Source organism: Streptomyces tremellae, assembly GCF_039540215.1.
Classification (GTDB): Bacteria; Actinomycetota; Actinomycetes; order Streptomycetales; family Streptomycetaceae; genus Streptomyces; species Streptomyces tremellae.
The window spans coordinates 1-56,827 of the sequence record NZ_BAABEP010000042.1; the positions used below are offsets into that span (position 1 = coordinate 1).

Below are 56,827 nucleotides of genomic sequence, written 5' to 3' on the forward strand. Positions count from 1 at the left end.
GCGCAGGAGGTACGAACAGGCCAGGCGCGCCTGGGACCGCCCGCTCACCGCGTACTACCTGATCATCGGCAGCGCCTCACTGATCATCGTGCTCGGGCTCGTGATGGTCTACTCGGCCTCGATGATCAAGGCGCTCGAACTGTCGCTGCCCGCCTCGTACTTCTTCCGCAAGCAGTTCCTCGCCGCGCTGATCGGCGGCGTCCTGCTGCTCATCGCCACCCGCATGCCGGTCAGGCTGCACCGGGCGCTCGCCTACCCGCTGCTGGTCGTGACGGTCTTCCTGATGGCGCTCGTGCAGGTGCCGGGGATAGGGCAGTCGGTCAACGGCAACCAGAACTGGATCGGCTTCGGCGCCTTCCAGCTCCAGCCAAGCGAGTTCGCCAAGCTCGCCCTCGTCCTGTGGGGCGCCGACCTGCTCGCGCGCAAGCAGGAGAAGCGGCTGCTCAACCAGTGGAAGCACCTGCTGGTGCCGCTGGTGCCGTGCGCGTTCTTCCTGCTCGGCCTGATCATGCTCGGCGGGGACCTGGGCACCGCGATCATCCTCACCGCGATCCTCTTCGGCCTGCTCTGGCTCGCCGGGGCGCCCACCCGGCTGTTCGCCGGGGTGCTCGGCGTCGCGCTCGCCATCGGCGCCATGCTCGTCAAGACGAGCCCCAACCGGATGGGCCGCCTCGACTGCATCGGCGCGAGCGCCCTCGGCCCCGACGACCAGTGCTGGCAGGCCGTGCACGGCCTCTACGCGCTCGCGGGCGGCGGCTGGTTCGGCTCGGGCCTCGGCGCCAGCGTGGAGAAATGGGGCCAGCTGCCAGAACCCCACACCGACTTCATTTTCGCCATCACCGGGGAGGAACTGGGCCTGGCAGGGACGCTGTCGGTGCTCGCCCTGTTCGCGGCTCTAGGCTATGCGGGTATCCGCGTGGCCGGAAGCACGGAGGACCCCTTCGTGAGGTATGCCGCGGGAGGCGTGACCACCTGGATCACGGCCCAGGCCGTGGTCAACATCGGTGCCGTGCTCGGCCTGCTGCCGATCGCGGGCGTCCCGCTCCCGCTGTTCTCCTACGGAGGGTCGGCCCTGCTTCCGACGATGTTCGCCGTCGGACTGCTGATCGCCTTCGCGCGGCAGGAGCCGGCGGCGAAGGCGGCTCTGGCCGTGCGGGCGTCCGCACCCGGCAGGAGGCCGGGCGGGCTGAGATGGATGACGATGAGACGGCGCGTCAAGCAGAGGCCGTCCGGAGAGCGGTGAATTTCGGTGCATGTCGTACTCGCAGGCGGAGGGACCGCCGGCCACATCGAGCCCGCGCTCGCCCTCGCGGACGCGCTGCGCAGGGCCGATCCCACCACCGGGATCACGGCGCTCGGCACGGAGCGCGGCCTGGAGACCAGGCTCGTCCCCGAGCGGGGGTACGAACTGGCGCTCATCCCCGCCGTGCCGCTGCCCCGCAAGCCCACGCCCGAGCTGATCACGGTGCCCGGCCGGCTGCGCGGCACCATCAAGGCGGCCGAGCAGGTCATGGAACGGACCAAGGCCGACTGCGTGGTCGGCTTCGGCGGCTATGTGGCGCTCCCCGGCTATCTCGCGGCCAAGCGGCTGGGCGTTCCGATCGTCATCCACGAGGCGAACGCGCGCCCCGGCCTCGCCAACAAGATCGGCTCGCGCTATGCGGCCGCCGTCGCCGTCTCCACCCCCGACAGCAAGCTGCGCGGCGCCCGCTACATCGGGATCCCGCTGCGCCGCAGCATCGCCATGCTCGACCGCGCGAAGGTGCGGCCGGAGGCGCGGGCCGCGTTCGGCCTCGACCCCAACCTCCCGACGCTGCTGGTCTCCGGCGGCTCGCAGGGCGCCCGCAGGCTCAACGAGGTGGTCCAGCAGGTCGCCCCGGTGCTCCAGCGCTCCGGCATCCAGATCCTGCACGCGGTCGGCCCGAAGAACGAAATGCCGCACGTGGACAACATGCCGGGAATGCCGCCCTACATCCCGGTACCGTACGTGGACCGGATGGACCTCGCGTACGCCGCGGCCGACATGATGCTCTGCCGCGCGGGCGCGATGACCGTGGCGGAGCTCTCCGCCGTCGGGCTGCCCGCCGCCTACGTGCCGCTGCCGATCGGCAACGGTGAACAGCGGCTCAACGCGCAGCCGGTGGTGAAGGCGGGCGGCGGACTCCTCGTCGACGACGCGGAGCTGACTCCCCAGTGGGTGCAGAACAGCGTCCTTCCGGTACTGGCCGATCCGCACCGGCTGTACGAAATGTCCCGCGCGGCCTCCGAGTTCGGCCGCAGGGACGCCGACGACCTGCTCGTCGGCATGGTGTACGAGGCGATCGCCGCGCACCGCCAGGTGTGAGGCACGGGCCCACGGGCCCAACCGACCGAGAGGCAGGGGCATATGGCCGGACCGACCACAGCCGAGCGCGACGCGCGGCAGCCGCGGTCGGAGTCCGGCCGCCCCGGTGGCGAGCGGTCCGGCGGCCCGCGCGTCCCCCTGCGCAGGCTGATCGTCGTACTGGCCGGAGCGGTTGTGCTGCTCGGCCTCGTCCTCTGGGTCCTCTACGGCTCCTCGTGGCTGCGGCTCACCCGGGTCCAGGTCACCGGCGCCCGGGTGCTGACCTCGGAGCAGGTGACCGGCGCCGCGCGGGTGCCGCTCGGCTCGCCGCTCGCCTCCCTGGACACCGGTGCGGTCGCGGCGCGCGTCGAACGGGCCCTGCCGCGCGTCGATTCCGTGGCGGTCTCCCGATCGTGGCCGCACACGGCCGAGGTGAAAGTCACGGAACGTGTGCCTGTTCTGGTCATGAAGAAGGGCGCGGACTTCACCGAAGTCGACGCCGAGGGCGTGCGTTTCGACACGGTCAGGAATGCACCCCGGGGCGTTCCACAGCTGGAATTGACCCCGGATCCGAAGGCGGTCTCGCCCCGTTTCCCGGTCACCCGGCTGCTGCGCGAGGCGGCGGCGGTACGGGCCGCGCTGCCCGCGCAAGTGGCCCGTGACACCCGGTCGCTCCAGGTCCGGTCCTACGATTCCGTTTCCCTGCGGCTGTCGGACGGCCGTACGGTGATGTGGGGGAGCGGTGAGGAGGGCGCGGCCAAGGCGCGCGCTCTGACCGCTCTCCTCAAAGCCGCCCCTAAAGCGGACCATTTCGACGTGAGTGCGCCCAGTGCCCCTGCGTCGTCGGTGAGTTGACGCACGTTTTCGCTGGCAGGACCCCTGGTTGGCCAGCGCTACGGGTGATCACATAGGGTGAAAAGAAACACGGGAGGTTCGGCGTGTTCATTGAACGTCCGCCACTTGTCGCCTTAGTGTCCTGTTCGGAGAGTCCAAAGAAGTCCAAGAACAGACACACTACTAACCCTAAACTTCAACGTTAGGGTTCGGGTCGGCGATTCGGACCGTCCCATCGGCATCAGCCGTCGCGCAGCGGATGTGTCCGCGCGGCGGCACGTAACCCGAGGCGAGAGGCCTTCGACGTGGCAGCACCGCAGAACTACCTCGCAGTCATCAAGGTCATCGGTGTCGGCGGCGGTGGTGTCAATGCCATCAACCGAATGATCGAGGTCGGTCTCAAGGGTGTCGAGTTCATCGCGATCAACACCGATGCGCAAGCCCTGCTGATGAGCGACGCCGACGTCAAGCTCGACGTCGGCCGCGAACTCACCCGCGGCCTCGGCGCCGGCGCCAATCCGGCGGTCGGCCGCAAGGCGGCAGAGGACCACCGGGAGGAGATCGAGGAGGTCCTCAAGGGGGCCGACATGGTCTTCGTCACGGCGGGCGAGGGCGGTGGCACCGGCACCGGCGGCGCACCCGTCGTCGCCAACATCGCCCGCTCGCTCGGCGCCCTCACGATCGGCGTGGTCACGCGCCCGTTCACCTTCGAGGGGCGCCGCCGCGCCAACCAGGCGGAGGACGGCATCGCCGAACTCCGCGAAGAGGTCGACACCCTCATCGTCATCCCCAACGACCGGCTGCTGTCCATCTCGGACCGCCAGGTCAGCGTGCTCGACGCGTTCAAGTCCGCGGACCAGGTGCTGCTCTCCGGCGTCCAGGGCATCACCGACCTCATCACCACGCCCGGCCTGATCAACCTCGACTTCGCCGACGTCAAGTCCGTGATGTCCGAGGCGGGCTCGGCGCTCATGGGCATCGGCTCGGCGCGTGGCGACGACCGCGCGGTGGCCGCCGCCGAGATGGCGATCTCCTCACCGCTGCTCGAAGCGTCCATCGACGGCGCACGCGGCGTGCTGCTCTCCATCTCGGGCGGCAGCGACCTCGGCCTCTTCGAGATCAACGAGGCGGCCCAACTGGTCAGCGAGGCCGCGCACCCCGAGGCGAACATCATCTTCGGTGCGGTCATCGACGACGCGCTCGGCGACGAGGTCAGGGTCACCGTGATCGCGGCCGGCTTCGACGGCGGTCAGCCGCCGGCCAGGCGCGAGACGGTCCTCGGCTCGTCGGCGGGCAAGCGTGAGGAGTCCCCGGCGCCGCGTCCGCTGGACGGCGGGCGCCCCGCGTCCGGCGGCCTCGGCACGGTGCCCGCCCCCGAGGAGCCCGCGGCCCCCGCGGAGTCCGCGCCTCCGGTCGCGGAGAAGCCGCTTCCGCCGGTCTCCACCCCGCACGTTCCGCCGACCCGTCCGCCCTTCCAGGACAGCCAGGCCGAGGAACTGGACGTCCCGGACTTCCTCAAGTGATACGGGAAACCCTCGCGACCACGGGCGGCGCCCACTTCGCCTTCACCGACCGGTGGGGCGGGGTGAGCGCCGCTCCGTACGAGGAGCTCAACCTCGGCGGTGCGGTGGGCGACGACCCGGCCGCGGTCCTCGCCAACAGGAAGCGCGCAGCCGGGGCGCTCGGCCTCGACCCGTCCCGGGTCGTGTGGATGAACCAGGTGCACGGGCGCGAGGTCGCCCACGTCACCGGTCCCTGGACCGAGGGGGACGCGGTCCCCGCGGTGGACGCGCTGGTCACCGGCGAACGCGGCCTCGCGCTCGCGGTCCTGACCGCGGACTGCGTGCCCGTACTGCTCGCCGACCCGGCCGCGGGCATCGCCGCCGCCGCGCACGCGGGCCGTCCCGGTCTCGTCGCCGGCGTGGTCAGCGCCGCGGTGCGCGCCATGGTGGAGCGGGGCGCCGACCCCGCCCGCGTCACCGCGTACACCGGGCCCGCCGTCTGCGGCCGGTGCTACGAAGTGCCGGACGCGATGCGCGCCGACGTCGCTGCCGTCGTGCCCGAGGCGTACGCGGAGACGAGCTGGGGCACCCCCGCGGTCGACGTCGCCACCGGCGTCCATGCCCAACTCGCCGGACTCGGCGTGCGCGACCTGCGGCGCTCGCCCGTCTGCACGCGCGAGTCGGCGGACCACTACTCGTACCGCCGGGACCGCACCACCGGTCGGCTCGCCGGCTATGTCTGGCTGGACTGAGCACATGAGCGACCGCAAGGCGGAACTCTCCCGCAATCTCACCGCCGTCAGGGAACGGATCGCCGCCGCGTGCGCGGCCGCGGGACGCGACCCGGGGGAGGTGACCCTGATCGCGGTCACCAAGACCTACCCCGCCGACGACGTCCGCATACTCCACTCGCTCGGCGTGCGCGAGGTCGCGGAGAACCGCGACCAGGAGGCGGCCCCGAAGGCGGCGGCCTGTGCGGACCTGTCGCTGAACTGGCACTTCGTGGGACAATTGCAGACGAACAAGGCGCGTTCCGTGGTGGGTTACGCGGGCGAGATCCAGTCGGTCGACCGGCTCAGGCTGGTGACCGCGCTGTCCGCGGCCGCGGTCCGTGCGGGGCGCGAGGTCGGCTGTCTGCTCCAGGTCGCGCTCGACGCGGAGTCGGGCGAGCGCGGGGAGCGCGGGGGCGTCGCACCGGACGGCGTCGAGGAGTTGGCCGCGGCGGTGGCCGGGGCAGAGGGGTTGCGGCTCGATGGTCTGATGACCGTCGCCCCGCTCGCCGGACCGTTCGCGGGACGGCAACGCGCGGCGTTCGAACGGCTGGTGGAAATCTCATCCCGCCTGCGGGCGGACCATCCTGCTGCGACGATGGTCTCGGCAGGGATGAGCGCGGACCTCGAAGAGGCCGTACAGGCGGGTGCGACACATGTACGCGTCGGTACGGCGGTCCTCGGAGTCCGACCCCGGCTCGGGTAACGTCGCGAAGCAAGTCGGACCAGAGTAGAAAATATGGTCATTTCCGCCGGAAGGCGGGCAGGCCGAGTGGATCGCGGACACTTGGTGACGAGTGATCCACCACAGAGCGGAGGAACCGGAGCATGGCCGGCGCGATGCGCAAGATGGCGGTGTACCTCGGCCTCGTGGAGGACGATGGGTACGACGGCAGGGGCTTCGACCCCGACGACGACTTCGAACCCGAGCCGGAGCCCGAGCGGGAGCACCGGCGTCAACCCGCGCACCAGCCGGAGCGCGAGGAGCCGGTGCGGGTGCCGGGCCCCCCTCCGCAGCGCGAACGCGAGCGTGAGCCGGTGCCGCTAGCGGCCGAAAGCGGACGACCCGCGCGAATCGCCCCCGTGTCGTCCATCACACCTGAACGTCCCAGTCTGGAGAAGAACGCACCGGTGATCATGCCCAAGGTCGTGTCGGAGCGGGAGCCCTACCGCATCACCACATTGCACCCGCGGACCTACAACGAGGCCCGTACTATCGGGGAACACTTCCGCGAAGGCACCCCGGTGATCATGAACTTGACCGAGATGGACGACACCGACGCGAAGCGACTTGTCGACTTTGCGGCAGGACTCGTCTTCGGTCTGCATGGCAGCATTGAACGCGTGACCCAGAAGGTGTTCCTGCTGTCTCCTGCTAACGTCGATGTCACGGCGGAGGACAAGGCCCGCATCGCAGAGGGCGGATTCTTCAACCAGAGCTGAGAACACGACACCGGGTACGACTCCGGCCGCCCGGCCGGACCGAGTGAAGTCAGGGGAGAGGGAAGCGCGGGATGGGCGTAGCGCTGCAGGTGATCTACATCGCTCTGATGTGCTTCCTGATCGTGCTGATCTTCCGGTTGGTCATGGACTACGTCTTCCAGTTCGCACGTTCATGGCAACCCGGGAAGGCGATGGTGGTCGTACTTGAGGCCACCTACACTGTCACCGATCCACCGCTCAAGCTTCTGCGGCGGTTCATCCCGCCGCTGCGTCTCGGGGGCGTGGCACTCGACCTGTCCTTCTTCGTTCTGATGATCATCGTTTACATTCTGATTTCCGTCGTAGGCGGGTTCGCGGGATGAGTGTGGACGATACGGTCTTGCCGACTGCCGACGACTACGTAGAGGTGAAGAAGAGATGCCGTTGACCCCCGAGGACGTGCGGAACAAGCAGTTCACGACCGTCCGCCTCCGAGAAGGCTATGACGAGGACGAGGTCGATGCCTTTCTCGACGAGGTCGAGGCCGAACTGACTCGCCTGCTCCGCGAGAACGAGGACCTGCGGGCCAAGCTGGCCGCCGCCACGCGAGCGGCCGCGCAGAACCAGCAGCAGCAGAACATGCGCAAGTCGCCCGAGCCGCAGGACCGGCAGGGTCCCGGCGGCCCGCAGGGCCAGGGCGGACCGAACGGTCCCGTTCCCGCTGCCATATCCGGACCCCCCGTGCAGCAGCAGCCCCCGCAGATGGGTCCCCCCCAGCTGCCGGCGGGCCCGAGCGGGCACGGTCCGCAGGGCCAGCAGGGTCCGCAGGGGCCTGGCGGCCCGCAGGGGCACGGTCCCCAGGGTCCGCAGGGCCAGCACGGCCCCGGCATGCAGGGTGGTCCCGGCATGCAGGGCGGACCCATGCAGGGTGGCCCCGGCATGCAGGGCGGTCCCGGTCAGATGCAGCAGCAGATGGGCGGCCCCGGCATGCAGGGCGGTCCCGGTCAGATGCAGCAGCACATGGGCGGTCCCGGTCCGATGGGCGGCCCCATGGGCGGTCCGATGGGCGGTCCCGGCCCGATGGGCCACGCCCCGCAGCTCGGCCAGCCCGGTGGTCCCGGCGGCGACAGCGCTGCCCGTGTCCTCTCTCTCGCCCAGCAGACCGCCGACCAGGCGATCGCCGAGGCGCGGTCCGAGGCCAACAAGATCGTCGGTGAGGCGCGCAGCCGCGCCGAGGGCCTGGAGCGCGACGCCCGCGCCAAGGCCGACGCGCTGGAGCGGGACGCTCAGGAGAAGCACCGTGTCGCGATGGGCTCCCTGGAGTCCGCGCGCGCCACGCTGGAGCGCAAGGTCGAGGACCTGCGCGGGTTCGAGCGCGAGTACCGCACGCGTCTGAAGTCGTACCTGGAGAGCCAGCTCCGCCAGCTGGAGACCCAGGCGGACGACTCGCTCGCCCCGCCGCGCACGCCGTCGTCCGCTCCCTCGCTGCCGCCGTCGCCCTCCATGGCGTCCGCGGGCGCGGGATCGCTCGGCCACTCGATGGGCAGCGGCCCCTCCATGAACGGCGGGCCCTCGTCCGGTCCTTCGTACGGCGGCCAGCAGCAGATGTCGCCCGCGATGACCCAGCCGATGGCACCGGTCAGGCCGCAGGCCCCGCAGCCGATGCAGCAGGCGCCCTCGCCGATGCGCGGCTTCCTCATCGACGAGGACGACAACTGAGGCCGGGGCACGCGGCGCGCGTGCACCACTGACGGCCGTCGGCAGGCCGCACGAAGGGCCGGGCCCGAGTCCCCACCAGGACTCGGGCCCGGCCCTTTTGCCTGCCCGCGCGCGCACGACGGCGGGTTGCCGCCCGGGGACCGGGCGGCAACCCGCCTCCTGCGATCATGCCTTGCGCAGATGGAACACCAGGCCGAGGCCCGCGTCCGTGAACGCCTCGCCGTAGCCCGCCGCGGGCTCGCCCTCGGCGAAGTCCGTCGCGAGCACCTCGTCGGCGATCAGGCCGGCGTGCCGCGTCAGCGCCTCGGTGACCTCGTCGGACGTCGAACGCCAGCGCAGCGCGATCCGGTCGGCGACGTCGAGGCCGCTGTTCTTGCGGGCCTCCTGGATCAGCCGGATCGCGTCGCGCGCAAGACCGGCGAGCCGCAACTCCGGGGTGATCTCCAGGTCGAGCGCCACCGTCGCGCCCGCGTCGGACGCCACCGACCAGCCCTCGCGCGGGGTCTCCGTGATGATCACCTCGTCGGGCGAGAGGTCCACCCGCTCGCCGTCGACCTCGACGGACGCCGTGCCCTCGCGCAGCGCGCGCGACAGCTCCGCCGCGTCCGCCGCGGCGACGGCCCTCGCCACGTCCTGCACCCGCTTGCCGAACCGCTTGCCCAGCGCACGGAAGTTGGCCTTCGCCGTGGTGTCCACCAGCGAGCCGCCGACCTCGGAGAGCGTCGCGAGCGCCGACACGTTCAGCTCGTCGGTGATCTGCTCGCGCAGCCCCGCGGGCAGCGACTCGAAGCCGGAGGCCGCGATCAGCGCGCGCGACAGCGGCTGGCGCGTCTTCACGCCCGACTCGGCACGGGTGGCGCGACCGAGTTCGACGAGCCGCCGCACCAGCGCCATCTGCCGCGACAGCTCCGGGTCGATCAGTGCCCGGTCCGCCTCGGGCCAGCTCGCCAGGTGCACCGACTCGGGCGCGCCGGGCGTCACCGGCACGACCATGTCCTGCCACACCCGCTCGGTGATGAACGGCGTCAGCGGCGCCATCAGCCGCGTGACCGTTTCGAGGACCTCGTGCAGCGTGCGCAGCGCCGCCTTGTCGCCCTGCCAGAAGCGGCGTCGCGAGCGGCGCACGTACCAGTTCGACAGGTCGTCCACGAACGCGGAGAGCAGCTTGCCCGCGCGCTGCGTGTCGAAGGCCTCCATCGCCTGCGTGGCCTGTTCGGCCAGCGCGTGCGCCTCGCCGAGCAGCCAGCGGTCGAGCAGCGGCCGCTCCGCGGGCGCCGGGTCGGCCGCGGACGGCGCCCAGCCCGAGGTGCGCGCGTACAGCGCCTGGAACGCGGCGGTGTTCCAGTACGTCAGCAGGGTCTTGCGCACGACCTCCTGGATCGTGGTGTGGCCGACCCGGCGGGCCGCCCACGGCGAGCCGCCCGCGGCCATGAACCAGCGGACCGCGTCCGCGCCGTGCTGGTCCATCAGCGGGATCGGTTCGAGGATGTTGCCCAGGTGCTTGGACATCTTCCTGCCGTCCTCGGCCAGGATGTGGCCGAGGCACACCACGTTCTCGTACGAGGACCGGTCGAAGACGAGCGTGCCGACCGCCATCAGCGTGTAGAACCACCCGCGCGTCTGGTCGATCGCCTCGGAGATGAACTGCGCCGGGTAGCGCCGCTCGAACAGTTCCCTGTTGTGGTACGGGTAGCCGTACTGCGCGAACGGCATCGAGCCCGAGTCGTACCAGGCGTCGATGACCTCCTCCACCCGGGTCGCCGTCTCGCCGCACTCGGGGCACGGGAAGGTGACCTCGTCGATGTACGGGCGGTGCGGGTCGAGCCCCGACTGGTCGGCGCCGGTCAGCTCCGTCAGTTCTGCGCGCGAGCCCACGCAGGTCAGGTGCCCCTCCTCGGCCGCGCAGCGCCAGACGGGCAGCGGCGTACCCCAGTAGCGCTTGCGGGACAGCGCCCAGTCGATGTTGTTGTTGAGCCAGTCCCCGTACCTGCCGTGCTTGACCGAGTCGGGGAACCAGTTGGTCCGCTCGTTCTCCGCGAGCAGGCGGTCCTTCACGGCCGTCGTACGGATGTACCAGGACGGCTGCGCGTAGTAGAGGAGCGCGGTGTGGCAGCGCCAGCAGTGCGGGTAGCTGTGCTCGTACGGCAGGTGCCTGAACAGCAGGCCCCTGGCGCGCAGGTCCTCCGTCAGCGCCTCGTCGGCCTTCTTGAAGAAGACGCCGCCGACCAGCGGCACCTCCTGATCGAAGGTGCCGTTCGGGCGGACCGGGTTGACCACCGGCAGGCCGTACGCGCGGCAGACCTTGAGGTCCTCCTCGCCGAAGGCGGGGGACTGGTGGACGAGGCCGGTGCCGTCCTCCGTCGTCACGTACCCGGCGTTGACGACGTAGTGCGCGTCGCTGCCCTCGGGGAACGCGACCAGGTCGAAGGGGCGCCGGTACGTCCACCGCTCCATCTCCCTGCCGGTGAAGGACTCGCCGGTCGGCTCCCAGCCCTCCCCGAGCGCCTTAGCCAGCAGCGGCTCGGCGACCACCACCTGCTCCTGGCCGTCGCCCGCCACCACGTACCGCACGTCGGGGTGCGCGGCCACCGCGGTGTTCGAGACCAGCGTCCACGGCGTGGTCGTCCACACCAGCATCGACGCCCGGCCGGCGAGCGGGCCCGAAGTCAGCGGGAAGCGCACGTAGACGGACGGGTCGACGACCGTCTCGTACCCCTGCGCGAGCTCGTGGTCCGACAGGCCCGTCTCGTCGCGCGGGCACCAGGGGGCGACCCGGTGGTCCTGCACGAGCAGGCCCTTGTCGAAGATCTGCTTCAGCGACCACCAGACGGAGTCCACGTACTCGGGACTCATCGTCCAGTACGCGTTGTCCATGTCCAGCCAGTAGCCCATACGGTCGGTGAGCTGCTCGAAGGCGTCCGTATGCCGGGTCACGGAGGCGCGGCACCGGTCGTTGAACGCGGCGATGCCGTACGCCTCGATGTCCTTCTTGCCCTCGAAGCCGAGCTCCTTCTCGACCGCGAGCTCGACCGGCAGGCCGTGGCAGTCCCAGCCGGCCTTGCGGGGCACGTGGTAGCCACGCATGGTGCGGTAGCGGGGGAAGACGTCCTTGAAGACGCGGGCCTCGATGTGGTGCGCGCCTGGCATGCCGTTCGCGGTGGGCGGGCCCTCGTTGAACACCCACTCGGGGCGGCCCTCGGTCTGCTCCATGCTCTTGGCGAAGATCTTCGCCTCGCGCCAGAAGTCGAGCACGGCGTGTTCGAGGGCGGGCAGGTCGACCTGCGCGGGTACCGGCCGGTACTGCGGCGGGGTCACTGATGTCATCGGGCGCTTCCTCCGGCGGGGCTGCGGCATCTCCGTCCGGAGGGACGAGAGCAGGGGCTCCCGCGGTACCACCCTCCTTGGCCCCGGGCGCAACCGCGCCCGGCGCCCCCTCATTGGGGTCGCGCTGCCGGGTCTAGTCACCCGCCGCGTACCGCGGGCTTTCTTCCGGCGGCTCCGGGGTGATCCTTCGCACCGCGCTCCGCCCCCGGGCTCGCACCGTCCCCGGGTCGCTCCTGGCCGCTCTCGGGCTACTCGTCCCCATCCACGCCTCTCGCTCGGCCCAGTGTACGGCCCGTTTGGGGCGCTCCGTACCGGTGCGCCACACGGCGGCGGGCATGACCCGGATGGCCACATCCGCACGCCGGGTCCGCGGCGGGGTGCGGAGGTACCGGGGAGCGCGGATTACCCGCCGGACTGCTGGGCACAACGGATGCAGACGCTCCAGGAGAGGCCGGCGGGAGGGAACAAAAGGGGCGGCGTGCCCCGTTGCCGCGGAGCTGGTGTCGATTTATCGTCCCAACACGATTTGCGGGCAAGATCACGAAATGTGAAGGGGCCGCGGCCATGGCGAAGAAACCGACCAGGGCGAGCTCCGCGACCCCGGAGACACCCGCGAAGAAGGCGCAGGCCAGGAGGGCGCCGGCGAAACGAGCGCCCGGAGGATCACGTACCAACCGGACGGCAGCCAAGGAGGCCGCCCCCGGGCCGCCTGAGAGCGGTGAGGCGCCTGATGAGGGCGCTGGAGGGGCGAAGGACGCCAAGGGGGCCCGGAAGAAGGCGCCGGCAAGACGAGCGGCTGAAGGACCACGTACCAACCGGACAGCGGCAAAAAGGGCTGCCCCCGGAGGACCGGCGGCCGGTGGACCCTCCGCCGAGGGCGCCGAAAGAGCGAGCCGGGCCCCGAAGAACACCACGAGAAACGCCCAGACAGGAGCAGAGACGGTGGCAGCGAAGAAGACCCAGGCGGCACCCGGCGAGCTCCCGGTCAGGCCGGGGGAGGACCCGTGGACCGAGGCCGAGGTGGCCCAGGCACGCAGCGGCCTTGAGGACGAGGCCGCGCGGCTGACCGCCGAGATCACCGCGTCCGAGCGCGCGCTCGCCGGGCTGATGCGCGACTCCGCGGACGGCGCGGGGGACGACGAGGCCGACACCGGCACGAAGAACATCACCCGCGAACACGAGCTGGCGCTCGCCGGCAACGCCCGCGAGATGCTCGAACAGACCGAGCGGGCCCTGCACCGCCTCGACGCGGGCACCTACGGCCTGTGCGAGGTGTGCGGCAAGCCGATCGGCAAGGCCCGCATGCAGGCGTTCCCCCGCGCCACCCTGTGCGTCGAGGACAAGCAGAAGCAGGAGCGCAGGGGCTGAGGACCGCCGCCTCCGCGGCACCGTGTCGTACCCTCGTTCTCACACAAGGCACCAGCGGGGCCGCGAGGACCCGGCGGGTTGGCAGCTAGCTTGTCGAGGGACTCACGTGGCAGAGGCGGAGCGCATCATCGGTACGCCGGAGGCAGACGACGACGCCGCCGTCCCCGCCGAGCGGGGCAGGCGGCGGATCGCCGTCCTGTTCGCGGTGGCCGCCGTGGCCTACCTGCTCGACCTCGGCAGCAAGCTGCTCGTCGTGGCGAAGCTGGAGTTCCACGAGCCCGTACGACTTCTCGGCAGCGCCCTCGAACTGCGCGTGATCAGGAACCCCGGCGCGGCGTTCGGCGTCGGCACGGCCTACACGGTGATCTTCACGATCATCGCGGCCGCGGTGATCGCGGTGATCGCCCGCCTCGCCAGGCGCCTGTACAGCCTGCCGTGGGCGCTGGCGCTCGGGCTGCTGCTCGGCGGCGCGCTCGGCAACCTCACCGACCGGATCTTCCGGGCTCCCGGCCTGTTCGAGGGCGCGGTGGTCGACTTCATCGCCCCCGCGCACTTCGCGGTCTTCAACCTGGCCGACTCGGCGATCACCTGCGGTGGCATCCTTGTAGTGCTGCTGTCGTTCCGCGGGCTCGACCCGGACGGGACGCTCCACCGGAACTGACGCGGCCCAGGACACCATCACCACGGGACGGCCATCATTCCGGACATCAGAACACTCCCTGTACCCGACGGCCTTGAGGGCGAGCGCGTCGACGCCGCCCTCGCGCGCGTGTTCGGACTCAGTCGTACGAAGGCGGCGGAGCTGGCCGCCCAGGGCAAGGTGCAGGTCGACGGCGCCGTCGTCGGCAAGTCGGACCGGGTCACCGCGGGGGCCTGGCTCGAGGTCGAGATGCCGGGCGCGTCCGCGCCCGTGCAGATCGTCGCCGAGCCCGTCGAGGGCATGGAGATCGTCCACGACGACGACGACATCGTCGTGATCGTCAAGCCGGTCGGCGTCGCCGCGCACCCGAGCCCCGGCTGGAACGGCCCCACCGTCATCGGCGGGCTCGCCGCCGCCGGCTACCGCATCTCCACGTCGGGCGCGGCCGAGCGGCAGGGCATCGTGCACCGGCTCGACGTCGGCACGTCGGGTCTCATGGTCGTGGCGAAGTCGGAGCGCGCGTACACCCTGCTGAAGCGGCAGTTCAAGGAGCGCACGGTCGACAAGCGCTACCACGCGCTCGTGCAGGGCCTGCCCGACCCGATGAGCGGCACGATCGACGCGCCCATCGGCCGCCACCCCACGGCGGACTACAAGTGGGCGGTGACCGTGGACGGCAAGCCTTCGGTGACGCACTACGACCTCATGGAGGCGTTCCGCGCCGCCTCGCTGCTGACCATCAAGCTGGAGACCGGCCGCACACACCAGATCCGCGTCCACATGTCGGCACACCGCCACCCCTGCGTGGGCGACCTGACGTACGGCGCCGACCCGACGCTCGCCAAGCGCCTCGGCCTGACCAGGCAGTGGCTGCACGCCGTCAGCCTCGGCTTCGAGCACCCCGCGGACGGCGGCTGGGCCGAGTTCGCGAGCGACTACCCCGCGGACCTCCAGGGCGCGCTCGACACCGTCCGCGAGGAGAGCAACGCATGAGCGGCGCCGCCGCGCCGTGCACCGTGCGGCTCGCGCGGGACCCCGCCGACCTGGAGGCGTGCTTCGCCCTGCGCAAGGAGGTCTTCCGCCACGAGCAGGGCATAGCGGAGGACATCGACCTCGACGGCAGGGACGGCGACGCGCTCCAGGTGCTCGCCGTCGCCGAGGACGGCACGCCGCTCGGCACCGGGCGGCTGCTGCACGGGCCCGGCGCGGCCGATGTGACCGGCGGCGACCCGCGGGTGGGCGCGCTCGGCCGGCTCGCCGTCAGGTCGGCGGCGCGCGGCCTCGGCATCGGCGCGGCCCTGGTCCGCGGCATCGAGGACGCGGCGCGCGCCGCCGGGCTCGGCGCCGTCGACCTGCACGCGCAGACCCACGCGCTCGGCTTCTACGAGCGCCTCGGCTACACCGCGTACGGCGAGGAGTTCCTCGACGCGGGCATCCCGCACCGGTCGATGCGCCGGGAGCTGTGAGGGCGGGGGCCGCGGCCGGGCCGCGCCCCGCGGCGGGGAGTGCGGCCGGTCCGCGGCCCCCGCGTGGCACGTTGGGGCGGCCTGGTCACAGGCGGCCATGATCACCTGTCGGAGGCGTATCCGTGGACCAGTTGGCGCTGCTGTTCGTGCTGTTGCTCGGTGCGGTGGTGACGGTTCCCCTGGGCGAGCGGATCGGACTGCCCTCACCGGTCCTGATGACGCTGATCGGGGTCGTGCTCGCGCTGCTCCCCTTCGTACCGAACGTGCAGGTACCGCCGCAGTACATCCTGCCCCTGCTGCTGCCGCCCCTGCTGTACGCGGCGGTGCAGCGCACCTCCTGGCGGCAGTTCGCGGCCAACAAGCGGCCCATCTTCCTGCTCGCGGTGGCGCTGGTGTTCATCACCACCATCGCCGTCGCGGCGGTGGCGAACGCGATCGTGCCCGGCCTGCCCATCGCCGCCGCGGTCGCGCTCGGCGCGCTCGTCGCACCGCCCGACCCGGTCGCCGCGACCGCCGTCGCCGGGTCGCTCGGCCTGCCCAGGCGCCTGGTCTCCATCCTGGAGGGCGAGGGCCTGTTCAACGACGTCACCGCGATCGTGATCTACCACGCGGCGATCGCCGCGGTCGTCAGCGGCAGCTTCTCCTGGCCGGGGGCCGTGGGACAGCTGGTGCTCTCCGCCGTGGTCGCCGTGGCGATCGGGCTCGCGCTCGGCTGGGTGTCCAACAAGCTGATGTCGGTGCTCGGCGACGCCACGCTCCAGATCGGGCTGACGCTGCTGGTGCCGTTCGTCGCGTACGTACTCGCCGAGGAGCTGCACGGCTCCGGCGTGCTCGCGGTCCTCACGACGGCGCTGTTCCTCGCGGAGCACACCGCGGACGCCGACGACGTCATGGGCCGCCTCGCGGGCAACTCCTTCTGGGAGATCGTGGACACGCTGGTCACCGGGGTCGCGTTCGGCCTGATCGGGCTCGAACTGCACAACGCCTTCCACATGGGCCAGGGCCACGAGACCCAGCTGGTGGTGTGGGGCGCGGCGATCGTCGGCGTCGTGGTCGTCGTACGGCTGCTGTACCTGCTGCCCGCCGCGTGGGTCGCGAAGAAGCTGCACCGGCTGCGCGACCTCGACGAGGAGATCCCGATGAGCTGGCGGGAGAGCGTCGTCATGTGGTGGTCGGGGATGCGGGGCGTGGCGTCCGTCGCGCTGGCGCTCGCGGTGCCGCTCACCACGGACGACGGCCATCCGTTCCCCGGCCGCGACGAGATCGTCTTCATCGCCTTCGCGGTGATCATGGCGACCCTGGTGGTCCAGGGCCTCACCCTGCCCTGGCTGGTGCGGCGGCTCGGCGTCACCGCGGACGCGGACGCGGAGCGCAAGCTCGAACACGACCTCGCGGTGCGGGCGGCGCGGGCGGCGCGCCACCGGCTCAAGGAGATCGAGAGCGTCGAGGACCTGCCGGACGAGATCAGCGAGCGGCTGACCCGTACGGCCTTCGACATCGGCGCCCGGATCAGCCCGTTCGTCGTCGACGACGAGCGCAGGGAGTGGTTCGCGCGGCGGATCGCGTACGTGCAGACGCTGCGGCGCGTCCAGCGGGACATGATGTCGGCGGCCCGCCACGAGGTGCTGTCGGCACGCAACGAGCCCGGCTCCGACCCGGAGGTCGTGGACCGGGTGCTGCGCCACCTCGACGTGCGCTCGATGCGCTGAGCTGTGGCGGCGCCTGTGCGGTGAGCCGCGGGGCGCGGCATGAGCGCGGGGCGCCGCCTGCGCGCCCGGCGGTCAGCCGCGGCCGGTGTCCGGCTGGGCGGGCCGCCGCCCCGCGGCGGCGCGCAGCCGTGGCGTGGGCACGCCGTCCGCGTCGGGGAAGCGGGTCTCGTGCGGCGCGGGCGCGGGCGCCGTGGCCACATGCGGCAGGGCGTACGGGTGCTGGTCGACCAGCCAGGCGATCAGCTGCTCGCGCACCGCGCACCGCACAGTCCAGATGTCGTCGGCGTCCTTGGCCGTCACGACGGCCCGCACCTCGATCGACGTCGGCGTGGTGTCCGTGACCGCGAGGCTCCAGCCTCGGCCGTCCCACGCGTCGGTGGCCCTGAGGATCTCCAGCATCTTCTGCCGCATCAGCTGCACGGGCGCCGTGTGGTCGAGCTGGAGGAAGACGGTGCCGGTCATCTGCGCGCCGCCCCGCGACCAGTTCTCGAACGGCTTGCTGGTGAAGTACGACACCGGCATGGTGATGCGGCGCTCGTCCCAGGTACGCACCGCCAGGTAGGTGAGGGTGACCTCCTCGATCACCCCCCACTCGCCGTCCACCACCACGGTGTCGCCGATCCGCACCATGTCGCCGAACGCGATCTGGAAGCCCGCGAACAGATTGCCGAGCGTCGACTGCGCCGCCACACCGGCGACGATGCCGATGATGCCCGCGGACGCCAGCATCGACGTGCCGATCGCCCGCATGTCGGGGAAGGTCAGCAGCATCGCGGCGACCGCCACGACCACCACGACGGCCGTCACGATCCGCATGATCAGCACGACCTGGGTGCGTACGCGGCGCACCCGCATCGGGTCGCGGGTGGACGAGGCGTAGCGCGCGTACGAGGACTCCACGGCCGCGGACACGATCCGGATCAGCAGCCACGCGCCCGCCGCGATCAGCACCAGGGAGAGCAGCTGGCCGATCCGGTTCTCGTGGCGCACGATGAACGCCCAGCGCGTCTGGCGGTAGCTGCCGCGCAGCAGCGCGGCGAGCAGCACCACCTGGAGCGGGACGCGGCACCGGCGCAGCAGACCCCACAGCGGGGTCTCGTGGTGCCGCTCGTCCAGCCGCCGCAGCACGACGTCCGCGCCCCAGCCGAGCAGCAGGGTCAGGACGACCGAGCCGCCGAGCACGGTCAGTGGTCGCAGTGCCTCGTTCATGATCCCCTCGTCGTCCGGTGGTGTACGGGTGCGGGTGGGAGGATGGCCGGATGGAGATCATGCTGTTCCATTCGGCCCTCGGCCTGCGCCCGGCCGTCCACGAGGCGGCCGACCGGCTGCGCGCGGCCGGGCATTCCGTGCGCGTGCCCGACCTCTACGACGGGCAAACCGCCACGACCATGGACGAGGGCCTCGCGATCAAGGAGAAGACCGGCGCGGACGAACTGCTGCGCCGCGCGGTGTCCGCCGCCGCGCCCCACTCCGACGCGGGGCTCGTCTACGCGGGCTTCTCGCTCGGCGGGGCGATCGCCCAGAACCTCGCGCTCGGCGACGAGCGGGCGCGCGGGCTGCTCCTGCTGCACGGCACGTCCGACATCGCGGACAGCGCCGCGGTGGACGACCTGCCGGTCCAGCTCCATGTGGCGGACCCCGACGTCTTCGAGCCGCACGACTGGCTGACGGCCTGGTACCTGCGGATGCGCGCCGCCGGCGCCGACGTGGAGGTCTTCCGCTACCCGGGCGTCGGCCACCTGTACACGGACCGCGAGTTCCCCGACTACGACGAGGCCGCAGCCGAGGAGACCTGGCGGCTGGCCACCGCCTTCCTCGACGACATCGCGGGAGGGCAGGGCTAGCGCCGACGGGCTCGGGGGCGGGGCGGGAGCGCGGAGGCTGTGCGGTCCCGGTCCCGGTCCCGGTCCGGGTCCGGGTCCCGGTCGCGGTCCGGGGGCGCCGGGGCAGACGTTCGCCCCCGGCGCCCGGTCGGTACGGCGCCCTGACCCGGGTGTGCCCGGGTGTGCCGGGGTGCGGGTCAGGCCGGGGGGCTCCAGTCCTCGTGGGGTTCGGGGTCGCGCGGGCCGAAGAGGGCCGTCAGGCCCAGGTGGACGAGCACCGCGGCCACCGGCCAGGCCAGCAGCGCTCCCTTCATGCCCAGTTCGAGGGGCGCGTCGAAGGTGTGGCCCCTGCCCACCTGCTTGGCGTGCGCGACCACGTCGGTCGTCGGGCCGAGCAGCTGCCCGAACTTCCACGCGATCAGCGACGCCGCGACGCCGCCCAGGGCGAGCCCGAACACCAGGGGCACCCCGCCGTGCCTGCGCCACAGGAACACCACGAGCGCGCTCACCACGCCGAACGCCAGTGCGAGCAGGACGAACGTGCCGTCACCGCCGATCGCCTCCTCGCCCTCCACGTCCTTGAGCAGGACGGCGGAGCTGTCCGAGGTCAGCGGCACCTTCGGTGCGAGCCAGGCCCACAGCGCGCCCAGCACGAGCCCGCACGCGGCCGTGGCGACCAGCACCAGGGCGGCCTGCGCCAGCTCCGCTCTCGTCGTACCGGGGCCACCCGGGGCCCGGGTCTGTTCGGGCGGCCAGGGGGCGCCGCCCTGAGCGGCCCCCGGCTGCTGCCAGGGGTCAGGGGACGAGCGGTGGGGCGGCGTCAACGGTGCGTTCACCGTGCCATCGTGCCAAACATGCCTGTGCGCCGCCGCGGCAGGGCGGGCGACAGCCGACCCGGGTCAGCGGACCGCGGCCCTGCGGTACGCCCAGGTCGCCACGGCGAGCGACACCACGCCGACCGCCGCGCACACCGTCAGATCGAGTCCCACAGCGGACCAGTCGGGCCGCGCGTCGAACGTGCCGGCGAGCGCCTCCACCCCGTACGTGGACGGCAGCAGGTCGCGGGCCCAGCGGATCAGCTCGGGCAGCCGGTCGGCGGGCAGCACGCCGAGCAGCAGCGCCGCCGACATGCCGAGCTGCCCCAGCAGCGTCGCGACCTCCGGTCGCGGCGCCAGCAGCCCGAACGCGGCACCCAGGCCCGCGAGCGCCGCCCCCGCCAGCGGGATCACCGCGGCGAGCACCCACAGATGGCTCAGCGGCAGCTGGAACAGCGCGCTGCCGACGACCGCCGTCACCGCCGTGCCCGGCACGGTGAACGAGGCGTACGCGCCCGCCGCTCCCAGCACCACCGCGGCCGGCGGCACGGGCAGCGTCGCGTAGTGGTCGAGGCCGCCGCTCGCCCGCAGCTGGCCGAAGTACTGCGCCAGCAGGTTCAGCGCGACGAACGCCACCACGAGCACGCTCGACCCGGAGACCACGGCACGCGCGCCCGAGCCGCCGTCCACCACGCCCCGCATCAGGATCATGATCCCGACGGACTGGAACGTCGCCACGAACAGCAGCGGGATCCGCGCCACCCGGGCCCGCGACAGCTGCGCCCGGTACACCGCGGACATGGAGGGCAGCAGCCTGGCGCGCGGCGCGAGCGGCGCGGGACGGGCGGCGGCAGCGGCCTCGCGCGCGGCCCCCGGCCCCCGCCGGTCCCGTACGGCCCCCAGGGCGGTGCCCGCTTCCGCGGACTCCGTGGGCAGAACGCTCACACCGTGTCACCCCTCATGCCTTCACCAGCCCGTTCGTCCGGCCGCCGAGCGCCAGGTAGACGTCCTCAAGGCTCGGCGTGGCCAGTGTGAAGTCGTCGAGCGCCGCGAAGGCGGCGCCTCCGGTCACCGCGGCGACCGCGGCGCGCGCCGCGTCCGGGGCGAGCCGCAGCACCCAGCGGCGCCCCGACTCCTGCGCGAAGCCGCGCAGCGCCGCCACCTCGGGAACGTCGAGCGGCGCCCGTTCGCGCCACACGAGCTCCACCCGTACCTCGCCCGCGACCTGCTGCTTGAGGCCGGCGGGCGTGTCGCAGGCGATGACGCGGCCACGTTCGAGCACCGCGACCCGGTCGAGCACGGTCTCCGCCTCGATCACGTTGTGCGTCACGAGCAGCACCGTCGTGCCGCGCTCGGCGCGCCGCCGGTCGACCGCCGCCCACACCGCGCGCCTGGCGACGGGGTCCATGCCGGTGGTCGGCTCGTCGAGCACCAGCAGCGGCCGCTCGCCGACCAGCACGGCGGCGAAGCAGGCGAGCCGCCGCTGGCCGCCCGAGAGCTTCTTCAGCGGCCTGCCCGCGAGCTCCCCGAGCCCCAGCTCGGCGAGCACCGCGTCGCGCTCAGCCCGCGCCGCCTTCAGCGGCAGACCGCGCAGCCTGCCCGTGGTCTCGGCCGCGAGCGACACCGTCAGCTCGTCGAGCGCGGTGGACTCCTGGCCGAGGTAGCCGATCAGCCGGGACGCACGCTCCGGGTGACGCACCAGGTCGTGGCCGAGCACGTCGACGGTGCCCGCGTCGGGCCGCATCAGACCGGTGAGCTGCCGTACGAGGGTGGACTTGCCCGCGCCGTTCGGCCCGAGCAGCCCGAAGACCTCGCCGCGCAGCACCCGCAGACTGATCCCGTCGGTGGCGCGCACCTCCGGCGTGCCCGGAGCCCCACGGCGACCGCGCGCGGCGGGGTACGTCTTCACCAGACCGCGCACCTCGCACACCGTACTCACGAGGTACGAGATTACGTGGTCTGTCCGCGGCACCGACCCCGCCCCCCGGCGGCGGCGCGCCACCGCGCGGGGACCACACCGCACGCGCCGCCGCGGGATCGTTCAGGCGCGGCCTGCGGCGGTCAGCTCTGGTCCGAAGGACGGCCGGCGGCCGTGGTGATGTCGATCTCCCGCCAGAAGCCCGCGCGGATCGCGTACCTGTCGTGCTCGTCGATCTGGTCGTCCTTGTGGGCGAGCAGGCCGAAGCGGGCCGCGTAGCGCAGGAGTTCGCCGTCGATGCGGTGGGGGATGCGCGGGTAGAGCGTCGCCAGCGTGGCGACGTGGCCGTCCTCCGCGGGCAGCCGCTCCATCCAGCGGCGGGCGAAGACCTGGCCCACCTCGAAGGGGTCGCCGCTCACGGTGGTGATGTCCTCCTCGCGGTCGGCCCAGCGCTGCTCCGCGCTGGTGAGCTGCGCGAGGGTGGGCAGCGACGCCGTCTCCGGGGGCTCCCCCGCCGCGCCGGAGCCGGGGCGCACCACCCAGCCCTTGTCGGAGGACCAGCGCAGCGTCGCGCCGACCGGCTGCTGGGGCTGGGGCGGCTGCTGCGGCTGGCTGAGCGGGCCGCGCAGATCCGCCAGGTCCTTCGGGGTGGGCACGCCGGGCTTGCCCGCGGGCTGGCTGTCCTCGGGCGCGCCGGGCTCCGCGTCGGGGGCGGGCGCCGTGCCGTTGCGGGGCGTCTCCTCCCGCTGCCCGCCGCGCTGCCCGGGGCCGTCGGGCGCGGACTCGGGCAGCGGCGCGGCGAGGATCGCGGCGATGTCGGGGCGGGTGACAGGGGCGGGCGGGCAGATGCCGAGGTCCTTCGCCCGCACGGCGCGGGTGATCCAGTCGCGGTCGAGCACCCGGCGCTCGTCGGCCTCGGCGACGAGGTCCTCGGACTGGTTGTAGTCGCCGTCGGCCGCCTGGACGGCCCACAGGTGCACGGCGACGCCGTGCTCCTTCGCGGACATCAGGCCGGGCAGCAGGTCCCCGTCGCCGGTGACCAGGACGATGTCTGAGCAGGCGCGGTTCCTGGCCAGCTCGGTCAGCTCGGCGTGCATCGCGGCGTCCACGCCCTTCTGCGCCCACCGCCCGTCGCTGCGGGTCAGGGCGCCGAGCCTGACCGTCACCCGGGGCATCACGCGGAGCCTGCGGTGCTCCGGCTGGGGGACGCGGTCGGGCGCTCCGTCGAACCAGTAGATGCGGAGCAGCGGCTGCTGCGTCTCCTGTTCCGCGCGGTCGCGAAGGCCCCTGATCAGGGCGGAGTGGTCGACGGTGATGCGGGAGCGTGCGGGTTCTCCGGCGAGGAGACTCGCGGCGGCGCCCAGCAGATAGCCGGCGTCCACCAGGACGACGCAGCGGTCCACGTGTTCCACCTTCTTTCGGGAACCTCGGGATCGGGGCCACGGGTTCTTTCGGGAACCTCGGATCGGGAGGGGCAGAGTTCGGTTCGAGTCTGCCCGACGAGGGGGGCCTTAAGGTTCCGAACTGGATCTTCGGCGTGGCGTACCGCCCGCAACCCCCTGTGACAAGCCATCACTACGCACGGCAATGATCCAAAATGCGGCTTTTTTCCGGTCATGTGAGTCTGACAACGGCCCTGGCACCGAGACCCTCCAGGAGGCACACCATGGCCAAGAACCGCAACCGCGACCGAAGTAGGCCGCAGGCCGCCGAGCACGCCGCGGCCACCCCGAAGACCGCGGTCGCCGAGAAGATGACGGAGGCGGAGCAGGCCAGGTTCACGGCCCCCGACACCGCGTCCCACGGCAAGCGGCAGAAGCGCTTCGGCCACAACTGACGTGCCGCGCCCGCCCGGAGACGGCCGCGCGCGACGCGGGACCTACCGGGAGTGCGCGAGGGGCGCGCCCGCACCGTGCGGGCGCGCCCCTCGGCGCGTACGGGCCCCGTCAGCCGGCCAGGCAGGACGGGCCGAGCAGCACCTTCAGGTCGCCGAAGAGGGCCGGATCGGGCTGTACCCGGTGCCGGTCGAGCCGGAGCACGGTCGTCTTGCGGGCGCCCTGGAGCTTGATCCTGACCTCCGAGTTGCCGCGGTGGTTGCCGAGGATCTCGCCGAGGCGGCTGACCATCGGCGGGGTGACCCGCACCGTGGGGATCGTGATCGTCACCGGCGCGTTGGTGCCCGCGTTGGACAGGTCGGGGACCTGCATCTCCATGGCGACCAGGCGCGGCACGTCCTCGCGCTTGTCGAGGCGGCCCTTGACGAAGACCACGGTGTCCTCCACCAGCTGCGTCGACACCAGCTGGTACGTCGCGGGGAAGAACATGCACTCGATCGAGCCCGCCAGGTCCTCGACGGTCGCGATCGCCCAGGCGTTGCCCTGCTTGGTCATCTTGCGCTGGAGGCCCGAGATGATGCCGCCGACGGTGACGACGGCACCGTCCCCGAAATCACCGCCGGTGAGCTGGCCGATGCCGGCGTCCGCCTTGTCCGACAGGACGTGCTCAAGGCCGAACAGCGGATGGTCGGAGACGTACAGCCCGAGCATCTCCCGCTCCTGCGCGAGCAGGTACGACTTGTCCCACTCGACGTCCGAGAACTCGACGTCGAGCCCGAAGCCCGGCTCGTCGGACTGCTCCTCGCCCATGCCGCCGAACAGGTCGAACTGGCCCTCGGCCTCCTTGCGCTTGACCTGCACCACGTTGTCGATCATCGGCTCGTGGTGCGCGACGAGGCCCTTGCGGGTGTGGCCCATCTCGTCGAACGCGCCCGCCTTGATCAGCGACTCGACCGTGCGCTTGTTGCACACCACGGCCTCGACCTTGTCGAGGAAGTCGGGGAACGAGGCGTACTTCCCCTTCGCCTTGCGGCAGCGGATGATCGAATCCACCACGTTCTGGCCGACGTTGCGCACGGCCGTCAGGCCGAAGAGGATCACGTCGTCACCCTGGGCGGCGAAGTTCGGCTGCGACTCGTTGACGTTCGGCGGGAGCACCTTGATGCCCATGCGGCGGCACTCGTTGAGGTAGACGGCCGACTTGTCCTTGTCGTCCTTCACCGACGTCAGCAGCGCCGCCATGTACTCGGCCGGGTAGTTCGCCTTGAGGTACGCGGTCCAGTACGTGACCAGGCCGTACGCGGACGAGTGCGCCTTGTTGAAGGCGTAGCCGGCGAACGGGACCAGCACGTCCCACAGCGCCTGGATCGCCTCGTCCGAATAGCCGTTCTTGCGCGCGCCCGCCTGGAAGGTGACGAAGTTCTTCGCGAGCTCGTCGGCCTTCTTCTTGCCCATCACGCGGCGCAGGATGTCGGCCTCGCCGAGCGAGTAGCCCGCGACGATCTGCGCGGCCTTCTGCACCTGCTCCTGGTACACGATCAGGCCGTACGTGAGGCCGAGGACCTCCTTGAGCGGCTCCTCCAGCTCGGGGTGGATCGGCGTGATCTCCTGCTGGCCGTTCTTGCGGAGCGCGTAGTTCGTGTGCGAGTTCATGCCCATCGGGCCCGGCCGGTACAGGGCGGAGACGGCGGAGATGTCCTCGAAGTTGTCGGGCTTCATCAGCCGCAGCAGGGACCGCATCGGCCCGCCGTCGAACTGGAAGACGCCCAGCGTGTCGCCCCTGCACAGCAGGTCGTACGTCTTCGGGTCGTCCAGCGGGATGGCGAGGAGGTCGAGTTCCCTGCCCTTGTTGGACTTCACCATCTTGACGGCGTCGTCCATGATCGTGAGGTTGCGCAGGCCGAGGAAGTCCATCTTCAGCAGGCCGAGCGACTCGCAGCTCGGGTAGTCCCACTGCGTGATCGTGACGCCGTCGGTGTGGCGCACCCAGACAGGGACGTGGTCCGTGATCGTCTCACTGGACATGATCACGCCGGCCGCGTGCACGCCCATCTGCCGCACCAGGCCCTCGACGCCCTTCGCGGTGTCGATGACCTTCTTCACGTCCGGCTCGTTCTCGTACATCCCGCGGATCTCGCCCGCCTCGCCGTAGCGCGGGTGCTTCGGGTCGGTGATGCCGTTGAGCTCGATGCCCTTGCCGAGGACGTCCGCGGGCATGGCCTTGGTGAGCCGGTCGCCCATCGCGTACGGGTAGCCCAGCACGCGCGCCGAGTCCTTGATGGCGTTCTTCGCCTTGATCTTGCCGTACGTGCCGATCATGGCGACCTTGTCGGCGCCGTACTTCTCCGTCACGTACCTGATGACCTCGACGCGCCTGCGCTCGTCGAAGTCGATGTCGACGTCGGGCATCGAGATGCGCTCGGGGTTGAGGAACCGCTCGAAGATCAGCCCGTGCTCGATCGGGTCGAGGTCGGTGATGCCCATCGCGTACGACACGATCGAGCCGGCCGCGGAGCCGCGGCCGGGACCCACCGCGATGCCGTTGTTCTTGGCCCACATGATGAAGTCGGCGACCACGAGGAAGTACCCGGGGAACCCCATCTGGATGATGATGTCCATCTCGTACTCGACCTGCTTCTGCCGGTCCTCGGGGACGCCTCCCGGATACCGGCGGGCCATGCCGCGCTTCACCTCCTCCTGGAACCAGGTGACCTCGGTGAAGCCCTCGGGCACGTCGAACTTCGGCATCAGGTCGCGCTTCTCGAACATGCCGGTCGTGTCGATCTGCTCGGCGACCAGGAGGGTGTTGGCGCAGCCCTGCTGCCAGGCGTCCGAGGAGTCGATCGCGTACATCTCGTCGGTCGACTTGAGGTAGTAGCCGGTGCCGTCGAAGCGGAAGCGGTCGGGGTCGGAGAGGTTCTTGCCGGTCTGGATGCACAGCAGCGCGTCGTGCGCGGTCGCCTCGTGCGCGTACGTGTAGTGCGAGTCGTTGGTCACCAGCGGCGGGATGCCGAGCTTCCTGCCGATCTCCAGCAGCCCGTCGCGCACCCGGTGCTCGATGTCGATGCCGTGGTCCATCAGCTCAAGGAAGTACCGGTCCTTGCCGAAGATGTCCTGGTAGTCCGAGGCCGCCTTGAGCGCCTCGTCGAACTGGCCGAGGCGCAGCCTGGTCTGGAGCTCGCCCGAGGGGCAGCCGGTGGAGGCGATGAGGCCCTCCGACCACTTGGCGATGGTCTCCTTGTCCATGCGCGGCCACTTCTGCAGCCAGCCCTCCGCGTACGCGTCGGACGACAGCCGGAAGAGGTTGTGCAGGCCCGTCGCGTTCGCCGCCCAGATCGTCTTGTGCGTGTAACCGCCGGAACCCGAGACGTCGTCGCGCTTCTGGTGCGGCTGGCCCCACTGGATCTTGCGCTTGTTGCGCCGGGACTCGGGCGCCACGTACGCCTCGATGCCGATGATCGGGGTGACCTCGGCCTTCTTCGCCTGGTGGAAGAAGTCGTACGCGCCGTGGAGGTTGCCGTGGTCCGTCATCGCGATGTGCGACATGCCCATGTCCTTGGCGGCGGTGAACATGTCCGACAGCCGCGCGGCACCGTCCAGCAGGGAGTACTGGGTGTGCACGTGCAGATGCGTGAACGGCGGCTTGGTCACGGTGGGGCCTCCAGCAGCGGGCGCGGATCACGGTGGATCTCGGCGGATCCCGGCACAGCGGACGCCGCCGACGCCGTGGAGTCTACGACCCGGCGCCGACAGCCGGGCGTCCGCGGCGCAGCGCCGCGCGGGTGGGGACGGGGAGCGCCTGGCGCCCGTATCGGTTCGGAAACCTTTAGACCCTCCTGACAGGCTCCCATGGCACACTCGGGACCGATGGACATATCCGCGACGCAGCTGCGAGCCGCGCGGGCAGCACTCTTCACGGCGCTCGTCGTGACGCTGTCCGCCGGCTCCCACGTCCTGCTGTCGCGCGCCGCGCTGCCGCTGGCCGTGCTCGCCGCGCTGACCGCCGCGGTCTTCTGCGCCGCCTACGCCCTGGCGGGCCGCGAGCGCGGGTACGGGGGCATCGCCGCCCTGCTCGTCCCGCTCGAACTGGCCGCCGACACCGTCTTCACCACGGGCCAGCAGGTCTGCTACGGGCCGGTCGGCGGTCCCGTCACCGGCTCCCTGCGCTCCGTGGGCTTCGACGTCCTGTGCGGGCACCCCGTGGGCGCCCACCTGCCGGGCGTCGCCGCGGTCGGCGGGCCCCAGTCGCCCGCGGCCGCGCTCCTCGCCTCGTCGGACCGACCCTGGCTGCCCTGGCTGCTGCTCGCCGTCCACGTGGCGACGGGCCTGCTCGCCGCGGCCTGGCTGCGGCGCGGTGAGCGCGCCGTCTCCGGGCTCGTCCTGACCGTCGCGGCCTTCGCCTTCCGGCCGCTGCTGCTGGCCGTCCGCGCGGCCACCGGGGCCGCACACGGCGCCCCGCGGGTCCCGCACCGCAGGGCGGCCCGCCCGCCGCGGCCCCGGGCCGGCCGCCTCCTGACCCACTCCGTCGGACGGAGGGGACCGCCCGCGACCGTGCTCGGCACTGCCTGAGCACGGGCCCGGCCCGTTCCCCCTTGAACCTCCCGTCCGCAACGCCCCACCCCACCCGTCCCGCGACGGGTGCCCTCACACGGAGTGAAACCCCATGAGCGCACGCAACAACGCCGCCAACAAGGCCGCCGCACGGGAGCGCCTGCGCGCCGAGCGCGAGAAGCAGGCGAGGCGCGACAAGATCCGCAAGCAGTCCATCGTGGCGGGCTCCGGCGTCGTCGTCCTCGCGATAGCCGCGGGCGTCGTCCTGCTGGTGCACCACTCGAACAAGCCCTCCGCCTGGGAGGCGGCGGCGAAGACCACCAAGGTCGTCGCGCCTGAGAACACCTCGGGCACCGACGGCACCACCGTCGTCATCGGCAAGTCCACGGCCAAGAAGACTCTGGTCGAGGCCGAGGACCCGCGCTGCCCGATCTGCATGCAGGCGGAGAACGCCTTCGGCACGACCATCCACAAGGACGTCGACGCGGGCAAGTACAAGCTCCAGTACGTGGGCGCCGACTTCATCGACGACCACGACAACGGCCAGGGCTCGAAGAACGGCCTCTCGGCCCTGGGCGCGGCGCTCAACGTCAGCCCCGACGCCTTCCTCCAGTACAAGGCCGCCATGTACTCGTCGAAGTTCCACCCGGACGAGAACGACGACAAGTTCAAGTCGGACGACTACCTCATCAAGATCGCCGACACCGTCCCCGCGCTCAAGGGCAACGCCGCCTTCCAGAAGGACGTCAAGGACGGCACGTTCGACGCCTGGGCGCTGAAGATGGCGGCCAAGTTCAACAAGGACGGCTACACCGCCACGCCGACCTTCAAGGTCGACGGCAAGGACCTCACCGTCCCCGGCAGCCAGAACCCGCCGCTCACGCAGGACCAGTTCGACTCGGTCATCGCGCCCGCGCTGAAGTAGGCAGGCGGCGGTGCGGGCCCCGGTCCCCGGAAGGGCGCGGGCCCGCACCCTGGCGCCGCTCCTACGGCCGCGCCACCGGCGCGACCACCGCCGACGTGAGCTCCGCCAGCACCCCGGGCGCGAGCTCCGCCTCAAGGCCCCTGCGGCCCGCCGACACATAGACCGTCGGATGCGCCCGCGCCGACGCGTCGAGCACCGTCGGCAGGGCGCGCCGCTGCCCCAGCGGCGAGATGCCACCCCTGACATAGCCGGTGGCGCGCTCGGCCGCCGCCGGGTCCGCCATCGCCCCGCGCTTGCCGCCCACCGCCGACGCCAGCGCCTTCAGGTCGAGCTGCCCCGTCACCGGCACCACCGCGACCGTCAGCGCGCCGTCGACCTCGGCCACCAGCGTCTTGAACACCCGCTCCGGCGGTACGCCGAGGGCCTCGGCCGCCTCCTCGCCGTAGCTCGGGGCCGCCGGATCGTGCCCGTACGCGTGCAGGGTGTACGCCGCGCCCGCGGACGCGAGCGCGGTGGTGGCGGGGGTGCCGCCCCCGCCGCCCCTCTTCTGCTTCTTCGCCATCCGCCCGGTCAGTTCAGGTTCGTCGGGTTGGTCGTCAGGTCCGTCGCGGGCAGCGAGGGCAGCTTCCTGATGACGGCGGTCTCGGCGCGCAGCAGCTTGAGCTCCTGGCGGAGCCTGGACGCCGTGTCCGTCGCCTCAAGGAGCTGCTGCTTGGCCGGCACGTCCAGCATCGCGGCCGCCGCGACCAGGTACGACACCACAGGCGGCTCGCCCGGCAGCTCCCCGTCGTCGGGCAGGCTGCGCTCACTGGCGCCCGCTAGGCGCTGCTGGTAGGTGCGGAAGGCCCGCAGGACGCCCTCGGCCAGCGCGTCGGCGCCCTCGCCCGCCTCCTCGGGGATCTCCTCGACCGAGGCCGTCAGATAGGGCCCCGAGGCGTCCACCGACAGCAGCCGCACGCGGGTGGTGCCGGTCGCCACCACCTCGAAGCTGCCGTCGGGCCGCTCTCTGATCGTGGCCGCGTCCGCCACGCAGCCCACGGCGTGGAAGGAGTCGAGCGGCGCGTCGCCGAAGCCCGCGGCCGGGCCGCGCTCCGGCACGGACGTCGGGTCCGGCATGCCGGGGGAGGTCACCGCGACCTCGTGCCCGTCGCGGATCGCGACGACGACGAAGCGCCGCGCCTCGGGGTCGTCGGACTTGAGCAGCTCCCGCATCATCGCGCGATAGCGCTCCTCGAACACGTTCAGCGGCAGGACGAGGCCGGGGAACAGCACCGCGTTGAGCGGGAACAGGGGGAGGGTCGCCGTGGTCACGACCGTCAAGCCTAGTGGGCGAAGCGCCCTCACCGACCAGATCTGTGGCACAAAGGCATTCCGGAGGCCACCTGGAGGCGCACCTCGTCCCTGGTTTCGAGGAACTCCCGCAGCGGATCCTCGCTGAGCCGGGACCAGGGAAACGACGTCGCGTACGGACCGATCATCCGGAACTGGTCGAGCGCCTCGGCCCACCGCCCGCGCCGCACCAGGACGTACGCCAGCAGGTTGCGCGCCTCCGCCGGCCACGGGTCGCCCGCGCGGTAGCGGCCCGACAGGTCGATCGCCAGGTCGGCCGCCCGGTCGATCCGGTCGCCCTGCACCGGCGAGGGCGCGCAGTCGAGCAGTTGCTGGAAGGCGGCGCGCGCCGGCAGCGTCCGCACCAGCGAGGCGGGCAGCGCCCGGCGCGCCGCGCCCTCCGCGAAGTCCAGGCACTCGCGGTGCGAGCCGTACCACTGCGCGGACAGGAACAGCAGCGCCGAGACATGGCAGCCGTAGTGGTGCGCGCTGCGCCGCACCGCCTGCGCCCAGAGTTCCTCGAAGTGGCTGTGCGGGGCGTGCGTGCCGCGCGCGTGGTCCAGCGCGATGCGCCAGGGCACGGGGTCGCGCGGGTCGCCGTCCGCCGCCGCGTCGATCAGCGGTCCCGCGTCCCGCAGCAGCTCGGCGCGCGCGGGCGACTCCCAGGCCCTGCGCACGGCCAGCTCCGCGCCGACCACCAGTGCGTCCGGGTCCCCGGGCGCCGCGCGCAGCCAGTCCGTGAGCCAGCCGCCGCGCCTGCGGGCGAAGACCGCGAGCTTCACCACATAGCGGTCACGGCTCTCCCACTCGCCGCCCTCACGGGTGGTCGCGAGCAGCTTGGCCGCGTCCTCGTACTCGCCGAGCGCCGCGGACAGCAGCGCGGGCGCGAGCGGGCCGTCCGGGGCGTCGAGGAGGACCGCGTCGTCGGGCGGCAGCCCCGCCGCGAGCCGCGGTGTGTGCCTGACCATACGCGCGGTGCTGATCAGAGCGCGAAGCAAAGACATGGTGCGGACCATTCAAAACCGCAGGTCGCGGACGCGCCAGTGGGGATCTGTGAAGCTTTCGTTCACGGCGGGAGGGTTGTGCTCCCGGGCGTCAAGAGGCGGTAAAGAAAGAGTGACCCGTGGTGACCGTGGGTGACGGACCGGGCGGCCGGGAGGGTGGCGGGGCACCGGGGACCCACGCGCACCACCACCGCGCGCACGCCCCATATCACCCAGTGATACAGGCGGCCGACGGCCTGCCGCGGTCTGCGAGAATTGGTCCCGTGATCTCACGAATCGACCTGCGCGGCGACGCCCTCCCCGAGGGTGGCGCCCTGCGTGCCCTGCTGCCCCGTGCCGAGTTCGACGTGGAAGCCGCCCTGGAGAAGGTGCGGCCCATCTGCGAGGACGTACGCCATCGCGGCGCGGAGGCGGTCCTTTCGTGGGGCGAGAAGTTCGGCGACGGCCGCCCCGCGTCCCTGCGCGTGCCCGTCGAGGCCCTGCGCCGCGCGCTCGACGCGCTCGACCCGGCCGTGCGGGCCGCCCTGGAGGAGTCCGTCCGCAGGGCCCGCCTCGTCCACCGCGACCAGCGGCGCACCGACACCACCACCCAGGTCGTGCCGGGCGGCACCGTCACCGAGCGCTGGGTCCCCGTCGAGCGGGTCGGCCTGTACGTGCCCGGGGGCCTCTCGGTGTACCCGTCCTCCGTGGTGATGAACGTCGTACCCGCCCAGGAGGCCGGCGTCGGCGGCATCGCCGTGGCCTCGCCCGCCCAGGCGGCCTTCGGCGGTCTGCCGCACCCCACCATCCTCGCCGCGTGCGCCCTGCTCGGCGTCGACGAGGTGTACGCGGCGGGCGGCGCCCAGGCGGTCGCGATGTTCGCCTACGGCGTCCCGGGCCCCGACGGCTGCCGCCCGGTCGACCTCGTCACGGGCCCCGGCAACATCTACGTCGCCGCCGCCAAGCGCCTCCTGAAGGGCGTCGTCGGCATCGACGCGGAGGCGGGCCCCACCGAGATCGCCGTGCTCGCCGACGCGAGCGCCGACCCGGTGCACATCGCCGCCGACCTGATCAGCCAGGCCGAGCACGACCCGATGGCCGCCGCCGTCCTCGTCACGGACTCGGCCGAACTCGCCGACGCCGTCGAGGCCGAGCTCGTGCCGCAGGTCGCGGCCGCACGGCACGCGGACGCCAGGATCAGGCCCGCGCTCGCCGGCCGGCAGTCCGCGCTCGTCCTCGTCGACTCGCTCGACGACGGGCTGCGCGTGGTCGACGCGTACGCCGCCGAGCACCTGGAGATCCAGACCGCGGACGCCGCCGCCGTCGCCGCCCGGGTCCGCAACGCGGGCGCGGTCTTCGTCGGCCCCTACGCACCGGTCTCGCTCGGCGACTACGCGGCAGGCTCCAACCACGTCCTGCCGACCGGCGGCTGCGCCTGCCACTCCTCGGGCCTGTCCGTCCAGTCGTTCCTGCGCGGCATCCACGTCGTGGACTACACGCGCGACGCGCTCGCCGAGGTCACCCACCACGTGGTGGCGCTCGCCGAGGCGGAGGACCTGCCCGCGCACGGCGCGGCGCTCAAGGCGAGGTTCGGGTGGAAGGTGCCCCAGAAGTGACCCGTACGACCCCGGCCGCCGGACGGACGGCACGCGCCGCCGGCAGCAGCATGGACGACCTGCCCATCCGCGACGAGCTGCGCGGCCAGTCCCCGTACGGCGCGCCGCACCCCGACGTGCCCGTCCAGCTCAACGTCAACGAGAACCCGTACCCGCTGCCCGACGCACTGGTCGAGCGGATCACCGAGCGGGTCCGCGCAGCCGCCCGCGGCCTCAACCGCTACCCCGACCGCGACGCGCTCGAACTGCGCGGCGCGCTCGCCGCGTACCTCACCCGCACCGGCGGCCACCCCCTGACCGCGGCGCACGTCTGGGCGGCCAACGGGTCCAACGAGATCCTCCAGCAGCTCCTCCAGGCCTTCGGCGGCCCCGGCCGCACCGCCATGGGCTTCGAGCCCTCGTACTCGATGCACAGCCTCATCGCGCGCGGCACCACCACCGGCTGGATCTCCGGGCCGCGCCACGAGGACTTCACCATCGACGTCGAGGCGGCCGCGGCCGCGATCGCGGAGCACCGCCCGCACGTCGTGTTCGTCACCACGCCCAACAACCCCACGGGCACCGCGGTGGACGCCGCCACCGTCCTCGCGCTGTACGAGGCGGCGCAGCGCGCCAGGCCCTCGCTGTTCGTCGTGGACGAGGCGTACGCGGAGTTCAGCCACCACCCCTCGCTGCTGCCGCTGCTCGAAGGCCGGCCGAACCTCGTCGTCTCGCGCACCATGTCGAAGGCGTTCGGCGCGGCCGGGCTCAGGCTCGGCTACCTCGCCGCCGACCCCGCCGTGGTGGACGCCGTGCAGCTGGTGCGCCTGCCGTACCACCTCTCCGCCGTCACCCAGGCCACCGCGCTCGCCGCCCTGGAGCACACCGATACCCTGCTCGGGTACGTCGAGCAGCTGAAGACCGAGCGGGACCGGCTGGTCGAGGAACTGAGGGCACTCGGGTTCGAGGTCACGGACTCCGACGCGAACTTCGTGCAGTTCGGCCTCTTCGAGGACGCGCAGGCCGCGTGGCAGCACATCCTCGACCGCGGAGTGATCGTCCGGAACAACGGCGTGCCGGGCAGGCTCCGCGTCACCGCGGGCACCCCCGCCGAGAACGACGCGTTCCTCGACGCGGTGCGCGATCTCAAGAAGGAGCAGAGCGGATGAGTCGCATCGGCCGAGTCGAGCGCAGTACCAAGGAGACCTCCGTCGTCGTCGAGATCGACCTCGACGGCACCGGGCGGGTCGAGGTCGCGACCGGCGTGGGGTTCTTCGACCACATGCTGGACCAGCTCGGCAGGCACGGCCTGTTCGACCTGACGGTCAAGACCGAGGGCGACCTGCACATCGACTCGCACCACACCATCGAGGACACGGCGCTCGCGCTCGGCGCCGCGTTCCGCCAGGCCCTCGGCGACAAGGTCGGCATCTACCGCTTCGGCAACTGCACCGTGCCGCTCGACGAGTCCCTCGCCCAGGTCACGGTGGACCTCTCGGGCCGCCCCTACCTGGTGCACACCGAGCCCGAGTCGATGGCGCCGATGATCGGCTCGTACGACACGACGATGACCCGGCACATCCTGGAGTCCTTCGTCGCCCAGGCCCAGGTCGCCCTGCACGTCCACGTGCCGTACGGGCGCAACGCCCACCACATCGTGGAGTGCCAGTTCAAGGCGCTCGCCCGCGCCCTGCGGTACGCCTCGGAGCGCGACCCGCGCGCGGTCGGCATCCTGCCCTCCACGAAGGGCGCCCTCTGACATGACCGGGCTCAACACCATCCTGATCCTGGCCGGCCTCTTCCTCGCGGGCGGCGTCTACTCCTTCGTCAAGCAGAAGCTGCCCGTCGGCGTCATCGTGCTGCTGGCGCTCTCCTCGGTGTTCTGCCTGGCCGCCGGGATACTGCGCATCCAGGGGCTGTGGACATGACGAGCGCCCTCGCGAGCGGAGGCACGGCATGAGCAAGAAGGTCGTGATCTTCGACTACGGCTTCGGCAACGTGCGCTCCGCCGAGCGCGCCGCCGCACGGGCCGGCGCCGACGTCGAGATCACCCGCGACTACGACCGCGCCATGAACGCCGAGGGGCTGCTGGTGCCCGGCGTCGGCGCCTTCTCCGCGTGCATGGCGGGCCTGACCGCCGCCCGCGGCCACTGGATCGTCGGCCGCAGGCTGGCCGGGGGCCGCCCCGTGCTCGGCATCTGCGTCGGCATGCAGGTCCTCTTCGAGCGCGGCATCGAGCACGGCGTCGAGGCCGAGGGGCTCGGCGAGTGGCCCGGCACCGTCGAACCCCTCAAGGCCGACGTCGTCCCGCACATGGGCTGGAACACCGTGGACGCCCCCGCCGGCAGCGAGCTGTTCGCCGGGCTCGACGCCGACGCGCGGTTCTACTTCGTCCACTCCTACGCCGTGCACGACTGGACGCTCCAGACCACCAACCCCCGCATCAGGGCCCCCAGGGTCACCTGGGCCACCCACGGCGAGCCGTTCGTCGCCGCCGTGGAGAACGGCGCCCTGTGGGCCACCCAGTTCCACCCCGAGAAGTCCGGCGACGCCGGAGCCCAGCTGCTGACCAACTGGATCGGAACCCTGTGATGCAGTCCACTTCCACGCTCGAACTCCTCCCGGCCGTCGACGTGCGCGACGGCCGGGCCGTACGCCTCGTGCACGGCGAATCGGGAACCGAGACCTCCTACGGGTCCCCCCTCCAGGCCGCCCTCGCCTGGCAGTCCGCGGGGGCCGAGTGGCTGCACCTGGTCGACCTGGACGCCGCGTTCGGCACCGGCGACAACCGGGCCCTGCTCGCCGAGGTCACCGCCACCGTGGACATCAAGGTCGAACTGTCCGGCGGCATCCGCGACGACGACACGCTCGCCGCCGCGCTCGCCACCGGCTGCACCCGCGTCAACCTCGGCACGGCGGCGCTGGAGAACCCCGAGTGGGTGGCCCGCGTCATCGCCGCCCACGGCGACCGCGTCGCCGTCGGCCTCGACGTGCGCGGCACCACCCTCCGCGGCCGCGGCTGGACCCGGGACGGCGGCGACCTCTACGAGACGCTCGCCCGGCTCGACTCCGAGGGCTGCGCCCGCTACGTCGTCACCGACATCGCCAAGGACGGCACCCTGGGGGGCCCCAACCTGGACCTCCTGCGCGGCGTCTGCAAGGCCACCGACCGGCCCGTGGTCGCCTCGGGCGGCGTCTCCAGCCTCGACGACCTGCGCGCGCTCGGCTCGCTCGTGCCTGAGGGAGTCGAGGGCGCCATCATCGGGAAGGCGCTCTACGCGAAGGCGTTCACCCTGGAGGAGGCGCTCGCGGTGGTGGCCCCGTGACACGGATCGAGGAGACGCCCGGAGGCGTGCGCCGGCTGGCCACGGACGGCCCCTGGGAGGAGAGCTACGGCTACTCCCGCGCCGTGCGGCTGCCGAACGGCCTGGTGCTGGTCTCCGGCAGCGCGTCCGTCGTGGACGGCAGGATCGCGGACGGCAGCCCGTACGAGCAGACGAAGACGGCCTTCGGCGTCGCGATCAGCGCCCTGCGCGAACTCGGCCTCGACACGGTCGACGTCGTCCGCACCCGCATGTACATCACGCACAGCCGCGACGCCGACGACGTCGGGCGCGCCCACCGCGAGCTGTTCCACGCGGTGCGCCCGGCCTCTTCGATGATCGCGGTCGCCGGGTTCGTCGACCCGACCCTCGTGGTCGAGGTGGAGGTGGAGGCGTACCGGGCGCCGGACGGGGGAGCGGCCGGGTGAGTGTCGCCGTACGCGTGATCCCCTGCCTCGACGTCGACGCGGGCCGGGTCGTCAAGGGCGTCAACTTCCAGAACCTGCGCGACGCGGGCGACCCCGTCGAGATGGCGAAACTCTACGACGCGGAGGGCGCGGACGAACTGACGTTCCTCGACATCACCGCGTCCTCCGGCGACCGCGAGACCACGTACGACGTGGTGCGGCGCACCGCCGAGCAGGTCTTCATCCCGCTCACCGTGGGCGGCGGCGTGCGCACCGCCGACGACGTGGACCGGCTGCTGCGCGCGGGCGCCGACAAGGTCGGCGTGAACACCGCCGCCATCGCGCGGCCCGAGCTGATCCGGGAGATCGCGCAGCGGTTCGGCCGCCAGGTGCTCGTCCTGTCCGTCGACGCGCGCCGCACGCCCGAGGGCGCCTTCGAGGTCACCACGCACGGCGGGCGCCGCGGCACCGGCATCGACGCCGTCGAGTGGGCCGAGCGCGCCGCCGGCCTCGGAGCCGGGGAGATCCTGCTCAACTCCATGGACGCCGACGGCACCAAGGACGGCTACGACACGGAGATGATCGCCGCGGTGCGCGCCCGGGTCACCGTGCCCGTCGTCGCCTCGGGCGGCGCGGGCCGGATCGGCGACTTCGCCCCCGCCGTCGCCGCGGGCGCCGACGCGGTACTCGCCGCCTCGGTCTTCCACTTCGGCGACCTGCGCATCGGCGAGGTCAAGACCGCCCTGCGCGAGGCGGGCCACCCGGTGCGCTGACCGGAGCCGCGGCGGGGACGGGACACCCGCACCCGCCGCGCGGGTCAGACGCCCAGCTTCGCGTCCAGGACCTTCGCCACGGCGTCCTTGTCCCCGTCGAGCGAGACGTCCGCCGACGCCTGGCGGCCCGACAGGAACAGCGTCAGCTCGCCCGGCTCGCCGGTCACCGTCACGACCGGCGTGCCGCGGCGCGCGACCGCGGTACGGCCGTCCGGGCGGCGCAGCACCAGGCCCACCGGGGCCTTGCGCCCCATCAGCCGCGCGCCCTTCTCCAGGCGCGACCACAGCGCGTCCGCGAAGACCGGGTCCACCTCGCGCGGCGTCCAGTCGGGCTGCGCCCTGCGCACGTCCTCCGCGTGGATGTAGAACTCCGTGGTGTTCGCCGCCTCGTCGATCTGCTTCAGGCCGAACGGCGACATCTTCCCCGGGCCCGTGCGGACCATCTGGAGCAGTTCTTCGTACGGCTTCTGCCCGTACTCCGCCTGCACCCGGTCGAGGCGGGCGCGCAGTGCGGGGATGACCGTGCCCCCCGCCGCGTCCGGCCGCCGGTCCCGCACCACCACGTGCGCGGCGAGGTCCCGGGTGAGCCAGCCTTCGCACAGGGTGGGGGCGTCAGGACCTGCGGCTTCCAACAGATCCGCGAGGAGGAGCCGTTCACGTTTGGCATGGGTCGACATGTCCGCAAGCGTACGGCGCCGCCCCCTGTCCGCCCAGTGGGCGTCCCGCCGCGCGGGCGGCGGGACGCGGCAGAATGGGGCCATGACCACGCCGCTCGACCCCGCACTCGCCGCACGCCTCACACGCAACGCCGACGGGCTTTTCCCGGCCATCGCCCAGCAGTACGACACCGGCGAGGTGCTGATGCTCGGCTGGATGGACGACGAGGCGCTGCACCGCACCCTCACCACCGGGCGCTGCACCTACTGGTCCCGCAGCCGGCGCGAGTACTGGGTCAAGGGCGACACCTCCGGCCACGCGCAGCACGTGAAGTCCGTCGCGCTCGACTGCGACGGCGACACCGTGCTCGTCAAGGTCGACCAGGTCGGCGCCGCCTGCCACACCGGCGACCGCACCTGCTTCGACGCCGGCACACTGCCCCTCGCGACCGAGTAGGGTCTGCCGCCATGGATCCCCAGACGTTCCGCAGGCTGGCGGCCGACCGCCGCGTCATCCCCGTGAGCAGGCGGCTGCTCGCGGACGGCGACACCCCGGTCGGCCTGTACCGCAAGCTCGCGGCCGAGCGCCCCGGCACGTTCCTGCTGGAGTCGGCGGAACAGGGCTCCTGGTCCCGCTACTCCTTCGTCGGCGTACGGTCGGCCGCCGCCCTCACCGAGCGCGGCGGCGCCGCGCACTGGCTCGGCACCCCGCCGGTCGGCGTCCCCACAGGCGGCGACCCGCTCGCCGCGCTCCGGGCCACCCTGGAGGCGCTGCACACGCCGCGCGACCTCACCGCGGGCCTCGGCCTTCCGCCCTTCACCGGCGGCATGGTCGGCCACCTCGGCTTCGACGTGGTCCGCAGGCTGGAGAAGCTGACGAGGGGTGCCGAAGGCGACACGGGGGCCGGCGCCCGCGACGACCTGCGCCTGCCCGAACTGACCATGCTGCTCACCTCCGACCTCGCCGTACTCGACCACCAGAACGGCACGGTCCTGCTGATCGCCAACGCGATCAACCACAACCACCTCGACACCGGCGTCGACGAGGCGTACGCGGACGCCGTCGCCCGGCTCGACGCCATGCAGGCCGACCTCGCGAAGCCCGCCGACACGGTGCCCACCGCGCTGCCGCCCTCCGAACTGCCCGAGTACACCGCGCGCTGGGGCGGGGAGCGGTTCAGGGACGCCGTCGAGGACATCAAGGAGCGCATCAGGGCGGGCGAGGCGTTCCAGGTCGTGCCCTCGCAGCGGTTCGAGACGCCCTGCGCGGCGAGCGCCCTCGACGTGTACCGGGTGCTGCGCACCACCAACCCCAGCCCGTACATGTACCTCTTCCGCTTCCCCGGCGACGACGGCGGCGTCGCCTTCGACGTCGTCGGGTCGAGCCCCGAGGCCCTCGTCAAGGTCGAGGACGGGCGCGCCCTGCTGCACCCCATCGCCGGGACCAGGCCGCGCGGCGCCACCCCGCGCGAGGACCAGGACCTCGGCGAGGAGCTGCTCGCCGACCCCAAGGAGCGCGCCGAGCACCTGATGCTCGTCGACCTCGGGCGCAACGACCTCGGCCGGGTCTGCGAACCCGGCAGCGTCGAGGTCGTGGACTTCATGAGTGTCGAGCGGTACTCGCACGTCATGCACATCGTCTCCACGGTCACCGGCCGCGTCGCGCCAGGGCGCACCGCCTTCGACGTGCTCACCGCCTGCTTCCCCGCGGGCACGCTCTCCGGCGCGCCCAAGCCCCGCGCCCTCCAGATCATCGACGAGCTGGAGCCCAGCAGGCGCGGTGTGTACGGCGGCTGCGTCGGCTACCTCGACTTCGCGGGCGACTCCGACACGGCCATCGCGATCCGCACCGCCCTGCTGCGGGACGGCACCGCCTACGTGCAGGCGGGCGCGGGCATCGTCGCCGACTCCGACCCCGAGGCGGAGGACGCCGAGTGCCGCAACAAGGCCGCCGCGGTGCTGCGGGCCGTGCACACCGCGAACCGGCTGGTCCCCGCTGAGCCGAGCACCGCCTGAACCGCGCGGGAGGCCGTAGGGGATAGTGGAGGGCGTGACAGCGCTACCCGCCCCCCGGGGCACCACCGACGAGCGACGCGCGACAGGCGCCACGAGCGGCCGCCGCAGCCTCGCAGCAGCCCTGCTCCTGGGCGCCGCGGGCGCCGCGGTGGCGCTCATCGCGTCGGGGCAGATCTGGGCCAGGGGAGCGGCCACGGTGGGCGGCGGCGCCGTGACGGTCACCGCCGACGGCCGCGACGTGACGGGCGTGCCCGCCGCGCTCGCCGTGGTCGGCCTCGCCGCGCTGGTCGCCGTGTTCGCGGTGCGCCGCACCGGGCGGCTCGCCGTGGCGCTCGTGCTGGCGCTCAGCGGCGCGGGCACCGCGGTCTCCGCGCTCCTCGGCGGCACCGGCTCCGACGCCCTCGACGAGAAGGCCGCGCAGACCACGGGCGACTCCTCGGCGACCGTGCACGCCCTCAGCCACACCGGATGGCCGTACGTGGCGGCGGTCGCAGGGCTGCTGATCCTCGCCGCCGGGCTCCTCGCCGTCGGCTACGGCAGGCGGTGGCCCGCCATGTCGGGCCGGTACGAGCGCGGCACCGGCGCCGCAGGACTCAAGGCGGCCGCCCGCCGCAGGCCCGTCGTGGACCCGGACCGGCCCGAGGACGTGTGGAAGGCGCTCGACCGGGGCGAGGACCCCACCGACCTGAGCTGACGCGCGCGCCCCGTGCCCCGGGGCGCGCACCGACCCCCCTCGCGCGTCACCGGCCGTGCATGCGGGAGAATGCCGGGTGAGCATCGGACGAGCGGGACGGCGGTGCCACGCCGCCCCGCGCGTCCGGCGGACGACACAGCGCCCACCACACAGCGCCACAGCAACGAGGAGCAACTCATGGCGGCTAACAGCAGCCACGGACACACGCCGGCGGCCTGGACCGGCGTCATCATTTCCTTCGTCGGCTTCTGCGCCGGCGGGGTCTTCATGGTGGGCGACAGCCCGGTCGGCTTCTGGGCCAGCATGGGCGTGGTCGTCCTCGGCGGCATCGTCGGCGTGATCATGCGGGCCATGGGCCTCGGCATGCCGAAGGAGTCCGAGGAGATGAGGCGGGCCCGCGAGGAGGCAGGACGCGCGCAGGTCGCCGCGCGCACCGGCGGCTCGCAGACGCAGCAGCACGCCAGGGCCTGAGCGCCCGCACCGCCCGGCCGCCCACCGCGGCCGGGGGCAGGACCCGGCCGCCGCGCCCGGCGGCCGGGCGCGGCAGACGACCACGGGACGGGGTGGCAGCCATGACGGCACCGATGGCGCGGACGCCCGCGCGGGGGGCCGGCCGGTGGGCCCGGCCGCTCGGCGTCCTCGCGGGCGCGGGCGCGGCCTTCACCTACGTGGGGCTCGTGGATCCCAACCACCCCGGCCACTACCCCGTCTGCCCGCTGTACGCGCTGACGGGCGTCTACTGCCCGGGTTGCGGCGGCCTGCGGTGCGCGCACGCCGTCGCCACCGGCGACCTGCCGGCCGCGCTGCACGACAACGCGCTCGCCGTGGCCGCCTTCGCCGCCTGCGCGGTCCTGTGGGTGCGGTGGGTGCTGCGGACCCGCAGGGGCCTGCCCGCCACCGTGCGGATCAGCGGTCACTGGGGTTGGGCCATCGGGGCGCTCGTCGCGGTCTTCACCGTGGCGCGCAACCTGCCCTTCGGCGGCCTGCTCGCCCCCTGAGCGGCAGGACGCGCCTCCCGGCGGCCCCCGCGACCCGCGCACCCCGTGATGAAGGCCTTTGGCCTCTTACGGCTAGCATCGAAGGGGCCGGACCCTGAACGCATGACCCACCCGCCTGAACGAAAGGGGGCCGCTCGCGTGAGCGTGCTCGACGAGATCATCGACGGCGTGCGCGCCGACCTCGCCGAGCGCCAGGCGCGCGTCGGTCTCGACGAGCTCAAGCAGCGCGCGGCCCGCGTGCCCGACGCCAAGGACGGCGTCGCCGCGCTGCGGGGCGAAGGGGTCAGGGTGATCTGCGAGGTGAAGCGCTCCAGCCCCTCCAAGGGCGCGCTCGCCGCGATCGCCGACCCGGCGGCCCTCGCCGGCGCGTACGAGGAGGGCGGCGCCGCCGTCATCTCCGTCCTCACCGAGCAGCGCCGCTTCGGCGGCTCGCTCGCCGACCTGGAATCCGTGCGCGCCCGGGTCGACGTCCCGGTGCTGCGCAAGGACTTCGTCGTCACCTCCTACCAACTGTGGGAGGCCAGGGCGTACGGCGCCGACCTCGTCCTGCTGATCGTCGCCGCGCTCGAACAGCCCGCGCTCGTCTCGCTGGTCGAGCGCGCCGAGTCCATCGGGCTCACCCCGCTCGTCGAGGTCCACGACGAGGACGAGGCGGAGCGCGCCGTCGACGCGGGCGCCCGCGTCATCGGGGTCAACGCACGCAACCTGAAGACCCTCAAGGTCGACCGCTCCACCTTCGAGCGGGTCGCCCCCGAACTCCCGGCGGGCGTCGTCAAGGTCGCCGAGTCCGGGGTGCGCGGGCCGCACGACCTGATCGCCTACGCCAACGCGGGCGCCGACGCCGTGCTCGTCGGCGAGTCCCTCGTCACCGGTCGCGACCCGCGCTCGGCCGTCGCCGACCTGGTCGCCGCGGGCGCCCACCCGGCCCTGCGCCACGGCAGGGACTGAGCGGACGCCATGCCCGCGTACCGCCCCGCGCTCCCCGCGGCCGACACCCCGCAGACGCGGCACGCGCCCCTGGCGCGCGGCTGCCGCCCGCGGGGCTGCCGCGCGCCCGCGCGCCGGGTGCACGGACGGCGGGTGCGGTACGTCATCGGCGACGAGCCCGGACAGGTCAACGGCATGCGATGGCGGAAGCCGGCGCGCGCGGCGCACGGGTGTGCCGCGCCCGCATACGGTGCCTTCCGTCCGTAGCTTCCCAGGAGTTGCTCCGTTGTCCACGAAGCCTTCCGCAGATCCCTCCGCGTTCTTCATCCCCGACCCCGAAGGGCGGACCCCCACCGCCGACGGCTATTTCGGCGCGTTCGGCGGCACGTTCATCCCCGAGGCGCTCGTCGCCGCGGTGGACGAGGTCGCCGTCGCCTATGACAAGGCGAAGTCCGACCCGGCGTTCGCGGCCGAGCTCGACCGGCTGATGGTCGAGTACACCGGCCGCCCCAGCCCGCTGACCGAGGTGCGGCGCTTCGCCGAACACGCGGGCGGCGCGCGGGTGTTCCTCAAACGCGAGGACCTCAACCACACCGGCTCACACAAGATCAACAACGTGCTCGGCCAGGCCCTGCTGACCAAGCGCATGGGCAAGACCCGGATCGTCGCGGAGACCGGTGCGGGTCAGCACGGCGTCGCCACCGCGACCGCGTGCGCCCTGTTCGGCCTCGAATGCGTCATCTACATGGGCGAGATCGACACCGAGCGGCAGGCGCTCAACGTCGCCAGGATGCGCATCCTGGGTGCCGAGGTCGTCGCCGTGAGGTCCGGCAGCCGCACCCTCAAGGACGCCATCAACGAGGCGTTCCGCGACTGGGTCGCCAGCGTCGACACCACGCACTACCTGTTCGGCACCGTTGCGGGACCGCACCCGTTCCCCGCGATGGTCCGCGACTTCCACCGCGTCATCGGTGTCGAGGCGCGGCGGCAGGTCCTCGAACGCGCAGGCCGGCTGCCCGACGCGGCGATCGCCTGCGTGGGCGGCGGCTCCAACGCGATCGGCCTCTTCCACCCGTTCCTCGGCGACGCGGACGTCCGCCTGATCGGCTGCGAGGCGGCCGGCCACGGCGTCGCCACCGGCGAGCACGCGGCCACCCTGACCGCGGGCGAGCCGGGCATCCTGCACGGCTCGCGCTCGTACGTACTCCAGGACGACGAGGGCCAGATCACCGAGCCGTACTCGATCTCCGCGGGGCTGGACTACCCCGGAATCGGGCCCGAGCACGCCTACCTCAAGGACAGCGGGCGCGCCGAATACCTCGCCGTCACCGACGACGAGGCCATGCGGGCGCTGCGGCTGCTGTCGCGCACCGAGGGCATCATCCCGGCCATCGAGAGCGCCCACGCGCTGGCCGGCGCGCTCACCGTCGGCCGGCAGCTCGGCGAGGGCGCCCTGCTCGTGGTCAACCTCTCCGGGCGCGGCGACAAGGACATGGACACGGCAGCCCGCTACTTCGGGCTCTACGCACCGGACACCGCGGTCGAGCCGGACACCGCCTCGGCCGCCGCCGTCGAGGACGACCGCACCGACCGCGCAGGCTCGCACGAGGGGGACGCCAAGTGAGCGGGAACATCCAGCTGTTGGCGGACACCCTCGCGGCGGCACGCGCCGAGGACAGGGCCGCGCTGATCGCGTACTACCCGGCGGGCTTCCCCACCGTGGACGCCGGGATCGAGGCCATCGGGGCGGTGTTCGACGGCGGGGCCGACATCGTCGAGGTGGGCCTGCCCTACAGCGACCCGGTACTCGACGGGCCCGTCATCCAGACCGCCGACGACATCGCGCTGCGCGGCGGCGTCCGCATCGCCGACGTGTTGCGCACCGTGCGCGAGGCCCACGAGGCGAGCGGCAAGCCGGTCCTCGTCATGACGTACTGGAACCCGATCGACCGCTACGGCGTCGAGCGCTTCACCGCCGAGCTCGCCGACGCGGGCGGCGCCGGGTGCATCCTGCCCGACCTGCCCGTCCAGGAGTCCGCGCTGTGGCGGCAGCACGCCGCCAAGCACGGCCTCGCGACCGTCTTCGTCGTCGCCCCGAGCAGCAGGGACGCGCGCCTCGCCGAGATCACGGCGGCGGGCAGCGGCTTCGTGTACGCGGCGTCGCTGATGGGCGTCACCGGCACCCGCGAGTCCGTGGGCGAGCAGGCCAGGGACGTCGTCGCCAGGACCAGGGCCGCGGGCGACCTGCCGGTCTGCGTCGGGCTCGGCGTGTCCGACGCGGCGCAGGCCGCCGAGGTCGCCGCCTTCGCGGACGGCGTCATCGTCGGCAGCGTCTACGTCAAGCGGGTCCTGGACGCGCAGGACAGCGCGGCAGCCGTCGCCGGGGTGCGCGAGCTCTCCCGCGACCTCGCCGCGGGCGTACGGGCCGCCGCGCGCTGAGCCGCGGGCCGCGCGCCGCCCGGTGGGGCGGCGCGCCGCCCGCGTTCGAACGCGCGTGAGGAGCGGTCTCATCCTTACGGGTGGACCTCGGACCGGGGAGGTGCGCAGGCGCCTCCCCGGTTCGTTGCCGACGTGTGAGTGAGAAGACACGTGTGGCAACCAGGAGCGCCCGAGAGCGCATCCAGCAGGAACGCGCGGCGGAGAAGTCGCGCGAGAAGCGCAGGCGCGGCTTCGTCGTCGGCGGGACCGCGCTCGCGGTGCTCGCCCTCGCGGCCGGTATCGGCGTGCTCGCCGCCAACGCGGGCAAGGACGAGCCGTCGGACGGCGCCGCAGGACCCGTCAGCGCGCCGGCCGGGGCGGGCGGCAAGGACGGTCTCGCGATCCGCGTCGGCGCCGCGGACGCGCCGTCCACGCTCACCGTGTGGGAGGACTTCCGCTGCCCGATCTGCGGGCAGTTCGAGAACGTCTTCCGCGACACCTTCCACCAGCTGGAGGACAGCGGCCAGCTGAAGGTCGAGTACCACCTCGCCACCATCATCGACGGCAACATGGGCGGCACCGGCTCCGTCCGCGCGGCCAACGCCGCGGCGTGCGCGCAGGACGCGGGCAAGTTCCCGCAGTTCCACGACGTGCTGTACGAGAACCAGCCCGAGGAGACCTCGGACGCCTTCGGCAAGAACAGCAGGCTGACCGAGCTCGCGGGCAAGGTCGACGGGCTGTCCACGCAGCGCTTCACCGACTGTGTCGACAAGGGCGTCCACGACGGGTGGGTCAGCAAGTCCGCGGCGGCGTTCCGCACCGGCGGCTTCGCCGGCACACCCACCGTCCTGCTCAACGGCACCCCCGTCTTCCCCAAGAAGGGGAACGAGAACATCACCCCGGCGAACCTCAAGAAGTGGGTGGCCGAGGCGAACAAGGGCAAGCAGCCGGGGAAGGCCGGGGCCCCGGGGGCCTGACCGGCGCGGGGCCGCGCGGACGGGGCGGCCGCCAGGCCCCCGCGCGGCCCGCTGCCCCGGTCGTGGGCCCGTGCCTGTCCGTCTGTCCGCCCTTCTGGTCGTCTGGCCTTCTGGAAAATCAACCGCCCGTTACCAGGACGTTGCCGGGTGACCGGCCGTGCGCGGGGCCCGGCACGGTAGCGTCGGATCTGCCATGGAACTTGCCTACATCCCCAGTCCGTCCGTCGGAGTGATCCACCTCGGACCGCTTCCGCTGCGCGGCTACGCCTTCTGCATCATCGTCGGTGTCTTCGTCGCCGTCTGGTACGGCAACAAGCGCTGGGTCGCCCGCGGCGGCAGGTCGGGAACGGTCGCGGACATCGCGGTGTGGGCGGTGCCCTTCGGCCTGGTGGGCGGTCGTCTCTACCACGTGGTGACGGACCCCGAGCTCTACTTCGAGAAGGGCGAGGACTGGGTCAACGCCTTCAAGATCTGGGAGGGCGGGCTCGGCATCTGGGGCGCGATCGCGCTCGGCGCGGTGGGCGCGTGGATCGGCTGCCGCAGGCGGGGCATCCCGCTGGCGGCGTGGGCCGACGCGCTCGCCCCTGCCGTCGCGATCGCGCAGGCGATCGGCCGCTGGGGGAACTGGTTCAACCAGGAGCTCTACGGCAAGGCGACCCACGTCCCGTGGGCCCTGCACATCACCAACCCGTCCGGCGGCGGCACCCCCGGCTACTACCACCCGACGTTCCTGTACGAGTCGCTGTGGTGCCTGGTCGTCGCCGCGCTGGTCGTCTGGGCCGACCGCAGGTGGCAGCTGGGCCACGGCCGGGCCTTCGCGCTCTACGTGGCGCTGTACTGCGTGGGGCGCGGCGGTACGGAGTACCTCCGCGTCGACGAGGCCAACCACATCCTGGGCCTGCGCCTGAACCTGTGGACGGTCATGGTGATGTTCGTCCTCGCCGTGCTCTACATCGTCCTCTCGGCGCGGCTGCGCCCCGGCCGCGAGAGCGTGGTCGAACCGGGCGCGGGCGACGAGGCCGACGAGGCCGCGGCGCCCGCCGCCGGCGAAGGGGCTCCGGGGGCCGCCCCTCAGGCCCCGGAACCCACGGCCCCTGAGGACGGGGAAGACCCCGCAGGCCCCGAGGGCCCCGGGCCGCAGGCGAAGAGGGTCGGCCCGGCCGCGGAGAAGGGCTGAGCTCCGGGGCCGACCGGGCTTGCACCCCGGCGAGCGCGACGGCGGACGCGTAGGCGTCGAAGCGCTCGCGCAGGCGCCCGTACGCCCAGGGCAGTGTGTCCGCGCGCCGCAGCGCGCCCGCCACCCGCCCCCCCCCGCGCGGCAGCGACCGGGGCGGCGCCGCCGGGGCGCCGTATGCCGTGGGGAGCTGGTGCGGCGGTGTTTGTTCACTCTGCGTTCCGCCGCGCGCCGCAGCGTGTCCGCCGCCTCCCGCCCGCACTGCCCCTACGGTCGTCCCGCGCGCCGTGAGGCCGTGCGAAGGACCGGTGCGGCCACCGCGTGAGCCGCCTCGCCCCGAGGGGCCCACTCGCCCGGTCCATACCCCTTTGACCTGCGGTAAGTACGGCCTTCCTTGCTGGCGGCGATCGATTTCCGTGCGTACTTTCGAGCGGGGAGGGGCTCGTCGGCTCCGTACGGAACCGGGCTGCCGCCCACGGGAAGGGGAACGCACACCATGGCCGTCTTCGAGGCGAACGCGACACTGCACGACGCACACCGCGAGAACCACACCCACCGCGACGTGACGGGCGGCTGGCTGCGCCCGGCGGTGTTCGGGGCGATGGACGGCCTGGTCTCCAACCTCGCGCTGATGACCGGCGTCGCGGGCGGCGCGGTCTCCCCGCACACCGTGGTGATCACGGGGCTCGCCGGGCTCGCAGCGGGCGCCTTCTCGATGGCGGCGGGGGAGTACACCTCGGTCGCCTCGCAGCGCGAACTCGTCGAGGCCGAGCTCGCCGTGGAGCGCGCCGAGCTGCGCCGCAACCCGGCGGACGAGCTGGCCGAGCTGGCCGACCTCTATGTGGCGCGCGGTGTGGAGCCGGCCCTCGCCCGGCAGGTCGCCGAGCAGCTGTCCGCCGACCCGGAGCAGGCGCTGGAGATCCACGCGCGCGAGGAACTCGGCATCGACCCCGACGACCTGCCGTCGCCCGCCGTGGCCGCGGTGTCGTCGTTCGGCTCGTTCGCGGTGGGCGCGCTGCTGCCCGTCCTGCCGTTCCTGCTGGGCGCCACCACCCTGTGGCCCGCGGTGCTGCTCGCGCTCGCCGGCCTCTTCGCCTGCGGGGCGCTGGTGGCGCGGGTGACGGCGCGCCCCTGGTGGTTCAGCGGGGTGCGGCAGCTCGCCCTCGGCGGGGCCGCCGCAGCCCTCACGTACGGCCTCGGAGCGGTGCTGGGCGCCGCGCTGTAGCGGCAGGCCACGCCCTGAGGCGAAGGGGGTCGGGTCGGCCGCGGCAGCCGGGGAGCCGGCGGTCGCGGCCCTCGTTGTGACCGATCTCCCTGGGCGTGGGAGGCAGCGGGATGCGACACTGGGCAGGCGTGTCGTACATACCTGTTACACGGCGGTTTCGATCCCGCGATACCGGGGCATGACCCGTTAGCGCCGCGGGCAATGAGGCCCGCGCCCCCGGACAGACGCCGGACTGTCCGGCACACACCGCGTCCTTCGCTGGGCGGCCGTCACCTCGGAGACCCCGCTGGGACGCGTTCAGGTGTCCGCATGTTGGATGGAATCTTCCGCTTTCTGGGCAGAACCCCATCATGTAACCTGCACGAAATTTCTTTGGAGGGCCAACGTCGTCCCTCGGTTCTTGCATATGCCACGACGACGACGGGAGAGCCGATGCGTTCGCACGCCTGGTCGCCCATGGACGGTCGCCCCGCCCCGCAGGGGATGTACGACCCCCGCAACGAACACGACGCGTGCGGCGTCGGCTTCGTCGCGACCCTCACCGGCGATGCCAGCCATGAGCTGGTCGAGCAGGCGTTGACCGTCCTGCGCAACCTCGAGCACCGGGGCGCCACCGGCTCCGAGCCCGACTCCGGCGACGGCGCCGGTATCCTCACGCAGGTCCCCGACGCGTTCTTCCGTGAGGTCGCGGGCTTCCCGCTGCCCGAGCCCGGCGCGTACGCGGTCGGCACGGCCTTCCTGCCCGCCGAGGAGGCGGACGAGGGCGTCGAGGCCATCGAGGCCATCGCCGCGGAGGAGGGCCTGACCGTCCTCGGCTGGCGCGAGCTGCCCGTGGCCCCCCAGACGCTCGGGCTCACCGCCCGCGCCACCCAGCCGATCTTCCGGCAGCTGTTCGTGACGGACCACGCGAGCACCGGCATCGCACTGGACCGCAAGGCGTTCGTGCTGCGCAAGCGCGCCGAGCGCCAGGCGGGCGTGTACTTCCCCTCGCTGTCCTCGCGCACCGTCGTCTACAAGGGCATGCTCACCACCGAGCAGCTTGAGCCCTTCTTCCCCGACCTCTCGGACCGCAGGTTCGGCAGCGCGATCGCCCTCGTGCACTCGCGCTTCTCCACCAACACGTTCCCGAGCTGGCCGCTGGCCCACCCGTACCGTTTCGTCGCGCACAACGGCGAGATCAACACCGTCCAGGGCAACCGCAACTGGATGCGCGCCCGCGAGTCGCAGCTCGCCTCGGGGCTGTTCGGCGAGGGCGCCCTTGAGCGGATCTTCCCGATCAACACGCCCGGCGCCTCCGACTCGGCGACCTTCGACGAGGTCCTCGAACTGCTCCACCTCGGCGGCCGGTCGCTGCCCCACTCGGTGCTGATGATGGTGCCCGAGGCGTGGGAGAACAACGACGCCATGGACCCGGCACGCCGGGCCTTCTACCAGTACCACTCCACGATGATGGAGCCCTGGGACGGCCCCGCCGTGGTGGCGTTCACGGACGGCACCCAGGTCGGCGCCGTCCTCGACCGCAACGGGCTGCGCCCGGGGCGCTACTGGGTCACCGACGAGGGCCTCGTCGTCCTCGCCTCCGAGGTCGGCGTCCTCGACATCGACCCCGCCAGGGTCGTGCGCAAGGGCCGCCTCATGCCGGGCCGCATGTTCCTCGTGGACACCGCGGAGCACCGCATCATCGAGGACGACGAGATCAAGGCGGCGCTCGCCGCCGAGCACCCGTACCAGGAGTGGCTCGCCGCCGGGGAGATCGAGCTCTCCGACCTGCCGGAGCGCGAGCACATCGTGCACACCCACGCCTCCGTCACCCGCCGCCAGCAGACCTTCGGCTACACCGAGGAGGAGCTGCGCGTCCTGCTCGCGCCGATGGCGCGCACCGGCGCGGAGCCGATCGGCTCCATGGGCACCGACTCGCCGATCGCGGCGCTCTCGGCCCGCCCGCGGCTGCTTTTCGACTACTTCACCCAGCTGTTCGCGCAGGTCACCAACCCGCCGCTGGACGCCATCCGCGAGGAGCTCGTCACCTCGCTGTACTCGTCGCTCGGCCCGCAGGGCAACCTGCTCGAACCGACCGCCGCGTCCTGCCGCAGTGTGACGCTGCCGTTCCCCGTCCTCGACAACGACGAACTCGCCAAGCTCGTCCACATCAACGCCGACGGCGACATGCCCGGCATGGCCTCCGCCACCCTCTCCGGGCTCTACCGGGTCGCGGGCGGCGGCGAGGCGCTGGCCGCGCGCATCGAGGAGATCTGCGCCGAGACGGACGCCGCGATCGAGAGCGGCGCGCGCATCATCGTGCTCTCCGACCGGCACTCCGACGCCGAACAGGCGCCCATCCCCTCCCTGCTGCTCACCGCGGCCGTCCACCACCACCTCATCCGCACCAAGCAGCGCACCCAGGTGGGGCTGCTGGTCGAGGCGGGCGACGTGCGCGAGGTCCACCACGTCGCGCTGCTCATCGGCTACGGCGCCGCCGCGGTCAACCCGTACCTCGCGATGGAGTCGGTGGAGGACCTGGTGCGCGCCGGGACCTTCATCGAGGGGCTCGAACCCGAGCAGGCCATCCGCAACCTGATCTACGCGCTCGGCAAGGGCGTCCTGAAGGTCATGTCCAAGATGGGCATCTCCACCGTCGCCTCGTACCGCGGCGCGCAGGTCTTCGAGGCCGTCGGCCTCGACCAGGCGTTCGTCGACAAGTACTTCAACGGCACCGCGACCAAGATCGGCGGGGCGGGGCTCGACATCGTCGCCCAGGAGGTCGCGGCCCGGCACGCCAAGGGCTACCCGGCCTCCGGCATCTCCGCGAGCCACCGCAAGCTGGAGATAGGGGGCGAGTACCAGTGGCGCCGCGAGGGCGAGCCGCACCTGTTCGACCCGGAGACGGTCTTCAGGCTCCAGCACGCCACCCGCTCGGGGCGCTACGACATCTTCAAGAAGTACACGGACCGGGTCAACGAGCAGTCCGAGCGGCTGATGACGCTGCGCGGCCTCTTCAACTTCGCCTCCGGCCGCGAGCCGATCCCGGTCGAGGAGGTCGAGCCGGCCTCCGAGATCGTCAAGCGGTTCTCCACCGGCGCCATGTCGTACGGCTCGATCTCGCGCGAGGCGCACGAGACGCTCGCCATCGCCATGAACCGGCTCGGCGGCAAGTCCAACACCGGTGAGGGCGGCGAGGACACCGACCGCCTGCACGACCCGGCACGGCGCTCCGCGATCAAGCAGGTCGCGTCCGGCAGGTTCGGCGTCACCAGCGAGTACCTCGTCAACGCCGACGACATCCAGATCAAGATGGCCCAGGGCGCCAAGCCGGGCGAGGGCGGCCAGCTGCCGGGGCACAAGGTCTACCCGTGGGTCGCCACCACCCGGCACTCCACGCCCGGCGTCGGCCTCATCTCGCCGCCGCCGCACCACGACATCTACTCGATCGAGGACCTCGCCCAGCTCATCCACGACCTGAAGAACGCCAACCCGCGGGCCCGCATCCACGTGAAGCTGGTCTCCGAGGTCGGCGTCGGCACGGTCGCGGCGGGCGTCTCCAAGGCCCACGCCGACGTCGTGCTGATCTCGGGACACGACGGCGGCACCGGCGCCTCCCCGCTCACCTCCCTCAAGCACGCGGGCGGCCCCTGGGAGCTCGGCCTCGCCGAGACCCAGCAGACCCTGCTGCTCAACGGCCTGCGGGACCGGATCGTCGTACAGACCGACGGCCAGCTCAAGACCGGCCGCGACGTGGTCATCGCCGCGCTCCTCGGCGCCGAGGAGTTCGGCTTCGCCACCGCGCCGCTCGTGGTGTCCGGCTGCGTCATGATGCGCGTCTGCCACCTCGACACCTGTCCCGTCGGCATCGCGACCCAGAACCCGGTGCTGCGGGAACGGTTCTCCGGCAAGGCCGAGTACGTCGTGCGGTTCTTCGAGTTCATCGCGCAGGAGGTGCGTGAGCTCCTCGCCGAACTCGGCTTCCGCACCCTGGAGGAGGCCGTCGGCCACGCCGAACTCCTCGACACGGAGCGGGCCGTGAACCACTGGAAGGCCCAGGGCCTCGACCTGGCACCGCTGTTCCACGTGCCGGTGCTCGGCAGGGGCGCCGTGCGCCACCGCACCGTCGAGCAGGACCACGGCCTCGGCAAGGCCCTCGACAACGAGCTGATCCGCCTCGCCGCGGACGCGCTGAACGCCGAGAGCCCGGAGGCCGCCCAGCCGGTGCGCGCGCAGATCGGCATCCGCAACATCAACCGCACCGTCGGTACCATGCTCGGCCACGAGGTCACCAAGCGCTTCGGCGGCGCCGGCCTGCCCGACGACACCATCGACATCACCTTCACCGGCTCCGCGGGCCAGTCCTTCGGCGCGTTCCTGCCGTCCGGTGTGACCCTGCGCCTCGAAGGCGACGCCAACGACTACGTCGGCAAGGGCCTTTCGGGCGGCCGGGTCGTCGTACGGCCGGACCGCGGCGCCGACCACCTCGCCGAGTACTCGACCATCGCGGGCAACACCATCGCGTACGGCGCGACGGGCGGCGAGCTGTTCCTGCGCGGCCGCAGCGGCGAGCGCACCTGCGTGCGCAACTCCGGCGCGACCGTGGTCACCGAGGGCGTCGGCGACCATGGCTGCGAGTACATGACCGGCGGGCGCGCGGTCGTCCTCGGGCCGACCGGACGCAACTTCGCGGCCGGCATGTCCGGCGGCATCGCGTACGTCATCGACCTGGACCCCGACAACGTCAACGCGGGCAACCTGTCCGCGGTCGGGCCGCTCGACGACACCGACAGGCAGTGGCTGCACGAGGTGGTGCGCCGCCACCAGGAGGAGACGGGCTCCACCGTCGCCGCGAAGCTGCTCGCCGCGTGGGACACCGCCGTCGACCGCTTCAGCAAGATCATCCCCACCACGTACAAGGCAGTGCTCGCCGCCAAGGACGCCGCCGAGCTGGCCGGACTCTCCGAGACCGAGACCACCGAGAAGATGATGGAGGCGGCGACCCATGGCTGACCCGAAGGGCTTTCTCACCACCGGCCGCGAGGTCGCCAGGACCCGGCCCGTCGAGGAGCGCGTCAAGGACTGGAACGAGGTCTACGTCCCCGGCTCGCTGCTGCCCATCATCAGCAAGCAGGCGGGCCGCTGTATGGACTGCGGCATCCCGTTCTGCCACAACGGCTGTCCGCTCGGGAACCTGATCCCCGAGTGGAACGACTACGCCTACCGGGAGGACTGGAACGCCGCCATAGAGCGGCTCCACGCCACCAACAACTTCCCGGAGTTCACCGGCAGGCTGTGCCCCGCGCCGTGCGAGTCCGCGTGTGTGCTCGGCATCAACCAGCCGCCGGTGACCATCAAGAACGTCGAGGTCTCCATCATCGACAAGGCGTGGGAGTCGGGCGACGTCACCCCGCAGCCGCCCGAGCGGCTCTCCGGCAAGTCCGTCGCCGTGATCGGCTCGGGCCCCTCGGGGCTCGCCGCGGCCCAGCAGCTCACCCGCGCAGGGCACACCGTGGTGGTGTACGAGCGCGCCGACCGCATCGGCGGCCTGCTGCGCTACGGCATCCCCGAGTTCAAGATGGAGAAGTCCCACATCAACCGCCGCGTCGAGCAGATGCGCGCGGAGGGCACCAAGTTCCGCACGGGTGTGGAGGTCGGCAGGGACGTCGACGCGGCGAAGCTGCGCCGGCGCTACGACGCCGTCGTCGTCGCGGCCGGCGCCACCGTCTCCCGCGACCTGCCCGTGCCGGGCCGCGAGCTGAACGGCATCCACTTCGCGATGGAGTACCTGCCGCTGTCCAACAAGGTGCAGGAGGGCGACCTCACGGTCTCCCCGATCACCGCGAAGGACAAGCACGTCGTGGTCATCGGCGGCGGCGACACCGGTGCCGACTGCGTCGGCACCGCGCACCGCCAGGGCGCCCTGTCCGTCACGCAGCTGGAGATCATGCCCCGGCCGGGCGAAGAGCGCAACGAGAACCAGCCCTGGCCCACCTTCCCGATGCTCTACAAGGTGACCTCGGCGCACGAGGAGGGCGGCGAGCGGCTCTACTCGGTCTCCACCACCCACTTCGAGGGCGACGAGGACGGCAACGTCCAGTCGCTGCACCTGGTGGAGGTGGAGTTCAAGGACGGCAAGCTCAACTCCCTGGAGGGCACGGAGCGGGTCATCCCCGCGCAGCTCGTCACCCTCGCGATGGGCTTCACCGGCACGGACCAGTCCAACGGCCTGGTCGAGCAGTTCGGCGTGGAGCTCGACGCGCGCGGCAACATCGCGCGCGACGCCGACTTCGCGACCAACGTCCCCGGCGTGTACGTCGCGGGCGACGCGGGCCGCGGCCAGTCGCTGATCGTCTGGGCCATCGCGGAGGGCCGCTCGGCCGCCCGCGCGGTCGACGGCTACCTGACGGGCGCGAGCGAGCTGCACGCCCCGATCCGGCCCACGGACCGCGCGCTGACGGTCTGAAGGGCCCCCGCGGGCGGCACCCGGGCCCCGCGCCCGGTGCCGCGCCGCGGGTCCAGGACCGTCCCCGCCGCGGGCGGTCCTGCCCCACACGTCCCGTACAACGGCGTACGGGCGGCCGGGCCGGGGGAGGCGCTTCCCCGGCCCTCCGCACGGCACGGTGCCCGCCCACGCGTCCCCGACCGGACAGGGCGGGTGCCGTGGCATGTGCGTGCTCGCGCGCGGTGCCCGGCGGCGCGGCCGCGTAGGCTCTGTGCCCACGGGCAGGGGCCGGGCCCCCGGGGGCCCGGCCGGCGGGGAGGGGGAGCACGGATGGCACAGGCGGACGCGCGGACAGGCCCCGCGATCAGCTTGGAGAAGATGGGGCGCACCGCGCCCGGCCTGGTGAACCTGTACAAGAGCGCCGCGGTCTCCCTGGAGAAGAGCGGCCTGGGCGGGCAGCGCGCGGCCGTCTACCTCGTGCTCGACCGCTCGGGCTCCATGCGGCCCTACTACCGCGACGGCAGTGTGCAGGCGCTCGCCGAACGCGTCCTCGGCCTCTCCGCCCACCTCGACGACGACGGGACGGTCCCCGTCGTGGTGTTCTCCACCGACGTGGACGCGCAGGCGGAGATCTCGCTCGACCGCCACGAGGGCCGCATCGCCGAGATCGTCGCCCCGCTCGGGCACATGGGCCGCACCAACTACCACGTCGCGATGGACGCGGTCATCGACCACCACCTCGACAGCGGCTCCACGGATCCCGCCCTCGTGGTGTTCCAGACCGACGGCGGGCCGAGCAACCGCCTCGCCGCCGAGCGCTATGTCTGCAAGTCGGCGTCCCTGCCGGTGTTCTGGCAGTTCATCGGCTTCGGAGACCCGCGCGGCCACCACTTCGACTTCCTGCGCAGGCTGGACGAACTCGCCGTCCCCGAGCGGCGCGTGGTCGACAACGCGGGCTTCTTCCCCGCAGGACGTGCCCCGCGCCGGATGAGCGACGCCACCCTCTACGACCGGCTGCTCGGCGGGTTCCCGCGCTGGCTCGCGTCGGCCGCCGACCGGGGCATCCTGCCGCGCTGAGGGGTGCCGCCGCACCGCGGAGGGGGCGCGCGTCGGAGGAGAGCCGGTGAACTTCCCGCAAACGGACAGCCGTTGGCATTGACGTGGGCACGTCTACGCGCGTCATCATGGAGCCATGCGTACACCCCCACGTCTCGCCGCGCTCGGCGGCATCGCAGCCCTTGTCTCCTCCCTCTTCCTCGGCGGCGCCGCCGCGTCCGCGTCCGCGGCTCCGGCCCCGGTCGCCGCGCGCGTCGTCTCCGTCGCGGCCGTCGGCGACGTCTGCTACGGGGACCTGCCCTCCCAGGCCCACGACACCCAGGACCTCATCGACCAGGGCGGTCCCTTCCCCTACAAGCAGGACGGGGAGGTCTTCCGCAACGACGAGCACCTGCTGCCCAGCCAGTCCAACGGGTACTACCACGAGTACACGGTCGTCACCCCCGGCTCCTCCGACCGCGGCGCCCGCCGCATCATCACCGGGCAGAAGAACGACGAGGAGTACTACACCTCGGACCACTACGCGTCGTTCGACGCGATCGACTTCTCCTGCTGACCGAGGGCCGATCCGCCCGACCCGGGCCCGGTCCGCCCGATCCGCGCTCCACCACCGAGTCCGGCCCCACCCGGAGAGGTAGCCTCCGCCCCATGACCACCACCTATGTGATCGAAGGGGCGGAGGTCACCGGCCTCGACGCCTTCTGGCGGGCCGTCGGCGCCGCCGTCAACGGCCCCGGCGGATACTTCGGCGCGAACCTCGACGCGCTCGCCGACTGCCTGCGCGGCGGCTACGGCACCCCCGACGACGGCGACTTCGTCTTCGTCTGGCGCGACCACGCCCGCTCCCGCGCCGCCCTCGGCCACGCCGAGACCGCCCGCACCCTCGAACGCCGGCTGGCCCGCGCCCA

General features: G+C 72.6%; 54 protein-coding genes (1 of these 54 cut by a window edge). 43 read left to right on the forward strand and 11 right to left on the reverse strand.

Going from position 1 to position 56,827, the window contains the following annotated elements; genetic code table 11:
* From ftsW to ABEA77_RS24070, 9 genes are all read left to right on the forward strand, one after another.
* Window positions 1-1,243, forward strand: a 1,243-nt coding sequence (ftsW, locus tag ABEA77_RS24030; RefSeq protein ID WP_345651326.1) for a putative lipid II flippase FtsW, incomplete at its 5' end; no start/stop codon positions are given.
* Between the two features lie 6 nt (window positions 1,244-1,249).
* Window positions 1,250-2,344 (forward strand): undecaprenyldiphospho-muramoylpentapeptide beta-N-acetylglucosaminyltransferase, encoded by a 1,095-nt coding sequence (gene murG, locus ABEA77_RS24035; RefSeq protein ID WP_345651329.1) that lies wholly within the window; start codon window positions 1,250-1,252, stop codon window positions 2,342-2,344.
* 42 nt (window positions 2,345-2,386) lie between these two features.
* Complete coding sequence (locus ABEA77_RS24040) at window positions 2,387-3,178, forward strand: cell division protein FtsQ/DivIB (RefSeq protein ID WP_345651331.1); 792 nt, start codon at window positions 2,387-2,389, stop codon at window positions 3,176-3,178.
* Window positions 3,179-3,462: 284 nt separating this feature from the next.
* Window positions 3,463-4,680 carry a cell division protein FtsZ gene (ftsZ, locus tag ABEA77_RS24045; protein ID WP_345651334.1) on the forward strand — a complete coding sequence of 406 codons (1,218 nt, stop codon included), beginning with the start codon at window positions 3,463-3,465 and terminating at the stop codon, window positions 4,678-4,680.
* On the forward strand, window positions 4,680-5,411 hold the full coding sequence (gene pgeF / locus ABEA77_RS24050) for a peptidoglycan editing factor PgeF (RefSeq protein WP_345651474.1): 732 nt from the start codon (window positions 4,680-4,682) through the stop codon (window positions 5,409-5,411). Before ftsZ ends, pgeF begins: the two co-directional genes overlap by 1 nt.
* Window positions 5,412-5,415: 4 nt before the next feature.
* A complete protein-coding gene (locus ABEA77_RS24055) occupies window positions 5,416-6,135 on the forward strand; it encodes a YggS family pyridoxal phosphate-dependent enzyme (protein WP_345651337.1) in 720 nt (239 codons plus the stop codon).
* Window positions 6,136-6,257: 122 nt separating this feature from the next.
* On the forward strand, window positions 6,258-6,872 hold the full coding sequence (locus ABEA77_RS24060) for a cell division protein SepF (RefSeq protein ID WP_345651340.1): 615 nt from the start codon (window positions 6,258-6,260) through the stop codon (window positions 6,870-6,872).
* A 71-nt stretch (window positions 6,873-6,943) separates the two neighbouring features.
* Window positions 6,944-7,234 (forward strand): YggT family protein, encoded by a 291-nt coding sequence (locus tag ABEA77_RS24065; RefSeq protein WP_329458312.1) that lies wholly within the window; start codon window positions 6,944-6,946, stop codon window positions 7,232-7,234.
* 55 nt (window positions 7,235-7,289) lie between these two features.
* Window positions 7,290-8,570, forward strand: coding sequence for a DivIVA domain-containing protein (locus ABEA77_RS24070; RefSeq protein WP_345651349.1), 1,281 nt, complete (start codon window positions 7,290-7,292; stop codon window positions 8,568-8,570).
* Between the two features lie 165 nt (window positions 8,571-8,735).
* Here the strand turns inward: ABEA77_RS24070 and ileS are convergent, their stop codons facing one another.
* The gene (ileS, locus tag ABEA77_RS24075; RefSeq protein ID WP_345651477.1) at window positions 8,736-11,885 is read right to left on the reverse strand and encodes an isoleucine--tRNA ligase; all 3,150 of its coding nucleotides are present in this window, start codon (window positions 11,883-11,885) and stop codon (window positions 8,736-8,738) included.
* A 951-nt stretch (window positions 11,886-12,836) separates the two neighbouring features.
* Between ileS and ABEA77_RS24080 the strand changes: the two genes are divergently transcribed.
* The 5 genes from ABEA77_RS24080 (at window position 12,837) to ABEA77_RS24100 (ending at window position 17,077) form a co-directional block, all read left to right on the forward strand.
* Entirely contained in the window at window positions 12,837-13,262 is a 426-nt protein-coding gene (locus ABEA77_RS24080; RefSeq protein WP_345651352.1) for a TraR/DksA family transcriptional regulator, read from the forward strand.
* A gap of 106 nt (window positions 13,263-13,368) precedes the next feature.
* Window positions 13,369-13,923 (forward strand): signal peptidase II, encoded by a 555-nt coding sequence (gene lspA, locus ABEA77_RS24085; protein ID WP_345651355.1) that lies wholly within the window; start codon window positions 13,369-13,371, stop codon window positions 13,921-13,923.
* Between the two features lie 33 nt (window positions 13,924-13,956).
* Window positions 13,957-14,895, forward strand: a complete 939-nt coding sequence (locus ABEA77_RS24090) for an RluA family pseudouridine synthase (protein WP_345651479.1) — start codon at window positions 13,957-13,959, stop codon at window positions 14,893-14,895.
* On the forward strand, window positions 14,892-15,368 hold the full coding sequence (locus ABEA77_RS24095; RefSeq protein WP_345651358.1) for a GNAT family N-acetyltransferase: 477 nt from the start codon (window positions 14,892-14,894) through the stop codon (window positions 15,366-15,368). Before ABEA77_RS24090 ends, ABEA77_RS24095 begins: the two co-directional genes overlap by 4 nt.
* A gap of 122 nt (window positions 15,369-15,490) precedes the next feature.
* On the forward strand, window positions 15,491-17,077 hold the full coding sequence (locus ABEA77_RS24100) for a Na+/H+ antiporter (RefSeq protein WP_345651361.1): 1,587 nt from the start codon (window positions 15,491-15,493) through the stop codon (window positions 17,075-17,077).
* Between the two features lie 72 nt (window positions 17,078-17,149).
* On the opposite strand, the gene ABEA77_RS24105 is transcribed toward ABEA77_RS24100, so the two are convergent.
* Window positions 17,150-18,286, reverse strand: a complete 1,137-nt coding sequence (locus ABEA77_RS24105; RefSeq protein ID WP_345651364.1) for a mechanosensitive ion channel family protein — start codon at window positions 18,284-18,286, stop codon at window positions 17,150-17,152.
* A 50-nt stretch (window positions 18,287-18,336) separates the two neighbouring features.
* Here ABEA77_RS24105 and ABEA77_RS24110 point away from each other — a divergent pair, with 50 nt between their 5' ends.
* Complete coding sequence (locus tag ABEA77_RS24110; RefSeq protein ID WP_345651366.1) at window positions 18,337-18,921, forward strand: dienelactone hydrolase family protein; 585 nt, start codon at window positions 18,337-18,339, stop codon at window positions 18,919-18,921.
* A gap of 176 nt (window positions 18,922-19,097) precedes the next feature.
* Here ABEA77_RS24110 and ABEA77_RS24115 read toward each other — a convergent pair whose 3' ends face one another.
* The 4 genes from ABEA77_RS24115 to ABEA77_RS24130 form a co-directional block, all read right to left on the reverse strand.
* Complete coding sequence (locus tag ABEA77_RS24115; protein WP_345651369.1) at window positions 19,098-19,736, reverse strand: DUF2567 domain-containing protein; 639 nt, start codon at window positions 19,734-19,736, stop codon at window positions 19,098-19,100.
* Between the two features lie 63 nt (window positions 19,737-19,799).
* Window positions 19,800-20,618 carry an ABC transporter permease gene (locus ABEA77_RS24120; RefSeq protein ID WP_425588379.1) on the reverse strand — a complete coding sequence of 273 codons (819 nt, stop codon included), beginning with the start codon at window positions 20,616-20,618 and terminating at the stop codon, window positions 19,800-19,802.
* Window positions 20,619-20,673: 55 nt separating this feature from the next.
* A complete protein-coding gene (locus ABEA77_RS24125; protein WP_345651482.1) occupies window positions 20,674-21,645 on the reverse strand; it encodes an ABC transporter ATP-binding protein in 972 nt (323 codons plus the stop codon).
* A 131-nt stretch (window positions 21,646-21,776) separates the two neighbouring features.
* A complete protein-coding gene (locus tag ABEA77_RS24130; protein ID WP_425588376.1) occupies window positions 21,777-23,036 on the reverse strand; it encodes an NYN domain-containing protein in 1,260 nt (419 codons plus the stop codon).
* Between the two features lie 263 nt (window positions 23,037-23,299).
* On the opposite strand from ABEA77_RS24130, the gene ABEA77_RS24135 reads away from it, so the two are divergent.
* Window positions 23,300-23,470, forward strand: coding sequence for a hypothetical protein (locus tag ABEA77_RS24135; RefSeq protein ID WP_345651377.1), 171 nt, complete (start codon window positions 23,300-23,302; stop codon window positions 23,468-23,470).
* Between the two features lie 109 nt (window positions 23,471-23,579).
* Here ABEA77_RS24135 and dnaE read toward each other — a convergent pair whose 3' ends face one another.
* Window positions 23,580-27,119 carry a DNA polymerase III subunit alpha gene (dnaE, locus tag ABEA77_RS24140; RefSeq protein WP_345651380.1) on the reverse strand — a complete coding sequence of 1,180 codons (3,540 nt, stop codon included), beginning with the start codon at window positions 27,117-27,119 and terminating at the stop codon, window positions 23,580-23,582.
* A gap of 216 nt (window positions 27,120-27,335) precedes the next feature.
* Here dnaE and ABEA77_RS24145 point away from each other — a divergent pair, with 216 nt between their 5' ends.
* The gene (locus tag ABEA77_RS24145) at window positions 27,336-28,037 is read left to right on the forward strand and encodes a hypothetical protein (protein WP_345651382.1); all 702 of its coding nucleotides are present in this window, start codon (window positions 27,336-27,338) and stop codon (window positions 28,035-28,037) included.
* A gap of 94 nt (window positions 28,038-28,131) precedes the next feature.
* Window positions 28,132-28,944 carry a thioredoxin domain-containing protein gene (locus tag ABEA77_RS24150; RefSeq protein WP_345651385.1) on the forward strand — a complete coding sequence of 271 codons (813 nt, stop codon included), beginning with the start codon at window positions 28,132-28,134 and terminating at the stop codon, window positions 28,942-28,944.
* 61 nt (window positions 28,945-29,005) lie between these two features.
* Here ABEA77_RS24150 and ybaK read toward each other — a convergent pair whose 3' ends face one another.
* Genes ybaK through ABEA77_RS24165 form a run of 3 tightly spaced genes read right to left on the reverse strand, consistent with a single transcriptional unit; the run spans window position 29,006 to window position 31,289 of the window.
* Window positions 29,006-29,506 carry a Cys-tRNA(Pro) deacylase gene (gene ybaK, locus ABEA77_RS24155; RefSeq protein ID WP_345651388.1) on the reverse strand — a complete coding sequence of 167 codons (501 nt, stop codon included), beginning with the start codon at window positions 29,504-29,506 and terminating at the stop codon, window positions 29,006-29,008.
* A gap of 8 nt (window positions 29,507-29,514) precedes the next feature.
* Window positions 29,515-30,255: an LON peptidase substrate-binding domain-containing protein gene (locus ABEA77_RS24160; protein ID WP_345651391.1), complete on the reverse strand. Its 741-nt coding sequence runs from the start codon at window positions 30,253-30,255 to the stop codon at window positions 29,515-29,517.
* 29 nt (window positions 30,256-30,284) lie between these two features.
* Window positions 30,285-31,289 carry a hypothetical protein gene (locus ABEA77_RS24165; RefSeq protein WP_345651393.1) on the reverse strand — a complete coding sequence of 335 codons (1,005 nt, stop codon included), beginning with the start codon at window positions 31,287-31,289 and terminating at the stop codon, window positions 30,285-30,287.
* 251 nt (window positions 31,290-31,540) lie between these two features.
* Here ABEA77_RS24165 and hisD point away from each other — a divergent pair, with 251 nt between their 5' ends.
* The 8 genes from hisD to hisF are packed head-to-tail and all read left to right on the forward strand — an operon-like array spanning window position 31,541 to window position 37,354.
* Window positions 31,541-32,872, forward strand: a complete 1,332-nt coding sequence (gene hisD / locus ABEA77_RS24170; protein ID WP_345651395.1) for a histidinol dehydrogenase — start codon at window positions 31,541-31,543, stop codon at window positions 32,870-32,872.
* A gap of 50 nt (window positions 32,873-32,922) precedes the next feature.
* A complete protein-coding gene (locus ABEA77_RS24175) occupies window positions 32,923-34,020 on the forward strand; it encodes a histidinol-phosphate transaminase (protein WP_345651485.1) in 1,098 nt (365 codons plus the stop codon).
* Window positions 34,017-34,610: an imidazoleglycerol-phosphate dehydratase HisB gene (gene hisB, locus ABEA77_RS24180; protein WP_345651397.1), complete on the forward strand. Its 594-nt coding sequence runs from the start codon at window positions 34,017-34,019 to the stop codon at window positions 34,608-34,610. Before ABEA77_RS24175 ends, hisB begins: the two co-directional genes overlap by 4 nt.
* A 1-nt stretch (window position 34,611) precedes the next feature.
* Window positions 34,612-34,779, forward strand: a complete 168-nt coding sequence (locus ABEA77_RS24185) for a hypothetical protein (RefSeq protein ID WP_345651399.1) — start codon at window positions 34,612-34,614, stop codon at window positions 34,777-34,779.
* 28 nt (window positions 34,780-34,807) lie between these two features.
* The gene (hisH, locus tag ABEA77_RS24190; RefSeq protein ID WP_345651402.1) at window positions 34,808-35,443 is read left to right on the forward strand and encodes an imidazole glycerol phosphate synthase subunit HisH; all 636 of its coding nucleotides are present in this window, start codon (window positions 34,808-34,810) and stop codon (window positions 35,441-35,443) included.
* Complete coding sequence (gene priA, locus ABEA77_RS24195; RefSeq protein WP_345651404.1) at window positions 35,443-36,177, forward strand: bifunctional 1-(5-phosphoribosyl)-5-((5-phosphoribosylamino)methylideneamino)imidazole-4-carboxamide isomerase/phosphoribosylanthranilate isomerase PriA; 735 nt, start codon at window positions 35,443-35,445, stop codon at window positions 36,175-36,177. The genes hisH and priA overlap by 1 nt, the downstream gene beginning before the upstream one ends.
* Window positions 36,174-36,602 carry a Rid family hydrolase gene (locus ABEA77_RS24200; protein WP_345651407.1) on the forward strand — a complete coding sequence of 143 codons (429 nt, stop codon included), beginning with the start codon at window positions 36,174-36,176 and terminating at the stop codon, window positions 36,600-36,602. Before priA ends, ABEA77_RS24200 begins: the two co-directional genes overlap by 4 nt.
* Window positions 36,599-37,354, forward strand: a complete 756-nt coding sequence (gene hisF / locus ABEA77_RS24205; protein ID WP_345651410.1) for an imidazole glycerol phosphate synthase subunit HisF — start codon at window positions 36,599-36,601, stop codon at window positions 37,352-37,354. The genes ABEA77_RS24200 and hisF overlap by 4 nt, the downstream gene beginning before the upstream one ends.
* 44 nt (window positions 37,355-37,398) lie before the next feature.
* Here hisF and ABEA77_RS24210 read toward each other — a convergent pair whose 3' ends face one another.
* On the reverse strand, window positions 37,399-38,031 hold the full coding sequence (locus tag ABEA77_RS24210; RefSeq protein WP_345651413.1) for a TIGR03085 family metal-binding protein: 633 nt from the start codon (window positions 38,029-38,031) through the stop codon (window positions 37,399-37,401).
* A gap of 82 nt (window positions 38,032-38,113) precedes the next feature.
* Here ABEA77_RS24210 and hisI point away from each other — a divergent pair, with 82 nt between their 5' ends.
* From hisI to ABEA77_RS24295, 17 genes are all read left to right on the forward strand, one after another.
* Complete coding sequence (gene hisI, locus ABEA77_RS24215) at window positions 38,114-38,467, forward strand: phosphoribosyl-AMP cyclohydrolase (RefSeq protein WP_345651415.1); 354 nt, start codon at window positions 38,114-38,116, stop codon at window positions 38,465-38,467.
* 11 nt (window positions 38,468-38,478) lie between these two features.
* Window positions 38,479-40,026: an anthranilate synthase component I gene (locus tag ABEA77_RS24220; protein WP_345651418.1), complete on the forward strand. Its 1,548-nt coding sequence runs from the start codon at window positions 38,479-38,481 to the stop codon at window positions 40,024-40,026.
* Between the two features lie 25 nt (window positions 40,027-40,051).
* Window positions 40,052-40,720 (forward strand): TIGR02234 family membrane protein, encoded by a 669-nt coding sequence (locus tag ABEA77_RS24225; RefSeq protein WP_425588377.1) that lies wholly within the window; start codon window positions 40,052-40,054, stop codon window positions 40,718-40,720.
* Between the two features lie 177 nt (window positions 40,721-40,897).
* Window positions 40,898-41,191 (forward strand): HGxxPAAW family protein, encoded by a 294-nt coding sequence (locus ABEA77_RS24230; RefSeq protein WP_345651424.1) that lies wholly within the window; start codon window positions 40,898-40,900, stop codon window positions 41,189-41,191.
* 101 nt (window positions 41,192-41,292) lie between these two features.
* A complete protein-coding gene (locus ABEA77_RS24235) occupies window positions 41,293-41,718 on the forward strand; it encodes a DUF2752 domain-containing protein (RefSeq protein ID WP_345651427.1) in 426 nt (141 codons plus the stop codon).
* Between the two features lie 138 nt (window positions 41,719-41,856).
* Window positions 41,857-42,666 carry an indole-3-glycerol phosphate synthase TrpC gene (gene trpC, locus ABEA77_RS24240; protein WP_345651430.1) on the forward strand — a complete coding sequence of 270 codons (810 nt, stop codon included), beginning with the start codon at window positions 41,857-41,859 and terminating at the stop codon, window positions 42,664-42,666.
* 9 nt (window positions 42,667-42,675) lie between these two features.
* The gene (trpM, locus tag ABEA77_RS24245; RefSeq protein WP_345651433.1) at window positions 42,676-42,912 is read left to right on the forward strand and encodes a tryptophan biosynthesis modulator TrpM; all 237 of its coding nucleotides are present in this window, start codon (window positions 42,676-42,678) and stop codon (window positions 42,910-42,912) included.
* A gap of 19 nt (window positions 42,913-42,931) precedes the next feature.
* A complete protein-coding gene (gene trpB, locus ABEA77_RS24250; protein ID WP_345651436.1) occupies window positions 42,932-44,269 on the forward strand; it encodes a tryptophan synthase subunit beta in 1,338 nt (445 codons plus the stop codon).
* Window positions 44,266-45,084: a tryptophan synthase subunit alpha gene (gene trpA / locus ABEA77_RS24255; RefSeq protein ID WP_345651439.1), complete on the forward strand. Its 819-nt coding sequence runs from the start codon at window positions 44,266-44,268 to the stop codon at window positions 45,082-45,084. Before trpB ends, trpA begins: the two co-directional genes overlap by 4 nt.
* A 134-nt stretch (window positions 45,085-45,218) precedes the next feature.
* Window positions 45,219-46,040, forward strand: a complete 822-nt coding sequence (locus ABEA77_RS24260) for a DsbA family protein (RefSeq protein WP_345651441.1) — start codon at window positions 45,219-45,221, stop codon at window positions 46,038-46,040.
* Between the two features lie 193 nt (window positions 46,041-46,233).
* Entirely contained in the window at window positions 46,234-47,217 is a 984-nt protein-coding gene (lgt, locus tag ABEA77_RS24265) for a prolipoprotein diacylglyceryl transferase (RefSeq protein WP_345651443.1), read from the forward strand.
* A gap of 493 nt (window positions 47,218-47,710) precedes the next feature.
* Window positions 47,711-48,439 (forward strand): VIT1/CCC1 transporter family protein, encoded by a 729-nt coding sequence (locus tag ABEA77_RS24270; RefSeq protein ID WP_345651446.1) that lies wholly within the window; start codon window positions 47,711-47,713, stop codon window positions 48,437-48,439.
* 432 nt (window positions 48,440-48,871) lie between these two features.
* The gene (gltB, locus tag ABEA77_RS24275; protein WP_345651449.1) at window positions 48,872-53,431 is read left to right on the forward strand and encodes a glutamate synthase large subunit; all 4,560 of its coding nucleotides are present in this window, start codon (window positions 48,872-48,874) and stop codon (window positions 53,429-53,431) included.
* Window positions 53,424-54,884 (forward strand): glutamate synthase subunit beta, encoded by a 1,461-nt coding sequence (locus ABEA77_RS24280; protein WP_345651452.1) that lies wholly within the window; start codon window positions 53,424-53,426, stop codon window positions 54,882-54,884. The genes gltB and ABEA77_RS24280 overlap by 8 nt, the downstream gene beginning before the upstream one ends.
* A gap of 309 nt (window positions 54,885-55,193) precedes the next feature.
* On the forward strand, window positions 55,194-55,940 hold the full coding sequence (locus tag ABEA77_RS24285; RefSeq protein ID WP_345651455.1) for a VWA domain-containing protein: 747 nt from the start codon (window positions 55,194-55,196) through the stop codon (window positions 55,938-55,940).
* 115 nt (window positions 55,941-56,055) lie between these two features.
* On the forward strand, window positions 56,056-56,475 hold the full coding sequence (locus ABEA77_RS24290; RefSeq protein ID WP_345651456.1) for a ribonuclease domain-containing protein: 420 nt from the start codon (window positions 56,056-56,058) through the stop codon (window positions 56,473-56,475).
* Between the two features lie 92 nt (window positions 56,476-56,567).
* Window positions 56,568-56,827 carry the 5' portion of a barstar family protein gene (locus tag ABEA77_RS24295; protein WP_345651459.1) on the forward strand. The gene runs 127 nt beyond the window's last position, so only the first 260 of its 387 coding nucleotides appear in the window; its start codon is at window positions 56,568-56,570; its stop codon lies off the right edge, out of view.

Excerpts from the sequence above, each read along its gene's own strand:
- ABEA77_RS24175 (WP_345651485.1), top strand. The coding sequence starts at position 32,923 with ATGGACGACCTGCCCATCCGCGACGAGCTGCGCGGCCAGTCCCCGTAC.
- ABEA77_RS24070 (WP_345651349.1), top strand. The coding sequence starts at position 7,290 with ATGCCGTTGACCCCCGAGGACGTGCGGAACAAGCAGTTCACGACCGTC.
- ybaK (WP_345651388.1), bottom strand. The coding sequence starts at position 29,506 with ATGGCGAAGAAGCAGAAGAGGGGCGGCGGGGGCGGCACCCCCGCCACC.
- ABEA77_RS24285 (WP_345651455.1), top strand. The coding sequence starts at position 55,194 with ATGGCACAGGCGGACGCGCGGACAGGCCCCGCGATCAGCTTGGAGAAG.
- hisH (WP_345651402.1), top strand. The coding sequence starts at position 34,808 with ATGAGCAAGAAGGTCGTGATCTTCGACTACGGCTTCGGCAACGTGCGC.
- ABEA77_RS24185 (WP_345651399.1), top strand. The coding sequence starts at position 34,612 with ATGACCGGGCTCAACACCATCCTGATCCTGGCCGGCCTCTTCCTCGCG.
- hisI (WP_345651415.1), top strand. The coding sequence starts at position 38,114 with ATGACCACGCCGCTCGACCCCGCACTCGCCGCACGCCTCACACGCAAC.
- ABEA77_RS24235 (WP_345651427.1), top strand. The coding sequence starts at position 41,293 with ATGACGGCACCGATGGCGCGGACGCCCGCGCGGGGGGCCGGCCGGTGG.
- ABEA77_RS24060 (WP_345651340.1), top strand. The coding sequence starts at position 6,258 with ATGGCCGGCGCGATGCGCAAGATGGCGGTGTACCTCGGCCTCGTGGAG.
- ABEA77_RS24065 (WP_329458312.1), top strand. The coding sequence starts at position 6,944 with ATGGGCGTAGCGCTGCAGGTGATCTACATCGCTCTGATGTGCTTCCTG.
- hisB (WP_345651397.1), top strand. The coding sequence starts at position 34,017 with ATGAGTCGCATCGGCCGAGTCGAGCGCAGTACCAAGGAGACCTCCGTC.
- ABEA77_RS24145 (WP_345651382.1), top strand. The coding sequence starts at position 27,336 with ATGGACATATCCGCGACGCAGCTGCGAGCCGCGCGGGCAGCACTCTTC.
- ABEA77_RS24105 (WP_345651364.1), bottom strand. The coding sequence starts at position 18,286 with ATGAACGAGGCACTGCGACCACTGACCGTGCTCGGCGGCTCGGTCGTC.
- ABEA77_RS24220 (WP_345651418.1), top strand. The coding sequence starts at position 38,479 with ATGGATCCCCAGACGTTCCGCAGGCTGGCGGCCGACCGCCGCGTCATC.
- ABEA77_RS24290 (WP_345651456.1), top strand. The coding sequence starts at position 56,056 with ATGCGTACACCCCCACGTCTCGCCGCGCTCGGCGGCATCGCAGCCCTT.
- ABEA77_RS24135 (WP_345651377.1), top strand. The coding sequence starts at position 23,300 with ATGGCCAAGAACCGCAACCGCGACCGAAGTAGGCCGCAGGCCGCCGAG.
- ABEA77_RS24210 (WP_345651413.1), bottom strand. The coding sequence starts at position 38,031 with ATGTCGACCCATGCCAAACGTGAACGGCTCCTCCTCGCGGATCTGTTG.
- ABEA77_RS24055 (WP_345651337.1), top strand. The coding sequence starts at position 5,416 with ATGAGCGACCGCAAGGCGGAACTCTCCCGCAATCTCACCGCCGTCAGG.
- ABEA77_RS24230 (WP_345651424.1), top strand. The coding sequence starts at position 40,898 with ATGGCGGCTAACAGCAGCCACGGACACACGCCGGCGGCCTGGACCGGC.
- gltB (WP_345651449.1), top strand. The coding sequence starts at position 48,872 with ATGCGTTCGCACGCCTGGTCGCCCATGGACGGTCGCCCCGCCCCGCAG.
- trpM (WP_345651433.1), top strand. The coding sequence starts at position 42,676 with ATGCCCGCGTACCGCCCCGCGCTCCCCGCGGCCGACACCCCGCAGACG.
- ABEA77_RS24270 (WP_345651446.1), top strand. The coding sequence starts at position 47,711 with ATGGCCGTCTTCGAGGCGAACGCGACACTGCACGACGCACACCGCGAG.
- ABEA77_RS24040 (WP_345651331.1), top strand. The coding sequence starts at position 2,387 with ATGGCCGGACCGACCACAGCCGAGCGCGACGCGCGGCAGCCGCGGTCG.
- priA (WP_345651404.1), top strand. The coding sequence starts at position 35,443 with ATGCAGTCCACTTCCACGCTCGAACTCCTCCCGGCCGTCGACGTGCGC.
- lgt (WP_345651443.1), top strand. The coding sequence starts at position 46,234 with ATGGAACTTGCCTACATCCCCAGTCCGTCCGTCGGAGTGATCCACCTC.
- ABEA77_RS24280 (WP_345651452.1), top strand. The coding sequence starts at position 53,424 with ATGGCTGACCCGAAGGGCTTTCTCACCACCGGCCGCGAGGTCGCCAGG.
- ABEA77_RS24150 (WP_345651385.1), top strand. The coding sequence starts at position 28,132 with ATGAGCGCACGCAACAACGCCGCCAACAAGGCCGCCGCACGGGAGCGC.
- ABEA77_RS24165 (WP_345651393.1), bottom strand. The coding sequence starts at position 31,289 with ATGGTCCGCACCATGTCTTTGCTTCGCGCTCTGATCAGCACCGCGCGT.
- ABEA77_RS24095 (WP_345651358.1), top strand. The coding sequence starts at position 14,892 with ATGAGCGGCGCCGCCGCGCCGTGCACCGTGCGGCTCGCGCGGGACCCC.
- ABEA77_RS24110 (WP_345651366.1), top strand. The coding sequence starts at position 18,337 with ATGGAGATCATGCTGTTCCATTCGGCCCTCGGCCTGCGCCCGGCCGTC.